The organism is Enterobacter sp. 148H3 (genome assembly GCF_034107425.1).
Lineage (GTDB): Bacteria > Pseudomonadota > Gammaproteobacteria > Enterobacterales > Enterobacteriaceae > Enterobacter > Enterobacter vonholyi.
This window is the reverse complement of the sequence record NZ_JAWNEI010000003.1, coordinates 1-57671: the sequence shown is the minus strand read 5'-3', so window position 1 is coordinate 57671 and position 57671 is coordinate 1. Positions and strand designations below refer to the sequence as shown.

General features: G+C 55.4%; 52 protein-coding genes and 1 pseudogene (1 of these 53 running past the window's edge). 18 read left to right on the top strand and 35 right to left on the bottom strand.

Annotated features, from left to right (window positions below):
* Positions 1–1040, top strand: the 3' portion of a protein-coding gene (locus USH94_RS04785) for a PLP-dependent aminotransferase family protein (protein ID WP_111963646.1). It extends 439 nt beyond the left edge of the window; the window shows 1040 of its 1479 coding nt (coding positions 440–1479); its start codon lies beyond the left edge, outside the window; it ends in the stop codon at positions 1038–1040.
* A gap of 27 nt (positions 1041–1067) precedes the next feature.
* Here USH94_RS04785 and USH94_RS04780 read toward each other — a convergent pair whose 3' ends face one another.
* Both USH94_RS04780 and USH94_RS04775 read right to left on the bottom strand, forming a co-directional pair.
* Positions 1068–1703, bottom strand: a complete 636-nt coding sequence (locus tag USH94_RS04780; protein WP_111963647.1) for a helix-turn-helix domain-containing protein — start codon at positions 1701–1703, stop codon at positions 1068–1070.
* A gap of 121 nt (positions 1704–1824) precedes the next feature.
* A complete protein-coding gene (locus USH94_RS04775) occupies positions 1825–3156 on the bottom strand; it encodes a 2-hydroxycarboxylate transporter family protein (protein ID WP_111963648.1) in 1332 nt (443 codons plus the stop codon).
* Between the two features lie 405 nt (positions 3157–3561).
* Here USH94_RS04775 and USH94_RS04770 point away from each other — a divergent pair, with 405 nt between their 5' ends.
* Both USH94_RS04770 and USH94_RS04765 read left to right on the top strand, forming a co-directional pair.
* Complete coding sequence (locus USH94_RS04770; protein WP_111963649.1) at positions 3562–4509, top strand: AEC family transporter; 948 nt, start codon at positions 3562–3564, stop codon at positions 4507–4509.
* A 32-nt stretch (positions 4510–4541) separates the two neighbouring features.
* Positions 4542–6227 carry an NAD-dependent malic enzyme gene (locus tag USH94_RS04765; protein ID WP_111963650.1) on the top strand — a complete coding sequence of 562 codons (1686 nt, stop codon included), beginning with the start codon at positions 4542–4544 and terminating at the stop codon, positions 6225–6227.
* A 44-nt stretch (positions 6228–6271) separates the two neighbouring features.
* On the opposite strand, the gene USH94_RS04760 is transcribed toward USH94_RS04765, so the two are convergent.
* From USH94_RS04760 to USH94_RS04710, 11 genes and pseudogenes are all read right to left on the bottom strand, one after another.
* Positions 6272–7273 (bottom strand): Kdo(2)-lipid IV(A) acyltransferase, encoded by a 1002-nt coding sequence (locus USH94_RS04760; RefSeq protein ID WP_111963651.1) that lies wholly within the window; start codon positions 7271–7273, stop codon positions 6272–6274.
* A 191-nt stretch (positions 7274–7464) separates the two neighbouring features.
* Positions 7465–7695, bottom strand: coding sequence for a tautomerase PptA (pptA, locus tag USH94_RS04755; RefSeq protein ID WP_023311964.1), 231 nt, complete (start codon positions 7693–7695; stop codon positions 7465–7467).
* 37 nt (positions 7696–7732) lie between these two features.
* Positions 7733–8350: a glutathione S-transferase family protein gene (locus USH94_RS04750; protein ID WP_111963652.1), complete on the bottom strand. Its 618-nt coding sequence runs from the start codon at positions 8348–8350 to the stop codon at positions 7733–7735.
* A 41-nt stretch (positions 8351–8391) separates the two neighbouring features.
* Complete coding sequence (locus USH94_RS04745; RefSeq protein ID WP_111963653.1) at positions 8392–9279, bottom strand: transporter substrate-binding domain-containing protein; 888 nt, start codon at positions 9277–9279, stop codon at positions 8392–8394.
* Positions 9280–9288: 9 nt separating this feature from the next.
* Positions 9289–10062 (bottom strand): amino acid ABC transporter ATP-binding protein, encoded by a 774-nt coding sequence (locus tag USH94_RS04740; protein WP_023311967.1) that lies wholly within the window; start codon positions 10060–10062, stop codon positions 9289–9291.
* Positions 10046–10972, bottom strand: coding sequence for an amino acid ABC transporter permease (locus tag USH94_RS04735; RefSeq protein WP_111963654.1), 927 nt, complete (start codon positions 10970–10972; stop codon positions 10046–10048). Before USH94_RS04735 ends, USH94_RS04740 begins: the two co-directional genes overlap by 17 nt.
* Positions 10973–10981: 9 nt before the next feature.
* Positions 10982–11491 carry a GNAT family N-acetyltransferase gene (locus USH94_RS04730; RefSeq protein WP_111963655.1) on the bottom strand — a complete coding sequence of 170 codons (510 nt, stop codon included), beginning with the start codon at positions 11489–11491 and terminating at the stop codon, positions 10982–10984.
* A gap of 9 nt (positions 11492–11500) precedes the next feature.
* Positions 11501–13764, bottom strand: a pseudogene (locus USH94_RS04725) (NtaA/DmoA family FMN-dependent monooxygenase).
* A gap of 16 nt (positions 13765–13780) precedes the next feature.
* Positions 13781–14902 carry an amidohydrolase gene (locus tag USH94_RS04720; protein ID WP_111963658.1) on the bottom strand — a complete coding sequence of 374 codons (1122 nt, stop codon included), beginning with the start codon at positions 14900–14902 and terminating at the stop codon, positions 13781–13783.
* A complete protein-coding gene (locus USH94_RS04715) occupies positions 14899–15900 on the bottom strand; it encodes an LLM class flavin-dependent oxidoreductase (protein WP_111963659.1) in 1002 nt (333 codons plus the stop codon). The genes USH94_RS04720 and USH94_RS04715 overlap by 4 nt, the downstream gene beginning before the upstream one ends.
* A 110-nt stretch (positions 15901–16010) precedes the next feature.
* Positions 16011–16550: an AAA family ATPase gene (locus tag USH94_RS04710; RefSeq protein ID WP_111963660.1), complete on the bottom strand. Its 540-nt coding sequence runs from the start codon at positions 16548–16550 to the stop codon at positions 16011–16013.
* A gap of 344 nt (positions 16551–16894) precedes the next feature.
* On the opposite strand from USH94_RS04710, the gene USH94_RS04705 reads away from it, so the two are divergent.
* Positions 16895–18430, top strand: a complete 1536-nt coding sequence (locus tag USH94_RS04705) for a methyl-accepting chemotaxis protein (RefSeq protein WP_111963661.1) — start codon at positions 16895–16897, stop codon at positions 18428–18430.
* A 435-nt stretch (positions 18431–18865) separates the two neighbouring features.
* Positions 18866–20362, top strand: a complete 1497-nt coding sequence (gene ansP, locus USH94_RS04700) for an L-asparagine permease (RefSeq protein WP_111963662.1) — start codon at positions 18866–18868, stop codon at positions 20360–20362.
* 51 nt (positions 20363–20413) lie between these two features.
* On the opposite strand, the gene USH94_RS04695 is transcribed toward ansP, so the two are convergent.
* Positions 20414–21475, bottom strand: coding sequence for a YncE family protein (locus USH94_RS04695; RefSeq protein WP_111963663.1), 1062 nt, complete (start codon positions 21473–21475; stop codon positions 20414–20416).
* Positions 21476–21717: 242 nt separating this feature from the next.
* Between USH94_RS04695 and pqqU the strand changes: the two genes are divergently transcribed.
* The gene (gene pqqU / locus USH94_RS04690) at positions 21718–23832 is read left to right on the top strand and encodes a TonB-dependent receptor PqqU (RefSeq protein WP_111963664.1); all 2115 of its coding nucleotides are present in this window, start codon (positions 21718–21720) and stop codon (positions 23830–23832) included.
* 119 nt (positions 23833–23951) lie between these two features.
* On the opposite strand, the gene USH94_RS04685 is transcribed toward pqqU, so the two are convergent.
* The 3 genes from USH94_RS04685 to USH94_RS04675 form a co-directional block, all read right to left on the bottom strand.
* Positions 23952–24620 (bottom strand): GntR family transcriptional regulator, encoded by a 669-nt coding sequence (locus USH94_RS04685; RefSeq protein WP_111963665.1) that lies wholly within the window; start codon positions 24618–24620, stop codon positions 23952–23954.
* A 255-nt stretch (positions 24621–24875) separates the two neighbouring features.
* Positions 24876–25916, bottom strand: a complete 1041-nt coding sequence (locus tag USH94_RS04680; protein WP_111963666.1) for an NADP-dependent oxidoreductase — start codon at positions 25914–25916, stop codon at positions 24876–24878.
* A gap of 65 nt (positions 25917–25981) precedes the next feature.
* The gene (locus USH94_RS04675) at positions 25982–26557 is read right to left on the bottom strand and encodes a helix-turn-helix domain-containing protein (protein ID WP_008501301.1); all 576 of its coding nucleotides are present in this window, start codon (positions 26555–26557) and stop codon (positions 25982–25984) included.
* 148 nt (positions 26558–26705) lie between these two features.
* On the opposite strand from USH94_RS04675, the gene USH94_RS04670 reads away from it, so the two are divergent.
* Positions 26706–27224 (top strand): GNAT family N-acetyltransferase, encoded by a 519-nt coding sequence (locus tag USH94_RS04670; RefSeq protein ID WP_111963667.1) that lies wholly within the window; start codon positions 26706–26708, stop codon positions 27222–27224.
* Positions 27221–27670, top strand: coding sequence for a DMT family transporter (locus USH94_RS04665; RefSeq protein WP_032656841.1), 450 nt, complete (start codon positions 27221–27223; stop codon positions 27668–27670). Before USH94_RS04670 ends, USH94_RS04665 begins: the two co-directional genes overlap by 4 nt.
* A gap of 3 nt (positions 27671–27673) precedes the next feature.
* Here USH94_RS04665 and USH94_RS04660 read toward each other — a convergent pair whose 3' ends face one another.
* Entirely contained in the window at positions 27674–27907 is a 234-nt protein-coding gene (locus USH94_RS04660) for a YdcY family protein (protein ID WP_111963668.1), read from the bottom strand.
* 49 nt (positions 27908–27956) lie between these two features.
* Complete coding sequence (locus USH94_RS04655) at positions 27957–29555, bottom strand: ABC transporter substrate-binding protein (RefSeq protein WP_111963669.1); 1599 nt, start codon at positions 29553–29555, stop codon at positions 27957–27959.
* Between the two features lie 283 nt (positions 29556–29838).
* Here USH94_RS04655 and USH94_RS04650 point away from each other — a divergent pair, with 283 nt between their 5' ends.
* Genes USH94_RS04650 through USH94_RS04640 form a run of 3 tightly spaced genes read left to right on the top strand, consistent with a single transcriptional unit; the run spans position 29839 to position 36345 of the window.
* Positions 29839–31185 (top strand): SrfA family protein, encoded by a 1347-nt coding sequence (locus tag USH94_RS04650; protein ID WP_111963670.1) that lies wholly within the window; start codon positions 29839–29841, stop codon positions 31183–31185.
* Between the two features lie 4 nt (positions 31186–31189).
* Positions 31190–34171, top strand: coding sequence for a virulence factor SrfB (locus tag USH94_RS04645; protein WP_111963671.1), 2982 nt, complete (start codon positions 31190–31192; stop codon positions 34169–34171).
* Positions 34168–36345, top strand: coding sequence for a virulence factor SrfC family protein (locus USH94_RS04640; protein WP_111963672.1), 2178 nt, complete (start codon positions 34168–34170; stop codon positions 36343–36345). The genes USH94_RS04645 and USH94_RS04640 overlap by 4 nt, the downstream gene beginning before the upstream one ends.
* 120 nt (positions 36346–36465) lie before the next feature.
* On the opposite strand, the gene USH94_RS04635 is transcribed toward USH94_RS04640, so the two are convergent.
* The 9 genes from USH94_RS04635 to USH94_RS04595 all read right to left on the bottom strand — a co-directional run bounded on the left by USH94_RS04635 (position 36466) and on the right by USH94_RS04595 (position 44985).
* A complete protein-coding gene (locus USH94_RS04635; RefSeq protein ID WP_111963673.1) occupies positions 36466–37221 on the bottom strand; it encodes an alpha/beta fold hydrolase in 756 nt (251 codons plus the stop codon).
* An 87-nt stretch (positions 37222–37308) separates the two neighbouring features.
* Entirely contained in the window at positions 37309–37482 is a 174-nt protein-coding gene (locus USH94_RS04630) for a GhoT/OrtT family toxin (RefSeq protein ID WP_013096478.1), read from the bottom strand.
* Positions 37483–37665: 183 nt separating this feature from the next.
* Positions 37666–39090 carry an aminobutyraldehyde dehydrogenase gene (patD, locus tag USH94_RS04625; protein WP_111963674.1) on the bottom strand — a complete coding sequence of 475 codons (1425 nt, stop codon included), beginning with the start codon at positions 39088–39090 and terminating at the stop codon, positions 37666–37668.
* 24 nt (positions 39091–39114) lie between these two features.
* On the bottom strand, positions 39115–39921 hold the full coding sequence (locus USH94_RS04620) for an ABC transporter permease (protein WP_111963675.1): 807 nt from the start codon (positions 39919–39921) through the stop codon (positions 39115–39117).
* Positions 39911–40849: an ABC transporter permease gene (locus USH94_RS04615; RefSeq protein ID WP_376708929.1), complete on the bottom strand. Its 939-nt coding sequence runs from the start codon at positions 40847–40849 to the stop codon at positions 39911–39913. The genes USH94_RS04620 and USH94_RS04615 overlap by 11 nt, the downstream gene beginning before the upstream one ends.
* 7 nt (positions 40850–40856) lie before the next feature.
* Complete coding sequence (locus USH94_RS04610) at positions 40857–41870, bottom strand: ABC transporter ATP-binding protein (protein WP_111963677.1); 1014 nt, start codon at positions 41868–41870, stop codon at positions 40857–40859.
* Between the two features lie 17 nt (positions 41871–41887).
* On the bottom strand, positions 41888–43033 hold the full coding sequence (ydcS, locus tag USH94_RS04605) for a putative ABC transporter substrate-binding protein YdcS (protein WP_023344246.1): 1146 nt from the start codon (positions 43031–43033) through the stop codon (positions 41888–41890).
* A gap of 271 nt (positions 43034–43304) precedes the next feature.
* Positions 43305–44714, bottom strand: a complete 1410-nt coding sequence (locus USH94_RS04600; RefSeq protein ID WP_111963678.1) for a PLP-dependent aminotransferase family protein — start codon at positions 44712–44714, stop codon at positions 43305–43307.
* An 82-nt stretch (positions 44715–44796) separates the two neighbouring features.
* Positions 44797–44985 carry a hypothetical protein gene (locus USH94_RS04595; RefSeq protein ID WP_028013309.1) on the bottom strand — a complete coding sequence of 63 codons (189 nt, stop codon included), beginning with the start codon at positions 44983–44985 and terminating at the stop codon, positions 44797–44799.
* A 392-nt stretch (positions 44986–45377) separates the two neighbouring features.
* Here USH94_RS04595 and USH94_RS04590 point away from each other — a divergent pair, with 392 nt between their 5' ends.
* The 4 genes from USH94_RS04590 (at position 45378) to hslJ (ending at position 48478) form a co-directional block, all read left to right on the top strand.
* Complete coding sequence (locus USH94_RS04590) at positions 45378–46778, top strand: cytochrome ubiquinol oxidase subunit I (RefSeq protein WP_111963679.1); 1401 nt, start codon at positions 45378–45380, stop codon at positions 46776–46778.
* Positions 46778–47788: a cytochrome d ubiquinol oxidase subunit II gene (gene cydB / locus USH94_RS04585; protein WP_111963680.1), complete on the top strand. Its 1011-nt coding sequence runs from the start codon at positions 46778–46780 to the stop codon at positions 47786–47788. The genes USH94_RS04590 and cydB overlap by 1 nt, the downstream gene beginning before the upstream one ends.
* Complete coding sequence (locus USH94_RS04580; protein WP_008501283.1) at positions 47788–47916, top strand: DUF2474 domain-containing protein; 129 nt, start codon at positions 47788–47790, stop codon at positions 47914–47916. The genes cydB and USH94_RS04580 overlap by 1 nt, the downstream gene beginning before the upstream one ends.
* Positions 47917–48040: 124 nt before the next feature.
* Entirely contained in the window at positions 48041–48478 is a 438-nt protein-coding gene (hslJ, locus tag USH94_RS04575; protein WP_111963681.1) for a heat shock protein HslJ, read from the top strand.
* On the opposite strand, the gene USH94_RS04570 is transcribed toward hslJ, so the two are convergent.
* Entirely contained in the window at positions 48479–48745 is a 267-nt protein-coding gene (locus USH94_RS04570) for a DUF333 domain-containing protein (protein ID WP_032658293.1), read from the bottom strand.
* A gap of 271 nt (positions 48746–49016) precedes the next feature.
* Here USH94_RS04570 and nifJ point away from each other — a divergent pair, with 271 nt between their 5' ends.
* From nifJ to USH94_RS04555, 3 genes are all read left to right on the top strand, one after another.
* Positions 49017–52541 (top strand): pyruvate:ferredoxin (flavodoxin) oxidoreductase, encoded by a 3525-nt coding sequence (nifJ, locus tag USH94_RS04565; protein ID WP_111963682.1) that lies wholly within the window; start codon positions 49017–49019, stop codon positions 52539–52541.
* Between the two features lie 398 nt (positions 52542–52939).
* Positions 52940–54049 (top strand): porin OmpC, encoded by a 1110-nt coding sequence (ompC, locus tag USH94_RS04560; RefSeq protein WP_111963683.1) that lies wholly within the window; start codon positions 52940–52942, stop codon positions 54047–54049.
* Between the two features lie 147 nt (positions 54050–54196).
* Positions 54197–54322 carry a hypothetical protein gene (locus USH94_RS04555; RefSeq protein ID WP_258525023.1) on the top strand — a complete coding sequence of 42 codons (126 nt, stop codon included), beginning with the start codon at positions 54197–54199 and terminating at the stop codon, positions 54320–54322.
* 62 nt (positions 54323–54384) lie between these two features.
* Here USH94_RS04555 and USH94_RS04550 read toward each other — a convergent pair whose 3' ends face one another.
* From USH94_RS04550 to USH94_RS04525, 6 genes are all read right to left on the bottom strand, one after another.
* The gene (locus USH94_RS04550; RefSeq protein WP_223239581.1) at positions 54385–54462 is read right to left on the bottom strand and encodes a hypothetical protein; all 78 of its coding nucleotides are present in this window, start codon (positions 54460–54462) and stop codon (positions 54385–54387) included.
* Positions 54463–54530: 68 nt separating this feature from the next.
* Positions 54531–54953 (bottom strand): GFA family protein, encoded by a 423-nt coding sequence (locus USH94_RS04545; protein ID WP_111963684.1) that lies wholly within the window; start codon positions 54951–54953, stop codon positions 54531–54533.
* 3 nt (positions 54954–54956) lie between these two features.
* A complete protein-coding gene (locus USH94_RS04540) occupies positions 54957–55154 on the bottom strand; it encodes a hypothetical protein (RefSeq protein ID WP_023312007.1) in 198 nt (65 codons plus the stop codon).
* A 90-nt stretch (positions 55155–55244) separates the two neighbouring features.
* A complete protein-coding gene (locus USH94_RS04535; RefSeq protein WP_111963685.1) occupies positions 55245–56276 on the bottom strand; it encodes a methyltransferase in 1032 nt (343 codons plus the stop codon).
* A 259-nt stretch (positions 56277–56535) separates the two neighbouring features.
* On the bottom strand, positions 56536–56985 hold the full coding sequence (locus USH94_RS04530) for a hypothetical protein (RefSeq protein WP_111963686.1): 450 nt from the start codon (positions 56983–56985) through the stop codon (positions 56536–56538).
* Positions 56986–57085: 100 nt separating this feature from the next.
* The gene (locus USH94_RS04525) at positions 57086–57433 is read right to left on the bottom strand and encodes a DUF1294 domain-containing protein (RefSeq protein WP_111963687.1); all 348 of its coding nucleotides are present in this window, start codon (positions 57431–57433) and stop codon (positions 57086–57088) included.
* Between the last annotated feature and the right edge of the window lie 238 nt (positions 57434–57671).

Sequence of the window (57671 nt, the reverse complement as noted above, 5' to 3'; positions counted from 1 at the left end):
CAACCTGGGAGCGACTTCAGCGACAGGTACTGAAGGAATTTCAACACCAGGCGCTAGAGCAAAGTCCCCCCCAGGGTATAGAGCGCTTGCGGCGGGCAATTGCGGAATATGTCAACCTTGAACGCGGGACGCGTGCGAGGGCAGAACAGGTCATCGTTCTGACAAGTTCTCAACAGGCGCTTGCGCTTTGTTCCCACGTGCTGATGGACGCCGGGGATGGCATTGTCATTGAAGATCCCTGCTATCAAGGGGCACAGAAAGCGTTCAACGCTGCAGGACTGCACTGTATTCCGGTTCCTCTTGATGAAAAAGGCATCTCGGTTGACGCCCTGAATGCTCTGACCGAGCCTGTCAGGGCTATCTCCCTTACGCCTTCTCATCAATATCCTACCGGGGTGACGCTCTCTCTTGACCGACGACTGGCCGTCATTGACTGGGCAAATCGTCACTCGGCCTGGATCGTTGAGGATGACTATGACAGCGAGTTTCACTACGAAGGTAAGCCTATGGCCAGTCTTCAGGGGCTTGATAGTTACAACCGGACAATTTATATCGGCACGTTCACCAAATCTCTGTTCCCCGGGCTGCGTATTGCCTACATGATCGTCCCCGCAGAATTGACACAGCCCTTCACCATGGCGAGGACATTAATGGATGGCCACACCGCCTCAATAACCCAACTGACGCTGGCTAAATTTCTGGAGGGGGGTCATTTTGGGGCCTATGTTCGCAAGATGCGGAGTATTTACGTTGCTCGTCGAGACGCGCTGGCAAGCATGATGGACGCCTATCTTTCCGGGTATGTTACCTATGAAACGCCAGCGGGGGGAATGCAAATGCCTTGTCACCTGAAGCATGGAATATCCGAGAAAGAGATGGCCTCCGCCGCCAGACGCGCGGGTGTTGATATACTTGGGCTTACGGATTTGTATGCAGGCCCCCCCGCTTCGACCGGTTTTTTGATGGGATTTGCTGCATACACGGAAAGTGAAATAGAAGACGCTGTAAAAAAACTGGCCGCCATTTTTCGTCATGTTTGATGCTGTCGACTGGTCAGAGACTGAAACTCATTCCGGGCGATCAAGACTATAAGCCGGGATTCGCCGGCTGGTCTTCGTAAGCGTATCAAAGACCTCAGTCTCCGAAGTCACAATTCTCACGCCCATTTTCCTTAACCTCTGCACATCGGCCGCGATGCGCTGAATGCCAAACCAGAAAAGTCCATCGAGCGCGGTTACAGACAGCCCGTTTTCCAGCGCCAGCTTGAGGCGTTCCTTTGGGGCTTTAACCTGCTGGGCAATTTGCCGGTAAGGCAGTTCGTTACATCCTGTTTCGTCACTGCGATGGATACGCGTTTTCAGCTGATAGGTAAACTCGTCAGGTATGCCGTCCAGATCCCTTTTAAGGCTATAGACGCAGCCAAAGCGCTTGCCGTTAAACAGAACATTTTTCTGACTGAGCTGAAGCTCTTTTCTGACAGCGTCAATCAGCTGGGGCGCGCGGGTGAGGAGCAGCCTGAACGGCAGCTCGAAGCTGGTGACATAATCCACATTAAGCAGCGCGAGACGCAGACGATCCTCTGCACCGGACTGTTGCTCACGACACTCCTCCAGCACCTCCGCCCACTGGCGCGTCAGGCGCTCCGGTTCGGCGGCTTCGGTAAGGAGGTATTTTTCAATCTGATAATCAACTCTTCCGGTCATGGTGTGATATCCCGTCGCTGTGGATGCGGTAATTCTATACAGCGCAGGGATATTTATAAAGGACTGAACCGCAGCGACATCCTGAAAATGTCGTTGCGATTCAGTATCCTGAGCTTTCTGATCAGTGCGCCATAATCCAGCCCATCAGAAGCGTGGCGAAAATCACCGTCGACGCGCCGCCGATGCGGGTGGCGATCTGCGCGAACGGCATGAGCGACATCCGGTTAGACGCGGACAAAATGGCCACGTCCCCCGTTCCGCCCAGCCCGCTGTGGCAGCAGGTCACAATGGCCGCTTCCACAGGATACATATTCAGACGCGACGCAATAACGTAGCCGCTCAGCGCCATCGCAATCACAACCGAACCGCATACCACAACGTATCCCACCGAGAAGACCGACACCACGCTCTCAAGCGGCACGTATAACATCCCGAGGCCGATCATCAGCGGCCAGACCAGCGCAGCCGAGACGAATTTATAGCAGCTATGCGCGCCCTGCTCCATTGAGGCCGGGATCACCCTGAAGTATTTACACAGAACGGCGATCAGGATCATCAGCACCGGGCCGGGAATGTGCACCAGTTTTTCAAACAGTCCGCCGACGATGAAAAACGCGCACACCATCAGTAACCCGCCCCCCATCAGATGAAAATCCGTCTGCTGCGTGCTTTGCGCCCCGGCAAACAGGCTGGCGTCGTCTTTACTCCGCGTGAGCATGCCATTTCCCGAGAGCGCAGGACGTTTAGCGCCGAGTCGCGCCAGCGAGCCCGCACAAATAATGGCGAAGATATTCCCAACGACCGCAGCGGGTGCCAGCTGCGCAACGTAGACGTCCGGCGTCTGCCCCAGTATTGCCGAATAGGCCAGGGACAGCGGCAAAATCCCCTCGCCGATCCCGCCGCCAATGATGGGCACAATGATGAAGAAGAAGGTGTGGTAAGGCGTATAACCAAACATTGAGCCCACAATGAGGCCGCTCAGCACGGCCATGCATGTTCCCGCCACCAGCGGAACAAACATGCGCATCATCCCCTGGATCAGCAGCACCCGATTCATCCCCAGAATGCTGCCGACTACCAGGCAGGCGATGACGAAATAGAGCAGATTCGCCTCTTTCATCAGCAGATGCACGGTATCAAGGGTATGTTTCCCGAATACGCCAAAATAGACCAGCACGGAGGGGACCATCAGGCACAGGATCGCCGGGCCGCCGATATCTTTCAGTACCGGGATTTGACGCCCCACTTTGGCAAACGCGAAACCGAGGGTCATGATGACCGCGAGGCCACCGATCATATTTTTCGGCAGCAGCCCTGCCCAGGCGGACGTCGCCACAATGGCGGCAATCCCGACGAACAGCATCAACGGGACCGTGCCCACCTCGGTATTGTTGAGCCCAAAGGCAAAACGCGAGGTAGACAGCTCAGAAGTCGGTACAGGATTATCTTTCATATAATCACCTGAAAATTGTGTTCGGATATACAGAGAAAGGAATAAACTGGAGCTATTCCTGATACGAATAAATGTTCTTAAATATAAATAAAGACTTAGATGGCCTTTTCTTAAACCAGGCTCAATATGAAATTATCACGAGCCTGCCAGGAGAAATGTGAACAATACGGCCCTTTGACTTTAAATAACTTAATTCATTATTAAGTAACTAAAGTTATTTATGGTGACCAGCATCGCTTATTGCGCCTTATCAATTTTTAACGAAAGTATTACTTACTCAACTAATACAACCTTTTTGAAATTAATAAAACCAGAAAGAGTGTGACCCATGTCACTCCTGTGCTGCTATCTAAGCGATAGATTAGCGCTGCAATAAAACACATAAAATACCCTACAGGAAATACTATGCCTTCATTACTATTACAGTCACTGTTTCCACTCGTCTTTATTATGTTACTTGGATGGCTAAGTGGAAAGTTGGGATATTCCCGGCGTGAAGATGCAAACGTCATGGCAACCGTGGTGATTCGTTTCGCCCTTCCTTTTCATCTTTTTATTGGTGCATTGCATACCGATCCCAATAAAATTAAGAACCTGACCTTTATGGCCGTTTTGGTGGTCGGTTTAATGGGGTCGTATTTGCTGACCTTATTTATTTCGCGCTACGTTTTTCGCCACGATATCAAAACCAGCGCCATTCAGTCCCTGGTTTGCGCCTTTCCTGATATGGCCTACTTTGGCGCACCGGTTCTGGCGGTATTGATTGGGCCGGAAGGATTTATCGGCGTGCTGATCGGCAATATTATTACCAGCGTTATCATGATCCCCTTGACTATCGTCCTGATTCGTATGGGTGATAAAAGCGGTCATGCTGGCCTGGAGGCACTGCATCCGGGCGCGATGATTGTGCAAAACCTCATCAAAGCGGCACGCAACCCTATCGTCTGGATCCCGGTTTCCGGCGTATTGCTCAGCCTGGCCGGCGTACAAATCCCTGCCATTCTCAGCATGCCTATTGAGATGGTTGGTAAGGTTTCAGGCGGACTGTCCCTGTTTGCCCTCGGCCTGCTGTTTTACGGTGAACGTCCAAAACTGAACGTGCAGACATTTACCAATATCAGTATTAAAAACTTAATTCAGCCAGCAATGATGGCCGCCGCCGGGCTCGCCTTTGGCCTGAGCCATACCTTACTACAGCAGGTAGTAATTATTGGCGCAACACCTTCCGCGATTGCGGCGGGGATGTTTGCGTTGCGCAGCGATACCTATATTGATACCGCATCCTCTTCCATATTAATTGGCACTGCCATCGGGGTCGTGACCGAAGGCATCATGATTTATTTAATCTCTTAATCTGTTTTATTAAAAAAATTCAGGAGTTAACCATGTCCCGGAAAGAAGTTCTGTACACCCCCTATAACGGTGCCGTATTGCTGGAAAACCCGCTACTAAATAAAGGGCTCGCATTTATTAAAGAAGAGCGTGATAATTTTAATCTGCATGGGTTATTGCCGCATAACGTTGAAACCATTGAAGAGCAAACCGAGCGCGCCTGGGTGCAGTTCTGCCATTTTAAAAGCGATATTTCGCGTCATGTTTACCTGCGAAATATTCAGGACACCAATGAAACTCTCTTTTATAACCTCTTGCGTTCGCATCTGAAAGAGACGTTACCGATTATCTATACCCCGACGGTCGGTGAAGCCTGCGAGCATTTCTCCACGATTTATCGACGCGCGCGCGGCCTGTTTATTTCATGGCCTAACCGCCATCGTATTGATGAGATGCTGCAAAGCTTTTCGCGCAACGACGTTCGCGTGATTGTGGTGACGGACGGGGAACGTATTTTAGGGCTTGGCGATCAGGGTATCGGCGGGATGGGCATTCCAATTGGCAAGCTGTCGCTTTATACCGCCTGCGGAGGGATCCACCCGGCCTCCACCCTCCCGATTATGCTGGATGTCGGCACCAATAATCAGCAACACCTCGACGACCCGATGTACATGGGCTGGCGCCACCCGCGCATCAGCGACGACCAGTACGCTGAGTTTATGGATATGTTTGTCAGCACCGTTAAAGCGCGCTGGCCCAACGTTCTCCTGCAGTTTGAAGACTTTGCGCAGAAAAACGCCACGCGACTTCTCCAGCGCTACCGCGACCAGCTGTGCTGTTTCAATGATGACATCCAGGGCACGGCAGCCGTCACCGCCGGTACGCTGATGGCTGCGGCCCATGCCGCGGGTACGCGCATTCGCGATCAGCGCGTGGTCTTTTTGGGCAGCGGCTCTGCCGGGTGCGGGATCGCTGAAAAAATTGTGGCGCTGATGGTGGACGACGGCCTGACCGAGTCCGAAGCCCGCAGCCGGATCTTTATGGTCGATCGCTTCGGCCTGCTGACCGACGACATGACAAACCTGCTCGATTTCCAGAAAAACCTGCTTACCGCGCGCGATGCCGTTTGCAGCTGGCAGGTGGACGCGAAGAATATTTCCCTTCTGGACGTGGTGAAGAACGCGCATCCCACGGTGATGATCGGCGTTTCAGGCCAGCCTGGGCTGTTCAGCGAAGAGATCGTCAAAGAGATGCATCGCCATTGTCCGCGCCCCATCATCATGCCGCTCTCGAACCCGACCTCGCGGGCGGAAGCCCAGCCGCAGGATCTTATCGCCTGGACACAGGGTGCCGCGCTGGTGGCCACCGGCAGCCCGTTCGCTCCGGTGTTCTGGGAGAATGCGCACTACGAGATCGCCCAGTGTAACAACGCCTATATTTTCCCTGGTCTGGGGCTTGGCGTGCTGGCCTGCAACGCGCGCCGGGTGACGGAAGAGATGCTGATGGCAGCAAGCCGCAGCCTGGCCGCACAGTCTCCACTGGTGACCACGGAAAGAGGCGGACTGCTGCCGCCGGTAGATCAGATTGAAACGGTTTCACGCCAGATTGCCGTCGCCGTCGCCCGGGCCGCCATTGAACAAGGCGTGGCGCCGTCTTTAGATGATGAAACCCTGATGGCGCGCATTGAGAAGACCTGGTGGCAGGCAGACTATGCGCCGTACCGCCGTTCTGCGCTGTAGCGCTGGTCATGCCCTCACCGCAGGGTGAGGGCATTGCTGAGGGTTTAGTGCTGTACGCCTGAGCGGTCAGAAAATTCGCTGGCGGAGAGAATATCACCCCGTGTTGCCGCCTGTTTCTGGCGAGCATAACGGTCAGGTACCCCTTCAGGTCGCGTTTTGAAGCGACGGTGCAGCCACATATATTGTTCAGGCGCCATGCGTACGGCCTGCTCAATTGCCTTGTTCATCTGCGTCGCCACGACTTCTTTATCGCCGCCCTGCAACGCCTCACTGATATCTTCCAGGATGATCAGCTCGTAACCGGTGCCGTCCGCCCTGCGCCGCGGCACAAAGGGTATGACGGCAGGGTTAGCGCTTTTGACCAGCATATAGCTGCCCGCCGTCGTCGCGGCATCCGGCACCGCGAAGAACGGCACAAACACGCTGTTGGTTTTGCCATAGTCGTGGTCCGGGGCGTACCACAAAATGTCATTCTGCTTCAGCGAACGGATCATTCCCTTTAAATCATGGCGATCGAGCATGGTTTTGTTGGAGCGCAGGCGCCCGCGCGTCTGAAGCCAGTCCAGCAGGGCATTATTATTAGGACGATAAACCCCGATACCGGGGTTAAGCATGCCGAATATCCGCGCGCCCAGCTCAAGCGTCAGAAAATGCATTCCCACCAGCACCACGCCCTTTCCTTGCGCTCTGGCTTTCTCCATGTGCTCATAACCCGTCACGGTAAAGCATTTCCGCACTCGCCATGCAGGCCAGAACCACGCCATCCCGGTTTCGATTACCCCCATTCCTACCGATTCAAAATTACGCTGCAGCAATGACTCTCTCTCCGCCTTTTTCATCTCCGGGAAACAGAGCTCCAGGTTGCGGCGTGCAATCTCGACGCGGCGCGGAAGCAGGCGCATCGCCAGTCTACCCAGGCCATTACCGATTCTGAACAGAAGCGGATAAGGGAGCAGCATGATGAGCCACAGTGCCGCAATGCCGGCCCAGCTTAGCCAGTAACGGGGATGAAGAAAGGCGAGTGAAAAACGGGGTAATTTTGTCATCAGAAAATTATCCTTTAACGTGTCTGTCCTTAATTGATTCTGTTGGAGATCTTTCCTAAGGATGTATGAAATGTCAGCCAGAAACGTAAAGTGTAACGGATAAGACAAAACGCATTTTTATCGATTTTTGCGAAAAAGCGGGAAGATGAGACGGGAAAAACCGGGGAGAGAGTTCCCCCCGGCAATTGCGCTTACATTGAATAGCCTGGCTTTTTGATTAGTTCGTCCAGCTTCGGTCCTATTTCGGTATCCCAGACCTGCGCCTTCCAGTCCTCCTGGTTCACCTGATTCAACGCAACGGACACGGAACTGTCTTTGCTGTTGAAATGGCGAATAATGACCTCAGCAATATCCTCGGCCAGGGCAGCTTTTTGTTCGTCGTTCAAATCACGGGGAAAACATTTGATATCTACGTGTGGCATGTGCAGGCTTCCGGTTGTGAATGTGGGTTCCACGTTATCAGATAATATTATTTGCCTTTAACACCTTGTGCAGTTCCGGCAGCTGACATACGGTGTCCGCAATCGCCGTGAATTTAGGGGTGTTCTCGGCAAACCAGGCGTGACGAGGCCCCCAGGTGCGCGCCACCGCAATATAAACATCCAGCAGCGTCAGCCTTTCCCCCAGCGCGAACGGGGCAGCCTTGAGCTGGCTTTCGAACCACAAATAGAGGGACTTCCGGTATTCGATGCAGTTTTTCTGCAGCTGTTCGGGCGCATCCGGCACCCAGCGTTCGGGATAGTCCGCATACGTAAACGTGGGGTAGACGTTGGCCACAAACCAGATGAGCAAACGCTGAAACTGCTGGCGTTCGGCCTGCCCCACGGGCGGCGCGAGATCGGGACATCTGTCGAGCACCATCAGGGCAATCGCCGCCGTTTCGGTCATGATGGCGCCATTTTCCAGCTCCAGCGTAGGTACCTGACACAGCGGGTTGAGCTTTTGCAGTAATTCACGCTGCGGACCGGGCTGGTCAAACCCGTCAACGTTGATAAATTGATAAGGGATATCAGCCAGGGTCAGCATCACTTCACCGATCGCCGAGCCCCAGCCGGGTACGCCATAGAGTTTAATCATGTTGCCCCCTCGGGAATGAAAACCCTAAGTGTAGAGTACCCTTAGTAGGTTATCCCAGGCGGGTTGACCTCCGATTGCGCCACCGCTTCGCCCTGCTCGCCCCAGCGCGCCAGCACCTTCTGGTACTCTCCGCGCTTAATCGCGCCGTCCAGCGCGGCCTGCAGCGCGTAAACCAGCTCATTGCCCTTTTTAGTGGTCGTGGCAACAAACGCCTTCTTCGGCCCTAACCCCACGACGCGGGTTTTGCCGGTGAGCGCGGCTTTCCAGGATGAAACCGACTGAGGGCCAAAGAACACATCTGCCCTGCCGGACTGGATATAGAGATTGCCCGAGGCATCGTCGTGGAGATAGACCGGCAGCGCGGGCGCCCGCCCCGCCTTTTTGTTCTCTTCGTTCCAGCCCAGCAGGATGCGCTCCTGATTGGTGCCAGAGCCAACAATCACCCTTTTCCCGGCCAGATCTGCCGCGCTTTTGATTGACTGAATATCGCTGGTGGATTTCACTGAAAACGCCAGCGAATCGACGCGATAGGTCGCAAAATCAAACTTCTCTTTACGCTGTTCGGTCACCGCAATGTTCACCAGCGCCACGTCGTAGCGCCCGGAAGCGATCCCCAGCGGCCAGTCTTCCCACGCCGTCGGCACCAGCTTTAGCTTCAGCCCCAGGCTGCCCGCCAGCAGGCGGGCGATATCCGGGTCGCTGCCAATCCGCGTGCGGTTATCGCTGGCCAGCAGCGCCAGCGGCGGGGAGTTCAGCATCGAGACGGCGACCGTCAGCGTACCCGGCTCAACGAATTTATAACCGGCGGGGATCTTCGCCACGGCCTGCCGATCCACCGTCACCGGCAGCGGCTGCTCGTTGGCTTTCAGATCGATGCTGGCGTGGCTCGCCGTCGTAAAAAGTAGCCCCGCCAGAAGTCCGTATTTCATCTGCGCTCCTTACAGCACTTTTGACAAGAACTGGCGCGTTCGCGCGTGTGACGGACGGTTTAACACCTCGTCACTGCTGCCCTGCTCGACAATTTTTCCGTCGACCATAAACACCACCTGATCCGCCACTTCCCGGGCAAAGCCGATCTCGTGAGTGACCACCACCAGCGTAGTGCCGGAGCGGGCCAGTTTTTTGATCACGTCCAGCACTTCCCCCACCAGCTCCGGATCCAGCGCCGAGGTGGGTTCATCAAACAGCATCACGCGTGGACGTAACGCCAGCGCGCGGGCAATGGCAATACGCTGCTGTTGCCCGCCGGAAAGATGCCGGGACCAGGCATCGGCTTTATCCCGCAGTCCGACCACATCCAGCAGGCTGTACGCTCTTTCCACCGCCTCTTTTTTGCTGAGCTTTTTATGCGCGATGGGCGCCTCAATCAGGTTTTCCAGCACCGTGAGGTGCGGAAAGAGGTTGAAGTTCTGAAAAACGTAGCCCACGTTGACGCGCTGTTTGAGGATCTCTTTCTCCTTCAGCTCGTAGAGCTTGTCGCCCTGACGACGGTAGCCAATGTAGTCCCCGTCAATCTGAATAAAGCCTTCGTCGACGCGCTCCAGATGGTTAATGGTGCGCAGCAGCGTCGATTTGCCCGACCCGGACGGCCCGAGAATAACCGTCACGGAACCGGGCGGGATCTCAAGCGAAACGTTGTCGAGCGCTTTATGGCGTCCAAAATACTTGCTGACGCCGGTAATCGAGATATGTCCTTCAGGAGAGGCTTGCATGGATAGGCTCCTGTGCTGTCGTGGTGGTGACGGAACGGGTACGACGAGCGGCACGATTCTGATTAACCGCAGAGCGGCGTTCGCTGCGGGCAAGTGCGCGTTCAACACCGTACTGGATAGCGGACAGGACGGTGGTGATCGCCAGGTACCACGCGGCACCGACCATCAGCAGCGGGATCACCTCCTGCGTGCGGTTGTAGATCATCTGGATGGTATAGAACAGTTCCGGCATCGCCAGGACGTACACCATCGCCGTGCCCTTGGCGAGGCTGATGATTTCATTGAAGCCCGACGGCAGAATAGTGCGCAGCGCCTGAGGCAAAATGATGCGGACCGTGCGGCGCCAGGCCGGCAGGCCGAGCGCGGCGGCGGCCTCATACTGCCCGTGATCGACCCCGAGGAATCCGCCGCGAATGATCTCGGCGGTATAGGCGCTCTGCACCAGGGTTAACCCCACCACTGCGGTAGAGAACTGCCCCAGCACGTTGATGGTTTCAAAGCTGCCCCAGGTGATGCCGGTGAACGGCACGCCGAGCGAGAGCGTGTCGTAGAGATAGGAAAAGTTGTACAGGATAATCAGCACGACGATCAGCGGCAGCGAGCGAAACAGCCAGATGTAGGCCCACGCCAGGCTGCTCAGCAGCCAGGAAGAAGAGAGTCTCGCCAGGGCCAGCATGCCGCCAAACACCACGCTCAGCGCGGTACCGATCAGCGTCAGCAACAGGGTCTGCCCGACGCCTTCGAGGATCACCGGGTCGAAGAACCAGCGGGCGAACACCGCCCACTCCCAGCGCGGGTTAAAGGCGACTGACTGAATCACGACCGCCAGGACAAACAGCGCCACCGCGGCGCCGACGGCCCGCAGCGGATAACGCGCCGGGACCACCTTAATGGTTTCAACGTTGCTCATCGTCGTTCCTCATGCGGTTTTACTGAACGCTTCGCGTACCAGCGTTTTCGTGAATCGCAGCCGACCGTCAAACGGCGGCTGGCTGTACTCTTCCGGATCGCGGTTCAGATCGAACTGCGCCTGATAGCCCTGGCTGAGATAGAGCCTGACCGCTTCCGGCTGGCGAAAGCCGGTTGTCAGGTAGATCTGACTGTACCCTGCCAGCACCGCCCTGCGCTCAAGCTCCTGCACCACGCGCCCGGCAAGCCCCTGCTGACGCAGGGTTTTGTCCGTCCAGATGCGTTTGATTTCTGCGGTGCGTTCGTCGAACGGTTTGTACGCGCCGGTGGCAATAATCTTCCCGTCGCGCTCCAGCACGATAAACAGCCCCTGCGGCGCTAAATACCACTCGGTGAGCTCAATTTCCGCATCTTTGGAGAAGTAGTCCCCGTATCGGGCCGCATATTCCCCGAACAGCCCCTCGATAATGGGCTGAAGCTCGGCATCTTCCGGTGAAACATCACGAAATCGTTCGCTCATCACGCCTCCTTAATCACCCAGGCCTGCCGGGTTCACTTCTGACTGAGGAATGCGCTCAACCCCTTCACCCCAGCGGTTCAGCACTTTGTCGTAATCGCCGTTTTTGATGACGCCATTCAGCGCGGTTTGCACCGGCTCAACCAGCCCGCTGCCTTTCTTCAGCGTCACCGCGATGTGCGCCGCCTTCGGCCAGCCGCCGTCGACGCTACCCACCAGTTTGGTTTTCCCGTTCAGCGCCGCTTTCCATGCGCCAATCACGTTCGGACCAAAGTAGGCATCCGCGCGCCCGGACTGCAGCGCCAGGGTTTGGGCGGCATCGTCTTTGGTATAGATCGGGGTAAAGGGCTTCAGTCCTTTCTTCAGATTTTCAGCATTCCATGCCAGCAGGATGGCCTCCTGATTGGTGCCGGAGCCGACGATAATCCGCAGCCCGGCAATGTCTTCCGCCTTCTGCAGCGACGTAATCGGGCTGGTGGATTTCACATAAAAGCCGAGGGAGTCCTTCCGGTAGGTGGCGAAATCAAACTTCTCTTTACGCTCTTTGGTAACGGTGATGTTGCTGATGGCCGCATCGTATTTCCCGGACGCCACGCCCAGGGGCCAGTCTTCCCAGGAGGTTGGCACCACGTTCAGCTCCAGCCCCAGGCTGTCGGCGACCAGACGGGCGACGTCAACCTCGCTTCCCAGCAGCGTTTTGTTGTCGTCGGAGAAAACCGTCAGCGGCGGTTGATTGAGGCCCGCCACCGCCACGGTAAATTTCCCCGGCACGGCAAAGCGATAGTCTTTCGGCAGCTGTGCCACCGCATCATTGTTTTTGGCGGTATTAATCGGCGTTTTATTGGCCTCAATGCTCACGCCGGTGCCGTTAATATTGACGTTCTCTGCCCAGACGGCAGGGGTAAAGGCCAGCGCGAGCGCCAGAACAAGCGATGATTTCTGCATAGCGGGGTTCTCTTTTATTGTTGTGTGTACTGGTTTTTCGGTTGGTCTAAGCCAAGGCTTTCGCGCAGCGTGGTGCCCGGGTAGTCGGTACGGAACAGGCCGCGGGCCTGCAGAACAGGTACCACCTGGTCAACAAAGCGCGGGAAGGTGTCCGGCGTGCCGCCCTGAATGATGAAGCCGTCTGCGGCATAGCCTTCGAACCAGGCCTGCAGACCATCGGCTACCTCTTCCGGCGTACCGGAAAAGCGTGGACGAGGCGAAGCGGCTTCAAGGGCCACCTGACGCAGGGTTAAGTTGCGCTCTCGGGCATTACGCTTAATTTCATCGGTGGTGCTGCGGAAGCTGTTTTTGCCTAAGTCGCCGATATCCGGGAACGGCTCGTCGAGCGGATACTGGCTGAAATCGTGATGTTCAAAATAGCGTCCGAGGTAATTGAGGGCGTCGTTAATCGACACCAGCGCCGCCGTGGTCTGGTACTGATTTTCCACGTCATCGGCGTCTTTACCCACAATCACGCTGACGCCCTGGAAAATATGGAGATCCGAGGCGCGGCGGCCGTTTGTTTCCAGCTGCTGTTTTACGTCCTGATAAAAGGCTTTTGCCTCGTCGAAGGTCTCGTGGTGGGTGAAAATGGCGTCGGCATGTTTCGCCGCCAGTTTTTTCCCATCGTCCGACGCCCCGGCCTGAAAGACAATCGGGCGACCCTGCGGCGTGCGGCCAATATTCAGCGGACCGGCGACCTGGAAGAAGTCACCGTGGTGATCGAGCGTATGCAGTTTGGCCGGGTCAAAAAATTGACCGCTCTCTTTGTTGCGGATAAACGCGTCGCCTTCCCAGGAATCCCACAGCCCTTTCACCACGTCAAGATACTCATCGGCAATGCGATAGCGCAGCGCGTGTTCGGGGTGTTTTTCGCGGGAAAAGTTCTTCGCCGACCCTTCCAGCGGCGAGGTCACCACGTTCCAGCCCGCGCGGCCGTTGCTGAGGTGATCGAGGCTGGCAAACTGGCGCGCCGTGGTAAAGGGCTCGCTGTAGGAGGTGGATAAGGTTCCCACCAGTCCCAGGCGCGAGGTGATGCTGGCCAGTGCGGAAAGCACGGTTAACGGTTCAAAACGATTCAGAAAATGAGGGATCGATTTCTCGTTAATATAGAGACCATCGGCCACAAAGAGAAAATCGAGCTTACCTTCCTCGGCCTTTAACGCCGTCGCTTTCACGAAGTCGAAATTAATACTGGCGTCGGCGATCGCCGCAGGATGGCGCCACGCGGACATATTTCCGGATGCACCATGCAGAATGGTGCCCAGCCGCAGTTGTCGGGTTGCAGACATATTTACCTCTCCTGAATTAAACGTGTTGCAGGGCTTTTTCCGCAAGCTGTGCAAAATAGCGGGCAGCGGGCTCAATCAGTGCTTCATCCGGGTTGAAGGCCGGATGATGTAAACCAAACGGGCTGTTGCTGCCAATGCTGACAAACGCGCCGGGAACTGACTGCAAATAGACCGCAAAATCTTCCCCGCCCATATGCAGCTCGGCGTGCCGGGTTTCGTAGCCTGCTTCTCTGGCGACCGAGGTGGCGAAATCGGCCCAGCGCTCGTCGTTCACCAGCGCGGTGGGCCCGGCATACCAGGTGATATCAATCTGCGCGCTGAAGGCGCTGGCAAACCCGGCGGCGATTTCACCCACGCGGGCTTTCACATTCTGCTGCACTTCCGTGCGATGGGTGCGCAGCGTGCCTTCCAGCTCGACGCTTTCCGGCAGCACGTTCCAGGTGTTACCGCCCGCGATGCGGGTCACGCTCAGCACCACCGAATCCAGCGTGTTGACGTTGCGGCTGGCGACGCTTTGCAGCGCCGTCACCAGCTGGCTTGCCAGCACAATGGCGTCGTTGCCTTCGTGAGGACGCGCGGCGTGCGCGCCTTTACCGGTAATGCGGATCACAAAGCGGTCGACGTTGGCATAGAACGGCCCGCCGCGGGTGGCGAACTCACCGACCGGCAGGCCGGGCTCGTTGTGCATGCCGAAAATCGCGCTGACGTCACGCAGGGCACCGGCGCGCACCATGCTCTTCGCACCGCCAAAGTTCTCTTCGGCAGGCTGAAACAGGATCCGCACCCGGCCGTTTAGCGAAGCTTCCCGCTCTTTCAGCTTTAACGCGGCACCGAGGATAACGCTGGTGTGAATATCGTGTCCGCAGGCGTGCATCACCCCTGCACGCTGCGAGCTGAACGGCACGCCGCTGCGCTCTTCTATCGGCAGGGCATCGATATCTGCCCGCAGCGCAACCAGCCTGCTGCCCGTCCCGATTTCCGCCACCAGCCCGGTCGACAGGTCGTAAGGCTGCGGGGCGATCCCGGCATTCGTCAGCCACTGGCGCAGGCGCGCGGTGGTTTCGACCTCCTGGCCGGACAGCTCCGGGTTCTGGTGCAGTTCGCGACGCCAGGCAATCAGCTGTTCGCCAAAGCTCATACGGTGACCTCCTTGTTAAGATGCGCCTCGGCAAGCAGGCGCAGCGACGCGACGCGCGTTGCTCCCTCCGCTACAGGCGTGTCGATGATAAATTCGTCAATGCCCCACTGCTGATGCAGCGCGTTGAGCTGTTCCAGAACCGAATCAGCGGTGCCCGCCAGCAGCGACTGCGCGCGCCGTGCAATGCGCACCGGCTCGCTGCCCGCCTGGCGCGCAAACGCGTAGGCCTGCTCTTCGCTGGCCACGGTGACACGCTGTCCGTTTGCCAGCTCAACGCCCCACACTTCGACCTTCTGCGCCAGCGCGTCTGCTTCGGCCTGCGTCGGCGCGACGATCGCCTGTACCGCCACTATCACGTCCCGCGCGCTGTTCTTACGCCAGGTCGATACCACCTCGCGCAGCAGGTCCGGATCGCCGTTCAGGTGCGCGGCAAACACAAAGTTCCAGTCGAGCCCGGCGGCCAGCAGCGCGCTATCGATACTCGCGCCCAGCAGGAAACCCTCAGCAGGCGACGGCGGCAGCGGCGTGGCGCGGACGGCCTCTTCATTAGACTGATGCTCAGGACGGATCCAGCGATCGAGCTGAGCCAGCTGTTCTGCAAAGCTGCCCTTTTCCTGTTGATTCAGGCCCTGCTGCAGCGCGCGGGTTGAGAGCGGTAATCCGCCGGGGGCTTTCCCGACGCCGAGATCGACGCGGCCAGGCGCCAGCGCGGCCAGCACGTTGAAATTCTCGGCGACTTTATAAGGGCTGTAGTGCTGTAGCATCACGCCGCCAGAGCCAACGCGAATGCGCGTGGTCTGTCCGAGGATCCAGGCAATCAGCAGCTCCGGCGCAGGGCTGGCAAGCTGTGGGGTGTTGTGGTGTTCGGCAATCCAGAAGCGGTGATAGCCCAGATTTTCTGCCTGCTGCGCCAGCGCCAGGGTACGCGCCAGCGCATCGGCAGCCGTTTCGTTTTCAGCGATGGGGCTTTTATCCAGAATGCTGATTCGCCATGACATGTTGCGTTCTCGTTTGACTTAACATGTCGACATTATTAAAGGCGCATTTCACCACTGAGAAACAATTAATTTACATTTAGTTTGCCGGAAATCAGATATATAAAACCATGCTAAGAATAAGACTTTAAGGAGGCGATCAGCGTTTCCACCTGCTGCCGACGGGTAATGCGGACGAAGCGAATATGGCTGTATTGCGGGTTTTGCAGATCGGCTTCATAGCGCGTGCGGTTATTACGCCAGGTTTTGATCGTCCAGATGATAATGGATTCTCTGCTGAAGAACGCGCGCCGGAAACTCTCTTTATTTCCCGTTCCGGGCCAAAGCTCGTGTTTATGCCAGGCCCGTTTTATTGCTCGGGTGACCGCCTGCCTGAGGGTGCGGGCAAACCCATAATCCACCCACACCACCACATCTACATTGCGCCATTTCACCGGTCGCGTACGGTTGTAGTTTCCGTCGAGCACCCAGTCTGGCGAAGCCTGTAGCGCCTGCTCCAGCTTTTCTTGAAACTCATCGTCCGGCGTGCCCTGCCAGTCAGCCTGCCAGTAGAGTCTGTCCATCTCGATACAGGGAATAGACAGCGCGGTCGCAATCTGCTTCGCCAGCGTGCTTTTTCCGCTCCCGCTGGTTCCGATGACGTTAATTTTCACCTCAGCCTCACTGTGTTAACGAAAACTGACCAAATGATAGCGTTTTCATCCTGTTAACGAAACGCTATTTCAGCATGACAATTTTTCCACAGTGACGATCTCCCTCTTGCAGTTTGGGTTATGTCATTTATTTGCATCGCCATCCCAAAATGCCCCTGAAAATATTTTCATTTTTATTACATCCGACAAAATTAACAGATTAAAAATAATGAACAGTGGGTATTTCAGGCAGTCAAAATTTCAGAGAGAATAAGCAGAAGACAGTTATAAAAAATAATCACACTCATCTTGCCGGAGCGTTTTCCGGATGTTTTTTATTCTTGCACATCATCATGGAGTTACTCATGAGGCGTAACACTCCCGTTACACAAAACGAGTATTTACTTAACGATGGTTCGACGTTAATGTCGACCACCGATACAAAAAGTCATATTACCTACGCTAATTCCGCTTTTATTGAAGCCAGCGGATATAAAGAAGAGCATCTTTTGGGCGAGCCGCATAACCTCATCCGCCATCCCGACATGCCTGCCGAAGCGTTTGGCGACATGTGGTTTACCCTGCAGCAAGGTGAGACCTGGACCGGGCTGGTGAAGAATCGTCGTAATAATGGCGATCACTACTGGGTGCGAGCAAACGTGACGCCGGTCTGGCAGGGCGGATCCCTGACGGGCTATATTTCCGTGCGAAATAAACCCACACGCGAGGAGATTGCGACCAGTGAAAAACTCTATACAAAAGTGCGTAATAACGAATTAAAACATTACCGTTTTTATAAAGGATTGCTGGTTCGACGCGGTTTATTTTCATTTATCTCGCTCTTTAAATGTCTCAGCACCCGTAAACGAATCCATCTTGGTATTGCGACGACGGCGTTACTCTCCTGTCTGGCCGTGTATTTATTTCCTGATAAATTTGTGCAATCGGCAAGTCTGGTGCTGCTGTTTACTTCCCTGGGTTATTATCTTCATGCGCAGATCGCCAGTCCGTTAAAATCCATTGTGCAACAGATGCAGCGCGTGGTTTCAGGACGTAAAACGGACTATTACCATTTTGACAGGATCGATGACATCGGGCTGATGATGCGCCTGGTGAATCAATCAGGTTTGAACCTGAATTCGCTGGTTGACGATGTCGGGGCGCAAATCAGCGGAATTAGCACCATCAGCCAGCAGGTTGCCAAAGAAGGTGCGGCGCTACAGACGCGCTCTGAAGAAACAGCAGACTTTCTGCAGCAAACCGCGTCGGCAGTAGAAGAGATTGCCAGCGCGGTGAAGCAGACGGCCGAAACCGCGAACGAGGCGATCCAGATGGCCGATCGCACCAGCGACAGCGCACACCGCGGTGAAGCGATGATGAAAGAGACCATCGGTATGATGCAGTCCGTGTCGCAGGATAACAGCCAGATCGTTGATATTATCAGCGTTATCGATCGCATTGCCTTCCAGACTAACATTCTTGCGCTGAACGCTGCCGTTGAAGCGGCGCGTGCGGGTGAAGCCGGGCGCGGTTTTGCCGTGGTGGCGGCTGAAGTGCGTAATCTTGCGCAGCACTCCGCGACGGCGGCAAAAGAGATCAAAGCGCTGATCGAGAAAAACGTCGCCAGCGTCAACGCTGGCGTGGAGAAAGTGGAACAGACCGAAACGCAGCTGACGGTTATGATCGACAACGTGCTGCGTGTCTCCTCCCTGATTAAGGAGATCGGCCACGCCACGCAGGAGCAAACCCAGGCGCTGACGCTCATCAACGCATCCATCTCCCGTATCGGTGCAATGACCCACAACAATACGGGGATGGTGGATAACGTCACTCACGCCGCGAATCACCTGACGGAGCGCACGACGCGCCTTAAGCAGGCGATTGCCGTTTTTGGCGGTTAGCCGTTCGGGGTCTGTGAAGCCTGAGATTATTTTTGTGCGTTATCGAAGATCCGTCACCCGCCTGTTACCGTTTCATGTTAACGGCGGGTGCTCTGAGGTAACCCCAATTTATACCATCTGGTAATAATTAAGATATTCTGATGATTAAATAATCAACCTCGCGATTGTTTTGACTAAAAGCTCATCACGATTCAGCGTGTTGTGATCCCCGTCTGCTCTGACCACACGATTTCCTTCGACGTGCATCACTTTCGGCACGGTTATATTTTGCGTCGCTTATGAATTGCAGGTAGGATGCCTCGCCATGTTTCGCCTTATCCATACGCAGAATGACTGGGAAGGCGACATGTGTTTGCGCAGAAGCAATCGTTTGTATTGCGCTCTGCCAGGCAGGACTATCACGATAATGGTTCAGACAGGCAAACAGGTAACTCAATGAAAACAAGCAATAAAAGCGCAGCCGATCATCACGCTGCTAAACGTCGCTGGTTGAACTCCCACGAAGAGGGCTACCACAAAGCGATGGGCAACCGTCAGGTTCAAATGATCGCCATCGGCGGCGCTATCGGAACGGGTCTGTTTTTAGGTGCTGGTGCACGCCTGCAGATGGCTGGCCCGGCTCTCGCCCTGGTCTATCTGGTGTGCGGGATCTTCTCTTTCTTCATTCTACGCGCGCTGGGCGAGCTGGTACTGCATCGCCCTTCCAGCGGCAGCTTCGTCTCTTATGCCCGTGAATTCCTCGGTGAAAAAGCCGCTTACGTTGCGGGCTGGATGTACTTCGTCAACTGGGCAATGACCGGTATCGTCGATATCACCGCCGTAGCGCTGTATATGCACTACTGGGGCGCGTTTGGCGATGTGCCACAGTGGGTCTTTGCGCTTGGCGCGCTGGCGATTGTCGGCACCATGAACATGATCGGCGTGAAGTGGTTCGCGGAGATGGAGTTCTGGTTTGCGCTGGTAAAAGTACTGGCCATAGTGGTGTTCCTGGTCGTGGGTACCGTCTTCCTCGGCAGCGGTAAGCCGCTGGACGGCAATGCCACCGGCTTCCACCTGATAACCGATAACGGTGGATTCTTCCCGCACGGTCTGCTGCCTGCGCTGGTGCTGGTTCAGGGCGTCGTGTTCGCCTTCGCCTCTATCGAACTGGTGGGTACCGCAGCTGGGGAATGTAAAGACCCGCAGACCATGGTGCCAAAAGCCATTAATAGCGTGATCTGGCGTATCGGTCTGTTCTACGTCGGTTCAGTGGTGCTGCTGGTTCTGCTGCTCCCGTGGACTGCCTATCAGGCGGGTCAGAGTCCGTTCGTGACCTTCTTCTCTAAGCTGGGCGTGCCTTACGTTGGCAGCATCATGAACATCGTGGTCCTGACCGCGGCGCTCTCCAGCCTGAACTCCGGCCTTTACTCTACCGGTCGTATCCTGCGCTCCATGTCGATGGGCGGTTCTGCGCCGAAATTCATGTCGAAGATGAGCAAGCAGCACGTGCCGTACGCCGGTATTCTGGCGACGCTGGTAGTGTACGTATTCGGCGTATTCCTGAACTATCTGGTACCGTCTCAGGTATTCGAAATCGTTCTGAACGTGGCGGCACTCGGGATTATCGCGTCCTGGGGCTTTATCGTGGTCTGCCAGATGCGTCTGCGCAAAGCGATTAAAGAAGGCAAAGCCGCTGACGTCAGCTTTAAGCTGCCTGGCGCGCCGGTGACCTCCTGGCTCACCCTGCTCTTCCTGTTCAGCGTGCTGGTGCTGATGGCGTTCGACTACCCGAACGGCACCTACACCATCGCGACCATTCCGCTGCTGGCCGTGCTGCTTATTGCGGGCTGGTTCGGCGTGCGTAAACGCGTTCATGAAATTCACAGCACCGCGCCGGTTCATCCTGATGATGAAAAACACGACGCGCCGCTGGTGGAAGAAACCTCGCGTTAAGCATCCGGTAAGCATTAAAAAGGGAAGGCAAATGCCTTCCCTTTTTTTATCTTACAGCGCGATACGAATGACATCGTCAGGCTGGGTAGCTTCCTGCTGGCGAGTCGATTTTTGCTTCACCGTCACGTACAGGGTTTTGCCATCCGCAGAGAGCGCCAGGCTGTTCGGGTAGACCGGCGTGTCGAACGTTTTAGTCACCTTATACGTTTTCGCATCTATCACGCTCACCTTGCCGGCTTCACGGTGCGTCACATAGGCTTCATTGCGGGCTGGGTTAAACAGGACCGCCAGTGACTCAGGCGCGGATATTTTCTCGATCACGCTACCGTCTTTCAGGCTCACCACCAGCACTTCCGGCTGCTTTGAATCGGTCAGGAACGCGCGCTGCCCGGCAGTGTCGAGGCTCAGGTTCAGGTAGAAGTGCTCTTTCCCGTCATCCTGCACTTTTTTACGGCTCAGGATTTTGTTCGTGGCCGTATCAATGGTTAACAACTCGCCGTCCGCATTCGTGGTGTACAGACGTTTCGCCTGCCCATCCAGCGCCAGGCCGGTGCTGTAAGTACCGGTATTGGCAATGGTCTCTTTTAGCTTCAGCGTGGCGCCATCCACCACCCAAATCACGCTCTCTTTACCGACACCGGTGATGTAAATCGTGTTGCTCGCGTCGTCCGCCACCAGCTGGCGCGGCTGCAGCGGTTTGACGGTTTCGCTGCGCTGACGCCCGTCCAGCACCAGCCGCCCTTTTACGTCACCCGTTTTAGCATCAATCGCGGTTACCGCGCCGTTGATCGTATTGCCGAACCACAGCGTTTGGGTTGCATTGTCAATTGTGGCACCAAAGGGCTTGAGATCGCTATGGATCGCCTGCGTCACGTCCAGCGTGACCGGATCAAGACGGTAGACCACTCCGCCCTTATCGGTTTTACGGCTTTGCGAGGTCGCCACCCACAGCGCATTCTCCTGCTGGCTGACCGCCATTTCATACGCCCCTTTGCCCACCGCTTTACGCAGCACCTCTTCGGCGGCATGCACCTGGAACGTCCCGGCAAGCAGTAAAGTGGCAGACAGCAGTGACAGGCTCAGACGCGGTGAGCACAGATGACGTAAAGACATAACAATTCCTTTTCTGAAAAGTGGGGTTTGGGCTGACATCACTTCCGGCAGACAACGTCATGGCATTGCCTTTTGATAATGAGAATAGTAATCATTAATCAGTTGAATGTGGAGTTTTTCTTTCCCGCTTCGCCTTCCATTAACGCAATGTGCGGTTATAGTTTTCAAAACTTTTACAAAACCTTTAACATATATGGACATGTTCCATTTGGTTCGTTTACATACCACAACCGGTTTTATTCATGAAAATCATTTCTGCCCGTAAGGCTTCTCTCCCGCTGCTGCTGGTTCCTGTTATTTTTGCGCCGCTCACCGCAATGAGCGCGGAAGAACAAACCATGATCGTCAGCGCCACGCCGCAAACCGTATCGGAACTCGATACACCGGCAGCGGTCAGCGTCGTTAATGGCGACGACATGCGCCAGGCCGCGCCGCGCATCAACCTGTCTGAATCCCTTGGCAGCGTCCCGGGACTGCAAATCCAGAACCGTCAGAACTATGCCCAGGATCTCCAGCTTTCGATGCGCGGATTTGGCGCTCGCTCAACCTTCGGGGTGCGCGGTATCCGTATGTACGTCGACGGTATCCCTGCCACCATGCCGGACGGACAGGGCCAGACCTCCAACATCGATCTTTCCAGCGTGGAGAGCGTTGAAGTGCTGCGCGGCCCCTTCTCTGCCCTGTACGGCAACGCCTCCGGCGGCCTGATTAACATCAACACCCAAACCGGTCAGCAGCCGCCGACCATTGAAGCCAGCAGCTATTACGGCAGCTACGGTACCTGGCGCTACGGCATGAAAGCCACCGGCGCGATGGGTGATGGCACCCACGCGGGCGATGTGGATTACACCGTTTCCACCACCCGTTTCACCACCAAAGGCTACCGCGACCACAGCGGCGCACGGAAAAACCTCGCTAACGCCAAACTGGGCGTGCGCATTGACGACGTCAGCAAGCTGACGCTGATTTTCAACAGCGTGGACATGAAGGCCAACGATCCGGGCGGGCTGAGCTATCAGGAGTGGCAGAACAATCCGCGTCAGTCTCCGCGCGGCGACCAGTACAACACCCGCAAGACCATCAAGCAGACCCAGGCCGGTCTGCGCTACGATCGCCAGTTCAGCACCCAGGACGACCTGAGCGTGATGATGTACGCCGGTGAGCGTGAAATGACGCAGTACCAGTCGATTCCGTATCAGCCGCAGCTAAAAGCCTCCCATTCTGGCGGCGTGATTGATATGCAGCGCCACTATCAGGGCGTGGATACCCGCTGGACGCACCGCGGCGAGCTGCTGGTACCGGTGACTTTTACCACCGGTCTGAACTATGAAAACCTGAGTGAAGATCGTCGCGGTTACGAGAACTTCGTGATGAGCAATGGCGTGCCGGACTATGGCGTGAAGGGTGATAAGCGTCGAAACGAACGTAACCTGATGTGGAACGTTGACCCTTACCTGCAAACGAGCTGGCAGCTGACGCAGAAACTCTCTGTTGATGCGGGGGTGCGCTACAGTTCGGTCTGGTTTGATTCCAACGACCATTACGTTACGCCGGGCAACGGTGATGACAGCGGTGACGCGAGCTATCATAAATGGCTTCCGGCCGGTTCCGTGAAGTATGCGGTGACGGACGCATGGAACCTCTACGCTGCCGCAGGGCGTGGGTTCGAAACGCCAACCATCAACGAGCTCTCCTATCGCGCCGATAACCAGGGAGGCCTCAACATTGGGCTGCAGCCGTCCACCAACAATACGTATGAAGTGGGCAGCAAAACCCGAATCGGCAACGGCCTGCTGACGGCGGCGCTGTTCCGCACCGATACGGATGACGAGATCGTGGTGGACTCCAGTTCAGGCGGCCGCACAACCTATAAAAATGCCGGGAAAACCCGTCGTCAGGGTGTGGAAGTTTCCCTCGATCAGCAGTTTGCTGAGAACTGGAAGCTGAAGATGGCGTGGACGTACCTGGATGCCACCTACAGGACTAACGTCTGCAGCGACGCAGACTGTAACGGTAACCGGATGCCGGGTATTGCCCGCAATATGGGTTTCGCCTCGTTTGGCTGGCAGCCGGAGGAAGGCTGGTACGCGGGCACGGACGTGCGTTACATGAGCGATATCATGGCCGACGACGAGAATACGGCGAAAGCGCCGTCGTATACGGTGGTCGGGCTGAACACAGGGTACAAATTCAACTACGGCAGCTGGGGCATGGACGTCTTTGGCCGCGTCGATAACCTGTTCGATAAAGAGTACGCGGGCTCGGTTATTGTCAACGAGTCTAACGGTCGTTATTACGAGCCTGCACCTGGCCGTAACTACGGGGTCGGGCTGTCGGTCTCTTATCGCTTCGAGTAAGCTAAAAGAAAAGTTTATTTGATTAATGAAATAACGCTCCTGATGGCAATAAACCATCAGGAGTTATTCACCGGATAAATAATTAGGTGCGAAATATAGTCGCCCTGCTAAATAATCTCTTAGTTAAAATATTGTCGCTGTAAAAGCAAATTCGCTTCATCAATCACCTTATCAATCGCCTTCTGGCAGGCAACAACATCTCTTCTCTCAAGGGCGGAAAGGAGTTCGTCATAGTGATATGTCGAGGCTTTGATATCGTTAAGCTCCTGATGCAGATAGTTCATACAGGGCCCGATGCGCACCCAGAGCTGCTCAATTAATGCATTAAGCGTAGGCATTTCCGCATACTGATACAGCGTAAACCGGAAGACGCGATTCGCATGCAACGCCTGCTGGACGTTCCCGTTGCGCATGGCCTCATGGAAGGCCTCCGACAATTTGCGCAACGCCTCCAGTTTGCTATCAGACATATTCCGACAGGCTGCGGCAACCGCCATTGGCTCAAGCTGTTTTCTTATGGCGTTAATCTCGTTATAGCGCTCCAGCGTAACCTCCGGAACCAGAAATGCCTGCGCGGGCGTAGCGTGTAATGCCCCTGATGACACCAGGCGCAAAAGCGCCTCGCGAACAGGGGTAATACTGGTTCCTAATTTATCGGCAATTTCTTTCGTAATCAGTCGTGCCCCAGGTTTGAGTGAGCCTGTAATTAACGCTCCTTTCAAACTGAGTTCGACTTGCATAGTAAGACTGACCCTTTGGGCTTTTTCTAAGTGATCCAAATCAAGCATGTGGAATTCCTGTAGCTAAAACTTAATGCTATTTTTAAACGCCAGTTTTAATAAAACGGCGCTGGTCCGATATATCCTGTATCGTCATGCCTGGTGGTGGGAAGTACGTAAAAACAGCAAAAAAAGCAAATTTTGTTTTTTTATCGTTTTCGGGCTCATCCGGGATGATGGCGCGAAAAGCTATGTCCAGTAATTAAAGACAATATATCGTATCTTCACAAATAAATATGGCGGGAAACCCCGCCATATTGCTGTTTATTTATTGTCACTCGCGACGCGAATCACGACTTTGCCGAAGTTTCGTCCTTCCAGCAGGCCAATCAGCGCCTCGGGGGCGTTCTCCAGCCCGTCCGTTACCTGTTCGCGATAGTGGATTTTCCCCTCCTGCACCCAGCGCCCCATCTCTTCCTGGAACTCCTTAATGCGGTGCCCGTAATCCTGTCCGATGATAAAGCCCTGCATACGAATGCGTTTCTTCAGGATGGTCGCCATCAGAAGCGGCAGGCGATCCGGCCCCTCGGGCAAGCCCGTCGTATTGTAGCCGCTTACCAGACCGCATACCGGCACGCGCGCGGAGGTATTGAGTAACGGCAGCACGGCGTCAAATACTTTTCCGCCAACGTTTTCATAATAGACATCAATTCCTTTCGGGCAGGCGTGCTTCAGCTGGTCGGCAAAATCGGCCGCGTGATGATCCAGACACAGGTCAAACCCGAGAACCTCAACGGCATGGCGGCATTTCTCTGCGCCACCGGCCACACCAACCACCCGACAACCCTTGATTTTGCCGATCTGCCCGACGGTCGCGCCAACCGGACCGGTTGCCGCAGCCACCACCAGCGTTTCACCGGCTTTCGGTTGCCCGATATCCAGCAGCCCCATATAGGCGGTAAAGCCCGGCATACCCAGTACGCCCAGCGACCAGGAAGGATGAGACGGATTTTCGCCCAGCTTCACCAGGCCGCTGCCGTCCGAGAGTTCATACTCCTGCCAGCCGCTGTAGCCCAGCACCCATTCACCCGGTTTGAAATCGGGATGATTTGACTGCTCAACCCGGCTGACCGTTCCCCCCACCATCACCGCACCCAGCTCAACCGGCGGTGAATAGGATGGCGCATCGCTCATGCGCCCCCGCATGTACGGGTCCAGCGACAGCCAGACGGTACGAAGCAAAAGCTGCCCCTCAACAGGGGCTGGAACAGGCTGCGTTTCCAGACGAAAATTTTCCGCCACCGGCGCGCCCTGAGGACGAGAGGCCAGCACCCAGCGGCGATTTTGCGAAACAGGTTGATTCATCAGGATCTCCTTCTGGTACAAATGTTATTACAGCCTGGCTCACGATCGGCGTTATCGCATTAGCATTACGAGCCGGACTGGTTAAGCCGTACAACCAGATAGATGCAGGTTTCATTCGTTTCGTTGATGAACCGGCAGTCATTTGGCGGCCCCAGCTCGAGACAATCTCCGGCGTGCATTTCATGGCGAGTGTCGCCCTCCTGAAACACCAGCTCACCGGACTGGAGCCAGATAAGCTGACGCGCCAGCGCGTAAGAAGAGGCAGGCATCGGAACATCGCTGCCCGCAGGCAGTTCAACCTGAACAAGGTCGATGGGCAGATCGGTGCGGGGAGAAACATGGCGGCGCAGGTAGTGCGTCTGCGGATCGCGCCAGACGGGCTGGTTTGCAAGGCGCAGCAGCTTGCCTTCCTGCATCTCGGCCCGGGCAATCAGCGTGGACATGCTGATGCCAAACGCGCCCGACAGGCGGGCAAGCAAGGTGGCCGTCGGGCTACTGTCCCCGCGCTCGATTTTATGGATCATGGCGCGGGAGACGCCTGCCCGGTCGGCCAGCTCGCTCAGGGACCACCCGCGAGACTCACGCTCCAGGCGAATTCTTGCGCTAATCCGTTGATTCATCGTGTCTGTTATGGTGTTCATGACGTCATACTATAGTGAATGAAGAGCATTTCAATGGGCTTTTGATAACAAAAAAATATGGCTTATGCCGTAGCGTTCGAGCTATACGGTTGTGTAATATCGTAGCCACAACGTAACACTATAGTGAACAACACACAGAGGTTTAATCATGATCGTTCGTCATGCCTGCAAAGAAGACTGCGCTGCGATAGGAGAGATTTACAACCACGCGGTGCTGCATACTGCCGCGATCTGGAACGATAAAACCGTCGATACCGATAACCGAATCGCCTGGTTTGAGGCACGCACTCTCGCGGGTTACCCGGTTCTGGTAAGCGAAGAGGACGGCGTGATTACCGGCTACGCCTCTTTCGGCGACTGGCGCGCCTTCGACGGTTTTCGTCATACGGTTGAGCACTCGGTCTACATCCACCCGGAACATCAGGGAAAAGGCATTGGCCGCACGCTGATGATCGCGCTGATAAACGAGGCCCGTGCCATCGGTAAACACGTGATGGTGGCCGGGATTGAAGCGCAAAACCATGCCTCGATTCACCTCCACGAGACGCTCGGCTTTGTCACCACGGGGCAGATGCCGCAGGTGGGAACCAAGTTTGGCCGCTGGCTGGACTTAACCTTTATGCAGCTGCAGCTGGACGAGCGCAGCGAACCGGACGCAATCCCATGAATCAGTCGCTGACGCTGGCGTTTCTGGTGGCGGCGGGAATTGGTCTGGTGGTGCAAAACACCTTGATGGTGCGTATCACCCAGTCCTCCTCCACCATTCTCATCGCGATGCTGCTGAACTCCCTGGTCGGCATTGTGCTGTTTGTCAGCATTCTGCTGCTGAAACAGGGCGTCGCCGGATTCAGCGAGCTGGCCGCAACGGTTCGCTGGTGGACGCTTATCCCGGGGCTGCTGGGGTCGTTTTTCGTGTTTGCCAGCATCAGCGGATATCAGAACGTTGGCGCGGCGACGACCATCGCCGTGCTGGTAGCAAGCCAGCTGATTGGCGGGCTGGTGATGGACGTGCTGAGGAGCAATGGCATTCCGCTGCGCGCCCTGATTGGCCCGGTGTGCGGCGCGGTGATGCTGGTGGTCGGGGCATGGCTGGTGGCGCGACGCCAGTTTTGATCGCTAAAGTATGGTGCCGCCTTTCGTCAGCTGTTCCTCACGCGCTTCCATCTCCTCTTTATGCTGCTTACCGTGGTGCGAAATCGCGGTGCGCAGACGCTGCTGCTGGGTATAGCGATCTTCACGACTGAGTTCAGCATCATCGCTTAATTCGATCAGCAGTTCATTCATGTGGGTAATCACGCTCTCTTCGATGGCGGCATCGACGCGGGCGATAATTTCATTTAAATGTGACATTGTCACTCCTTGTTATGTGCCCGGTGGCGCAGCGCCACCGGGCAAACGATCAGTTCAGCTTCGCCTTAGAGAAATCGCTGCCCATCAGGCTCACGCTGTATCCGGTCACGTTGCTGCGGGTCGCGTAGAACGTTTTCCCGTTGGCCAGCGCGATCCACGGCGCCTGCTGGTAGAAAATCTCCTGCGCCTGGCCGTAAAGTTTCGCGCGCTCGGCCGGGTTACTGGTCAGCTTCGCTTTTTGCACCAGGGCATCATACCCCTTATCGCACCAGCGCGCGGCGTTTGAGCCGGTTTTAATGCTGTTGCAGCCGAGCAACACATCGGCGAAGTTGTCCGGGTCGCCGTTATCGGACATCCAGCCAAACAGCGCGGAGTCATGTTCGCCTTTACGCATTCCGGAGAGATATTCACCCCACTCGTAAGAGACAATTTTGGCTTTAACGCCGACTTTAGCCCAGTCGCTCTGGATCATCTCTGCGATACGACGCGAGTTCGGATTATAAGGACGCTGAACCGGCATTGACCACAGCGTGACTTCCGCGCCCTTCTCAAGACCCGCCTGCTTCAGCAGGGCTTTCGCTTTTTCAGGATCGTAGCTGTAGTCCTTCAGGTCTTTATTGAAGCCCAGCATATTTGGCGGGATCGGCGATTTTGCCACCGTGCCCGATCCCATAAAGACCGCATTAACGATGGCCTTCTTGTCGGTCGCGTAGTTAAGCGCCTGACGCACCAGCACGTTATCGAACGGTTTTTTCTCTGTGTTGAACGCCAGATAACCGACGTTCAGCGCATCGACCGAGTGCAGCGTCAGGTCTTTGTTGTTCTTAATGGCATCAAACTGAACCGGGGATGGCGCAGGAATAATCTGGCACTCGTTGGTCTGCAGCTTCGCCAGGCGGGTTTCTACATTTGGCGTGATGGAGAAGATGAGATGCTTCGTCGGCACTTCGCCTTCCCAGTAGTTCGGGTTCGCGACGTAGCGGATCAGCGAATCTACATTATACTGCTGCAGGACGTACGGCCCGGTACCAATCGGCCAGGTGTCTACGTTTTCAGGCGTGCCTTTTTTCAGCATCGCGTCGGCGTATTCGGCGGAGAGAATGGAGGCGAAATCCATCCCCCAGTCGGCCAGAAACGCGGCGTTGGGTTCGCTGAGGGTGAACTGAACGTGATAATCGTCGACCTTTTTAACGTCCTGGATCAGCTTATCGAGACCCACATCGTTAAAGTATTCGTAGTTGCCCTGCGACACGTTGTGATACGGGTGTTTAGGGTCTTTCTGACGCATGACCGAGAAAATAACGTCATCGGCGTTAAAGTCGCGCGTCGGTTTGAAATATTTATTGCTGTTGAACTTCACCCCTTTGCGCAAGGCAAAGGTATAAGTCTTGCCGTCCGGCGAGATTGTCCAGGACTCTGCCAGCGACGGCACCGGGGTGTTTTTCACCGGGTCGAAATTGATCAGGCGGTTGTACAGTACCTGAGAACTGGCCACAAAAGACGGGCCAGAGCTGGCGATTTGCGGGTTGAAGGACTCGGGGGACGCTTCAGAACAGTAAATAAGGGTGTCGTTGTTTGCCGCCCATGCGGCACCGGCTGGTAACAGCGCGCTCAGCGCAAGAGCGAGCAGTGTTTTCCCTGTAGACATGGTTATAACCCTGACAGTTTTATTATATAGGACAGTAATAACAGCACAGGCGTTTTGACCTGGCAAATAACGAAACACTATCAGGTTATTCTAAAGCCGCGTTTTTTGCTGTTTTAACCGCCAGCGCCCAAAAAGATGATTTGCCTTAAGTGCCATTATTCGTCAAGCACAACCGTCACTTTCTATGCCGCAAGAAATCGGCCCTTTTAGCGTCTCTTCCCCCGTTTGGTTGCTTCCTCGTTTCGTTAAAGTAACGGTGTGAAGAAGTATATGGGATCAAATCGTGGCAAAAACTCTTTTACGCAGCGGTAACCTGGATGACTTTCAGGCCGTTGGCGGCGGCGGACAAGCCGTTTTTGAATCAGCGTTACAAATCCGGGAAGCGCTCCGGTTGCGCAAACAACAGGCCATCGTCGACTGTCTGGCGATTCCTCAGGTCAACGACAGCGGTGACCGCGTGGACTGGTATTCCCCCGTTGAAGGGAGCGTAACCAGCTGGAAAGCGGCAGATGAAGATGACCGCTATCGCGCCTTGCGCTATCTGGAAAACACGCTCGCCAGCGTTGAGTCGTTAAGCAAGAAATGCCTCCAGTCCCCCAAAACCGCGCAGCAGCTTTTTGGCTCTCTGCTGTCAAAGGCGTTTCAGTTCCCGGGTGAAAACTTCCTCTTCCTGGTGGACGGAAAGCCTGTCATCAGCTTCTGGGGCTTTGTAAACCTGAACGAAAATGCGCGCGACGATGTTCTCGACTGCCTGCGAGAATCGCTGGTCCCTGAGCCTGCCCCCGTTGTGATTGAAGATCCTGAGCCCGAGCCTGAGCCAGAACCGGTTGTAGCCTTTGAACAAGCCGACGAGCCGCTGATCGCCCCTTCCACGGTGGTGCGCATCACGCCGGAAGAGCTGTATGAGCCAAAGCCAGCCCCGGCGGTTGCGCAACCCGCTCAGGAACCTGCTCTGCCGATCGTCGCGAAAAAACGTCGTGTTCCCCTGTGGACGCTGCCGGTTGCCGTCGCGATCGTTGCCGCCATTGCCGCACCGCTGCTGTGGCCAAAACAGTCGCCTTCCGCTGAGCCCACACCGGCGCCCGCACCAGAACCCGTCGAGATTGCGCCAAAGCCGATCAAAGCGGTTGAGCCGCTGGGGATGAAACTGCCGCTGCATCAGGCAGAGGTCCTGGCAAACAAAGAAAAAGAGCCTGCTCCGGCGCCTGCGCCACAGCCTGCCCCGGTGGTGATTGTCGCCATCCCGAAAGATGCCATGGTGATGGAAGCGAATCAGGTGAAAGCGGGATCGACGCGTTTCCTGAACGGTACCTGGCGTGCGGTTCTCGACGTGAAAGATCCGGTCACCGGCAAGCCGCCGTCAATGCGCTATCAGATCCAGAACAATAAGGGCTTCGCCCGGGTTGTCCATGGCGACAACGTTGTCTGCCGTGCGGAAGTGTTCTCCGGCCTGCACAGCAACGGCGAGCTGATGATTAAAAGTCGCGGTACTGCCCGCTGCACCGACGGTTCCCGCTACCCGATGCCGGAAGTTGCCTGTAAAGCAGGCGCCAGCGATATCGCTGAATGTCGCGCCCGTTATGATGCCAATACCATCGTTCCACTGACGTTCAAGAAAGCAGGTGCCTGATCCTATGCTGGTAAATCTTTGCGACTATAAACAAAGCGTCACGCTTATTGCCAACAGCGGCGTGCAGTTCCTTGATTTCGGTCTGACGCCGCAGGACACCGCCAGCAACGGGCGCTTCGTACGTAAAACCGCGAACGGCCCGCTTTTGCGACTCGATTTCGACCTGGTTAACGGGCGCTATACCCTGCCGGGAACGAACGGCGGGCAGCCTGAAGTGGTTAAGCCGGAAACCACCATCCCGCTGCATCAGTCCCTGGCGGTGCTGGACGGCGTCTGGCTTCCAGTTCCGTTCCTGCGCTTCAACCCGCCGCGAACCTTTGTTGAGGGGCCGGATAACTGGGCCCGCGTTCAGGTGCGCAGGCTGGATACACCCGACACGGCGGGCAATACGCACCGCGTCACGCTCGCCCTTGACAGCCAGATTGCTGAACACGCCACGTCCGCCCAGTCCCCGGTAGAAAACGACATTCTGAACGGGACCCGTTTCGCGCTGGCCTGGCGAGACAATGAGGTTGAAAGCTTCCTCGACCAGACGTGGATTGACGGCTGGCTGCGCGAGGCATTTACCCAGTATGCCGACGGTGTCGAAAACCGCTCAGAACGAGATCTCCAGCAGGCGATGCGCGGTTTTGAATATCAGGCCCACTGGCTCAACCTGATGACCATGCTCGGTGAACAGCTCACCGTGCCGGAAGTAAAATTTGTAACCCATACGCTCAGCACGCCTGCCATTCCGGTCGATCTGATCCTCGACGTGGGCAATACCCACACCTGCGGCGTTATTATAGAAGACCACGGCGATGCCAACGATGGCCTGCGCCAGACCGCCGAGCTGCAAGTTCGATCGCTAAGCGAGCCGCAGTTCCTCAATGCGCCGCTGTTCACCAGCCGTCTCGAGTTTTCGGAAGCGCGTTTTGGCAAGCAGCACTTCTCGGTCGAAAGCGGTCGCGAAGATGCGTTTGTCTGGCCGTCCATTGTTCGCGTGGGTGATGAAGCCCGCAAGCTGGCGATGCAGCGTCTGGGGACTGAAGGCAACAGCGGCATCTCGAGCCCGCGTCGCTACCTGTGGGATGAAACGCCGGTCGTGCAGGACTGGCGCTTTAGCCAGATGAACAGCAAAACCCAGCGTGAGCCGCTTGCCACCGCGTTTCCGCTGATGAACCTGATGAACGATGACGGCGAGCCGCTCTTCACGCTGCCGCAGGACGAGCGGCTGCCAGTCTTTTCTCCGCAGTACAGCCGCAGCACCCTGATGACCCACATGCTGTGCGAGCTGCTGGCGCAGGCGCTGGGGCAGATCAACAGCGTCGCCACGCGCTTACGTCTGGGATTCCCGGCGTCGCCGCGCCAGCTGCGCACGCTGATCCTGACGCTGCCCTCCGCCATGCCAAAGCAGGAGCGCGAGATTTTCCGTCGCCGCATGTTTGAAGCCATCGCCATCGTCTGGAAAGCGATGGGCTGGCACCCGCAGGATGAGGATTTTGTCACCCGCAAACAGCAGGAAAAAAGCGTGGTGCCGGTACCTGAAATCCAGATGGAGTGGGATGAAGCGAGCTGCGGTCAGCTGGTCTGGCTGTATAACGAAGCCATCTCCCGCTTTGGCGGCCAGACCGAAGCCTTCTTCGCCTCTCTGGCCCGTCCGGACCGCAAGCCTGAGCCGGGTAGCCAGCCGGGCCGCGCGCTGCGCGTCGCGTCCATCGACATCGGCGGTGGCACAACGGATATGGCGATCACCCATTATCAGCTGGACGACGGTTCCGGCAATAACGTCAAAATCACCCCTCAGCTGCTGTTCCGTGAAGGATTTAAGGTCGCGGGCGACGATACGCTTCTGGACGTGATTCAGCGCTACGTGTTGCCCGCGCTGCAAACGCAGCTGCAGAAATCCGGTATTGCTGATGCCTCGCTGCTGATGGCCTCGCTGTTCGGCGACTCCGGGCGTATTGATACCCAGGCCGTACTCCGCCAGCAGACGGCGCTGCAGCTCTTTATGCCGATTGGCCATGCCATTCTTGCCGCGTGGGAATCGAGCGACGTTGACGATCCGCTGGCCGGTCTGCATGCCACCTTTGGCGATCTCCTGCCGCAGAAGCCGACGCGCAACGTGATGAACTACCTGCAGCAGGCGATCGATCATGCCCTGCCTGCGGGCTCTGACGCTTTCGACCTGTTCGCCGTGCCGCTGCACGTCAGCTTCCGCGAAATGCAGGATGCGATGCTGGCCGGGCAGTTTACGCTGGCCTCCCCGCTGCACGCGGTGTGTGAGGCGATTTCACATTACAGCTGCGATATTCTGCTGATCACCGGACGCCCCGGCTGCCTGCCCGGCGTGCAGGCGCTCATTCGACATCTGCAGCCGGTGCCGGTCAACCGCATCGTCTGGCTGGATAAATACCAGGTGCACGAGTGGTATCCGTTCAGCCAGCAGGGGCGCATTGGCAATCCGAAATCGACAGCTGCCGTCGGGGCCATGCTCTGCAGCCTGGCGCTTGACCTGCGCCTGCCGCGCTTCAACTTTAAAGCTGCGGACATTGGCGCGTATTCCACCGTGCGCTATCTGGGCGTGCTGGATAACACCGTCAATACCCTGCGCGAGGAAAACGTCTGGTACCAGGATATCGACCTGGACAAACCCGGCGCGAAGCTTGACGCGCGTCTGCACTTCCCGCTGCGCGGTAACGTGACTCTCGGCTTCCGCCAGTTGGCGAACGCGCGCTGGCCTGCCACGCCGCTCTACACGCTCAGCATCAACTCGGCTGAACTGGCGAAAGCCATTGCCGGTGACGGCGTGCTGAACGTGCGGCTCAGGCTCTGCGGCGGCAGCAAGCAGGAGGGGCCGGAGGCCTTCGAGCTGAGCGATGCCTGGCTGCAGGACGGCACGCCTGTTGCGCCTGACGCATTAACCTTCAAACTGAACACTTTGGCCGATCGCCGACACAGCGGTAGCCACTACTGGATCGACAGCGGGAGCGTATACCTGAAATGACAGCGACGACGACCACCACTCAGGCCTTAATTGGGTGGATTAATGAGACGCGCCTGAACGCCCCTGTGCTGGATAACGATGCCGACGCCCTGCTTGCCCGCATCAACGCGGCGCAGGCGCGGGAGCAGGCCATTGAACGCGCCATGACCCGCCAGAGCAGCGTTGGGCTTTACGGCCATTCGCAGAGCGCGAAAGCGCACCTGCTGTTGTCTCTTTGCGGCAGCGGTAATGGACGCCTGAACGTGACGCCGGGCCAGCGCACCTTTGACTATTTTTCGCATATCAATCCGGGACATGCCCTGACCAACATGGCCGTCCGCTTTACCCGTGAAAACACGGAGGTGGCGGATGAGGCGTTCCCGCTGCGTCTGAGTCTTGTCACCGAGGCCGAACTGGTACAGCTGTTTATTGCCCGTACGACCCTCCATCCACAGATGCGCGCGGTGGATAAAGCGGTCATTGAGACACGTCTGGAGAAGTGGCGTGGGCTGCGCCAGCCGCAGAGCGTGCCCGGCATCACGGCTCAGGAAGTGGGGACGATTGCCCGCTTCTGGCAAAGCACGGTTCCCGCCGCTAAGCAGCAAATTGATGATGCCCTGTGGCATGAGTTTGCCCAACTGGTACCTTCTCTCGATCTCAGCACGCGAGCCAGCGTCTGGTCGCTGCTCTGGGGCGAGCAGCAGGAGTTGACCCAGCAGTGGTTAAAACTGGCCCATGTGCTGCACCAGACCAGCCATGCCGGCGATCTTGCTGCCCCGCTTAGCCTGCTGGTGGACAGCTTTGGGCTGCCGGGTGAAGGATTCCTGACGCACGACGGCGCGTTAGACCTTCAGGACGCGCAGGAGACGCTGCTTCATCCGCTGAATAGCGGTGAAATACTTAACGCCATCAGCATCCCGGTCGACGTGCTGGCATTCCTGACCCGCGAGCTGGTGCTGCCGGTTGAGAACGGGGCTCTGGATAACGTCGATATTATTGATATTCCGGTTTTTGAAGATAACCGTGCCGATCCGCTACGCCAGGCAAAATCCCAGTGGCTTCTTGAACATTACCGTCAACAGCTTCAGCCGGATGTGCTGGTGATTTGCAACACGACGGCACAGCACGAACAGACGGCCAAAAAAGCAAAAGTGTTAATGAACTGGGTGAAGGAGACGCAGCCTGCTGAAGAATCTGCCCTGCCGGGGCTGGTGTGGGCGATCACCCCGCATGACGCCCGCTTTACTACCCGGCAGAATCTCGATGAAGCCGTACAGCATCTGCTCGGAAAGCCGGGTTTACGCTGGGGCACGCTGCAGGCGCTGGACAGCCACAGCATGCAGCGCGTCATCGAATGGCTGTCTCAGGCCACGTTACCCGCGCAGCGACAGAAACGTCTCGGCACGCTGAAAAACGCGCTGCGTCAGGAGCTGTCGGCCCTGATGCAAAGCTATCTGGCACCGCTGGTTGAAGAACCGGGGACAAGACGCGCTCAGGCGGAAAACATGGTGCGCATGCTGCAAAGCAGCGCCGCCCGCCACGGCGAACTGCTTGAAGGCCTGCTGCCGCCTCTGAAAGCCTTTGAAACGCTGCTCGCCGTTCAGCAGCCTCGCGAGGAGCAGGTGAACGGGCTGTTTACGGACACTATTGATCTGTTTGCCGAGAACGCGCAGGAAAGCACTGGCCTGTTCCAGACAAAAGACAAAGCGCGTCTCGCGCACCGAGTCTGGATAAATCATCTGCGCCAGTGGAGCCGCAACGAGGCGACCGCCGCCCGTCTTGGGCTGGATCCTGAGGTGTTACAGCAAATCGCGGATGTGCTGGTCGTCACCAGCTACCGGCTGAATTTGCCTCAACAGCTTCAGCGCATTGTCGAGGCGGATAAAAGTAGCGCGGCACAGCTGCATGCCGTGATGGGCAATTTCGTTGGCTGGCTGGGTTACGACCAAACGCCCGTGGCAACACGTCCGGCAAGCCGCATCCGCAAGGGCCAGGCCATCTTCGTCACGCCGGTGGTCAGCAGCGCCGAGCCTCGTTTGACGCGCCTGGGAGAACAGCCTGTACATGCGGCCACCGCGTACGTGTACGACTGGCTGGTCGCACTCTATAGCCGCGCGATAGAGAACATTGATTACCAGCACCCGCATGATGTTCAGCCGGGTGCGCGTCAGGCTTTGCAGGCGTTATTACGCTGAAGGCTGATTAACAATGTAGCCGCCTCTCTTGCCGGGCGGCGCTGCGCTTACCCGGCCTACATTCTTCATCGTTGTAGACCCGTGCAAGCGTAGCGCCGCTGGGCGAAGTTTTTGCGCTCATCACTCCGTCATACATCCGGCTAAGGCCTGCGCCAGCGCAGACGGATTTTCCCACGACATCGAGTGCCCCGCCGCTGGGATAATTTTCACCTCAACGCCCTTTTGCTTCAGATTATCCACATCGTCATCCGGCAGAGACAGCTCGCCGAAAATCAACGTTACCGGGCAAGGGAGTGACAGGAACTGCGCTTCCCACTCGGGCTCAACGCCCGCCACCAGGCTCGATGCCCCCCGCCAGACCGCATACGGCGCATTATTCTGCAGGCACCCGGCCCACGCTGTTTTTTCTACGCTGAGCATGGCGTCATAACCCTGCTCCAGAAACTGTTGCTCGGTTTGCGCTGCAATAGTCCGGCTGAACATGCCCCCACCCGCGTGGAAATTGGGCTCTGACACCATCAGTCTCTTCACGCGCGACCCCAGCAGCCCCGCCGTTTCGATAGCGATACTGCCGCCCATGCTGTGGCCGTATAACCAGAAGGAATCCAGCTCAAGATGGTCAATCAGTTCCGCGACAACGTGGGCCTGGTCAGTGGTTTTATAGCTGTAGTGCAGAGGCTTATCGCTATAGCCGCTGCCGGGCAAGTCGATGAGAATCGCTCTGCGCGCGCCAAACAGCGGGTCACGAACGACGCGGGGATATTCGTAGGAAGAGGCGCAGCCCAGCCCGTGAATAAACACCACGGGAGCGCCGGTGCCGGGCAGGTCATGCCAGCGCACGGTACAACCGGCCTGCTGCGAGTAAAAACTGTTCATAAGCACTCCTTTTTATGATGCACTGTGTATTTATACAGTCACCTCATCAGGAATGCTATGTTCATCTTTTAAAACTGGAAGCGTGCTTCAGAAAAGCGAGACCAGCAGCGCAACGGGAAAGCTCATTGGCCAGGTTGACCCCACAAGGAAAGCGCTCAGCAGGCGGATACGTTTGCGATCTTTAGAAAGGAACCAGGTGATTAATGCGCAGATGGAAGCCATGATTGCGTAAAAAACCAACATCTTTTGATACAACGTCATTCTGTACACCAGAGCCGAAAAAATAACCGCACGCAATATGCGTCATATGTTGACACAGATCAAGTTTTTTTCGTTACAGAATAACCACTTAAAGATTATGGCTAATAACAATTGAGTATCTTTGGTAACACGTGTGGCGGGCAAGGAGAACGCCTGGCCGCGCATGCGGCCAGGCTGGGAGGATTAGTGTTTGATCATGACATGCCGCACGACCGTATAATCCTCAAGCCCGTAGACCGACATATCCTTCCCGTAGCCCGATAGTTTCATGCCGCCGTGCGGCATTTCGCTCACCAGCATAAAATGGGTATTCACCCAAGTGCAGCCATATTGCAGGAGCGCGCTCAGGCGATGGGCGCGGCCGACGTCTTTGGTCCAGACCGAAGACGCCAGGCCATATTGCGAATCGTTCGCCCAGGCCAACACCTGCGCCTCATCATCAAATTCGGTGACGCTCACCACCGGGCCAAACACCTCACGCTGCACAATGGCATCTTCCTGTTTGGCCCCCGCCAGCAGGGTTGGCTGGAAGTAGTAGCCCGCCCCCTCTTTTTTGCTGCCCCCGGTCACAACGCTGACGTGGCTCAGGGCTTTGGCCTCATCCACCGCTTTGCACACGCGGGATAAATGTGCCGCCGAACTCAGCGGCCCCAGCTCGGTTGATTCGTCCTCGGGTGCGCCCATTTTCAGGCTCGCAACCGCGGCACCCAGTTTTTCCACCAGCGCGGCGTAAATGCCCTTTTGCGCGTAGATACGACAGGCGGCGGTACAGTCCTGCCCGGCGTTGTAGAAGCCAAACGTCCTCACCCCTTCGACGACCGCATCCAGGTCGGCATCATCAAACACGATCACCGGCGCTTTACCGCCCAGCTCCATGTGGGTGCGTTTAATGGAGGACGCCGTATGGCCGATGATATGTTCCCCGGTAGCAATTGAACCGGTCAGCGAGACCATACGGACTTTTTCATGTCCGGTAAGCGGATCGCCGACCGTTTTGCCCCGACCAAACAGCACGTTAAGAACGCCCGCCGGGAAGATATCTTTTGCCAGCTCTCCCAGCTTAAGCGCGGTCAGGGGCGTAATCTCAGAGGGCTTAATCACCACGCAGTTCCCTGCCGCCAGCGCGGGTGCCAGTTTCCAGGCTGCCATCATCAGCGGGTAGTTCCATGGTGCAATAGAGGCAACCACGCCCACCGGGTCGCGGCGGATCATCGACGTATGGCCGTCAAGGTACTCTCCGGCGGCCAGCCCATTAAGGCAGCGGGCGGCCCCGGCAAAGAAACGGAAAACGTCAACCACCGCCGGAATTTCATCACCCAGAGCGCAGTGCAGCGGCTTGCCGCAGTTGAGGGATTCGAGCCGGGCAAACTCCTCGCCGTGGGCTTCAATCGCATCCGCCAGCTTCAGCAGGCTCTCGGCGCGGGTTTTCGGCGTCGTTTGTCCCCACGCCACAAAAGCACGGTCGGCCGCCTGAACCGCCGCGTCGACCTGGGCCGCTGACGCCTCAGCAATCTCCAGCAGCACCTCTCCGGTGGCCGGGTTATAAACCGGCTGTTTCTCACCCTCTCCGGCAACCAGTTCACCGTTTATCAGCAGATGTTTTTGCATAGCATTTTCCTGTTGAATTCACTGTTATTTCCCGCTGCCGGCAATGTTTTCGCCGTCGCGGGTTAGCCACCAGGCTCCCAGAATGGGGATAGTTGTCACCAGCATCACCAGCAGAGCCACGACGTTGGTGACCGGCACGTCGCGCGGACGCCCGAGCTGGTTGAGCAACCACAGCGGTAACGTGCGCTCGTGTCCCGCCGTAAATGTTGTGACGATTATCTCGTCAAACGACAGGGCAAACGCCAGCATACCCCCGGCCAGCAGCGCTGAACCCAGATTGGGCAGCACCACATAGCGGAAGGTTTGCCATCCGTCGGCCCCGAGATCCATCGACGCTTCGACCAGACTCCAGGAGGTGCGCCTGAACCGGGCAATTACGTTGTTAAACACCACCACCACGCAAAAGGTGGCGTGTCCCACCACGATGGTGAAAAAGCCCGGCTCAAGGTCGATCGTTTTGAAGGCCGTCAGCAGCGCCAGGCCGGTGATGATCCCCGGTAACGCAATCGGTAACAGCAGCAGCAGAGAGATCGCATTCTTGCCAAAAAACTCGCTTCGCCACAGCGCCGCTGCAGCAAGCGTGCCAAGCACAAGGGCAATGACGGTGGAAAGCGCGGCAATTTGAAGTGACAACGTCACGGATTCGATAATATCGCCGCGCCCCGCCGCCACGCTAAACCACTTCAGCGTAAGCCCCTGAGGCGGAAAGCTGAAGGCAGCGTCTTCGGTGTTGAAGGCGTAGGTCGCGATAATCAGCAGCGGGAAGTGCAGGAAGATGACGCCTCCCCACGCTGCCACTTTGAGGAACAGCGGTGCGCGTTCAGAGTGCATCGAATGCTCCCAGACGTTTCACGAACGCCAGATAAAGAGAAATCAGCACGATGGGAACCAGCGTGAACGCGGCAGCCATCGGCATATTGCCAATTGCGCCCTGCTGGGAGTAGACCATGTTACCGATGAAGTAGCCCGGCGGCCCCACCAGCTGCGGAACGATAAAATCCCCCAGCGTCAGGGAGAACGTGAAAATTGATCCCGCCGCAATGCCCGGAATGGCCAGCGGCAGAACGACGTAGCGAAAGGTCTGGCGCGGGCGGGCGCCGAGGTCGGCCGAGGCCTGCAGCAGCGAGGCCGGCAGGCGTTCCAGCGCTGCCTGGACGGGCAGGATCATAAACGGCAGCCAGATGTAAACGAAGACCAAAAACCGTCCCAGCCCCGAGGTGGACAAGGTGTTGCCGCCAATCGCCGGGAGCGTCAGGAGTGAGGTCAGAATCGGCTCCAGCCCGAGATGGTTGAGAAACCATTGCGCCACGCCGTCCTTCGCCAGCAGCAGCGTCCAGGCGTAGGCTTTGACGATGTAGCTCGCCCACATCGGCAGCATGACAGCGATATAGAAAAACGCTTTCCACTTGCCGCGGGTGTATCGCGCCATGTACCAGGCCATCGGGAATGCGAGGATGGCGCTGGCAATAGTCACCGCAATCGCCATCGTTAAGGTTCGCAGGATGATGTCATAGTTTGCCGGGTTGAAGAGCGCCTGAATGTTCGCCAGGGTCAGGTCCGGCGTGACCGCCATGGTGAAATCGTCAAAGGTGTAGAAACCTTGCCACAGCAGGGTCAGAAGCGATCCTAAATAGACGATGCCAAACCACATGAGCGGCGCGAGCAGAAGCAGGAACAGGCCGAGCGACGGTTTCCGCCAGAACAGCGCCGTCATTCGGCTGAAGCGGCCGTGCGAGGCGGGAGGATGCGCGACACTCATAGACATTTCACCTCTCCTCATGCAGGCGAATCATCGCCTCGCGTGACCACGACGCCATCACCGCCTGCCCCGGCGCAATGCCGCTCAGCGGCGAGGTTTCACTGAGATTGGCCTGGCTCACCAGCAGTTTGGCGCCATCGGCAAGCTTCAGCTCCAGCCGCGTGGCCGCCCCCTGGTACTGAACGGCCTGCACGATGCCCTGAACCTGAACGTCTCCGCCCTCGTTAAGACGGATATGTTCCGGACGCAGGGAATAGCTGCCTTCCATGCCGCAAATTTTGTGCGCTAGTCCTGCATCAAAGACGTTGGAAGTGCCCACAAAACTCGCGACAAACGGCGTGCGCGGACGCATGTAGAGATCGCGCGGGGTATCCACCTGCTCGATCCGCCCGTTATTAAACACCGCCACCCGGTCTGACATTGAAAGGGCTTCACCCTGATCGTGGGTGACAAAAATGAAGGTAATACCGAGTTCCTGCTGAAGTTTCTTCAGCTCGAACTGCATCTGTTCACGCAGTTTGAGATCGAGCGCACCTAAGGGCTCGTCCAGCAGCAGGACGCGCGGCTCATTGACCAGCGCGCGGGCGATGGCGACACGCTGCCGCTGGCCGCCGGAAAGTTGCGAAGGTTTGCGGGCAACGGCAAAACTCAGGCCCACTTTTTCCAGGGCATCACGGGCCTGCGCATGGCGTTTTTTCTTGTCGATGCCTTTGACCATCAGCCCGTAGGCGACATTGTCGAGGATCGACATATGCGGGAACAGCGCATAATCCTGAAACACGGTGTTCACGTCCCGCTCCCAGGGGGGCAGTTCGCTCGCTTCTTTACCGAAGATAGAAATCGTCCCGCCTGACAGCTGTTCAAAACCCGCTACCAGACGCAGGCAGGTGGTTTTGCCGGAGCCCGAAGGCCCCAGCATGGAGAAAAACTCTCCGTCGCGGATCGCAATGGTGACTCCATCCACCGCCCGGACGTCGCCGTACAGACGGGAAACATTGTTAAACTCGACTGCGTACGTCATGTTCTGCTCCCGGGCAATTAACGACCGCCCATGATGGCGATGTAATCCTGCGTCCAGCGGCTGTAAGGGACAAACTTGCCGCCTTCTGCGATGGGGGTTTTCCAGAACATGATTTTGTCGAACTCGTTATATCCGTTTGTTTCACAGCCTTTATCGCCCAGCAGCGTGCTGGCTTTACACCCTTCCGGTACCACGGGCAGGGAGCCAAACCATGCTGCCAGATCGCCCTGAACTTTCGGCGTCAGCGACCAGTTCATCCACTTGTAGGCGCACATCGGGTGTTTTGCCTGAGCGTGCAGCATGGTGGTATCCGCCCAGCCGGTCACCCCCTCTTTCGGAAAGACGGTTGCAATAGGCTGGTTCTCGGCCTTCAGGGCATTCGCCTGATACGGCCAGGCGCTGGAGGCCACGACGCCTTCGTTTTTGAAGTCGCTCATCTGGACGGTGGTGTCGTGCCAGTAGCGGTGAATCAGAGCATGCTGGTCGCGAAGCACCTTAAGCACGGCGGCATACTGTGCTTCGGTGAGCTGGTACGGGTCTTTAATACCCAGCTGCGGCTGCGTGGCCTTGACGAACAGCGCGGCATCCGCGATGTAAATCGGGCCGTCATACGCCTGCACGCGTCCCTGATTGGTTTTCCCGTCCGGCAGATCCTGTTTGGTAAAGACCACGCTCCAGCTGTCCGGCGGCGTCGGGAAGGTTTTGGTGTTGTACATCAGCAGGTTTGGCCCCCACTGGTACGGCGTGCCGTAGACTTTACCCCCGACGTTAAACCATTCCCCTTTCACAATCCGTTCGTCGAGGGTTTTCCAGTTGGGGATAAGATCGGGGTTAATCGGCTGGACGCGTTTGCCCATGATCAGGCGCAGGGAAGCGTCACCTGAGGCGGTGACCAGGTCATATCCCCCTTTCGCCATCAGGCTAACCATTTCATCCGACGTGGCCGCCGTTTTGACGTTGACCGCACACCCGGTCTCTTTTTCAAACTGGGTGACCCAGTCGTAGTTTTTATCCGTCTGTCCGCGTTCGATGTATCCCGGCCAGGCGATAATATCCAGTCGACCTTCCCCGTCGCCGATGGCCTTTGGTGGTTCTGCGGCTTGCGCTGTCATGATAGTCATGCCGAGCGCGCACAGGCTGCTGCGGGCAAATTTTTTGCTCATAAGGGTTACTCCTGTCGCAATGAAATTTAGCGGCAGCCGTGCCGTAAAAATATCTCCCTTATTAAACGTAGACCGCGCGAATGCGCCGCACCGTTCGGCTTAAGGAAATTTCATCAAGGTGTGACCGAGGGCGCATTCCCCGTTAACTGGATTATAGACAAGGAGTTAGCCGCGAGAGACGGTATGCAGATTTCCTATGACAGGGCACCGCGAAATATTCACAGTGCCGTCATCAGGATAAGAAATGAATATTTAAAAAACGAAAAAAGGATTATTCCAGCATCGTGCTAATTAATTTGCCTAACTGAATGACCGCCTGCTCTTCTCGCTCTCCCCAGGCCCACGACGTATTAAAACGGAAGAACGGCGTCCATGCGTCAGAAGTGGAAAACATCTTTCCGGGGGCAATGCTGATGTGATGCTTTAGGGCTTTTTCGCTCAGCAGCCCCGCGTCCAGATGCGCCGGAAGCTCCAGCCATAAAAAGTAACCGCTGTCGTTATGATGGATTTTGACGCCGGCAGGCATATGGCGCAAAAGGGACTGCCAGGCCTGCTGCTTTCGCTCGGCGAGCGTACGCCGCAGGCGGCGCAGATGGGCGTCGTAGCGTTTCGTCGCCAGGTAATCAACCAGCGCCAGCTGCACGGGTGAGCTTGTGGAGAGCGTGCTCATCAGCTGCAGCTGCTGAATACGTCGCGCGTGTTTTCCTGCCGCAACCCAGCCGATGCGAAAACCGGCCACCAGACATTTTGAAAAGGACGAGCAGTGCAGCGTCATATCCTGACGATCCCATGCTTTCGCCGGAAGCGGTTTTTCGCGCCCAAAATAGAGCTCGCTGTAGACGTCGTCTTCAATCAGAGGAACGTTGTGCTGCGTTAACAGGGCGACAAGCTGCGCTTTTTTCTCCGCGCTCAGCGTGAAGCCAAGCGGGTTCTGACTGTTGGTCATTATCCAGCAGGCTTTAACCGGATACTCCTTCAGCGCCTGTTCAAGGGCATTCAGGTCAATCCCTTCGCGGACGTCCGTCGCAATCGACAAAGCTTTAAGCTTCAGGCGTTCCAGGGCCTGCAGCGCGCCGTAAAAACAGGGATTTTCGACTATCACCCAGTCGCCCGGCTCGGTCACCGCCTGCAGGCTGAGATTGAGCGCTTCAAGGGCGCCTGCGGTGATCACGATCTCTTCCGGGGAGATGTTCATCCCCTGCTGCGCGTAGCGGCGGGCAATGGCGTGGCGGAGATCGACGTTACCCGGCGGCAGGTTCTCAATCACGCTCATCGCCGTCGCGGTTTTGCTGACGTTCGCCAGCGATCGGTTGAGCTGCTGCAGCGGGAAAAGCCGTGGGTCGGGAAAAGCGGAGGCAAAAGGGACAACGGACGGGTCGCGGCTAGCCTGTAAGACGTCGAAGATGTAGGTGTTAATATCCACTACTTCGTCACGCATCACCTGGGCAGGCGGAGCAGGCTGATGTGCGGTCGGGCGCGAGGCAACGTAATAGCCCGACTGCGGTCTGGCGACAATGCGCCCCTGACTTTCCAGCATCTGATACGCGTGGCCAACGGTCATAAAACTCATGCCGCTGCTCGCCACCTGCTCTCGCAAAGAAGGCAGCTTATCGCCCGGCAGCCATACGCCAAGCTCTATCTGCGAGATAATTTGTTGCGCCAGACGCTGGTATTTTTTCATCAGATTCTCCTTGTGACTAACAGTGTATATCAGCAGGAGAAAAAGAGAAGATTTAGCTAACTGTTATAGTTCGGGAAATGAATTACTTACGGTACTCGGTAACGTGGCTTTGCGCCTGACGCGCAGCGGCCAGGTGATCGAGCGTTATCATCGACGATTTGCAAAAGATGCATTTCGCGCCGAGTGGGTTTTTCTCAGACACATCAAAGACTGAGGTACGGTACTGCGAGCCATGACAGCATGGGCAGCGGAAATGGATATAAGAAGTCATAGGATTCTCCTGTAAACGTAAAAACGTAAATTACTAATGGGCCGATTGGGCATAATGGTTTTAAACAAAACGAATCGGAATGTAGATAAAGACCCAAGAGAGGCTGCGGAGAGGCACAACGTGATGAGAACTGCTTTATAAAACTACGTCAGATATTTATTTGGACTCAAAACCAGAAGACCATTAACGCACGGCGCTGACGACAAAGCAAGCAGTTTTATGCGTAAAATTCATAAAAACAGTGTTTTTATTCCTCATTCGAGAAGTATATCAGATGGCTAAAGCATGAGTATTATGCCAACTGTTATGGTTAAAAATCACTTTTCTGAGTCTGATAGTCAGATCTTCGCCCCTATACCATAACAGCACACCGTTTGACATTGAGGCTGTGCATGTTTGGTTTAGATGCGTTTCACCTTGCACGGATACAGTTTGCCTTTACCGTATCCTTTCACATTATTTTCCCGGCCATTACCATCGGTCTTGCAAGCTATCTTGCCGTGCTCGAAGGGCTGTGGCTGAAAACAAAAAATCCGGTCTGGCGCTCGCTGTACCATTTCTGGTCGAAGATTTTTGCCGTCAACTTTGGCATGGGCGTGGTGTCCGGGCTGGTGATGGCCTACCAGTTTGGCACCAACTGGAGCGGCTTTTCGCAATTTGCGGGCAGTATTACCGGCCCGCTTCTGACCTATGAAGTGCTTACCGCCTTCTTCCTCGAAGCCGGGTTCCTCGGCGTAATGCTGTTCGGCTGGAACAAGGTCGGACCGGGTTTGCACTTTTTCTCCACCTGCATGGTGGCGCTGGGGACCATTATCTCTACCTTCTGGATCCTCTCTTCAAACAGCTGGATGCAGACCCCGCAGGGCTATGAGATCGTCAACGGTCAGGTGGTGCCGGTGGACTGGTTCGCGGTGGTGTTTAATCCCTCCTTCCCTTACCGCCTGCTGCATATGTCGATAGCCGCGTTCCTGAGCAGCGCCCTGTTTGTGGGCGCATCCGCGGCATGGCATCTGCTGCGCGGGAATAATACCCCCGCCATCCGGGCGATGTTTTCGATGGCGCTGTGGATGACGCTGATCGTCGCCCCCATCCAGGCCATGGTTGGCGATATGCACGGGTTGAACACCTTAAAGCACCAGCCCGCCAAGATTGCCGCGATTGAAGGACACTGGGAAAATCCGCCGGGTGAGCCTACCCCGCTGCTGCTGTTTGGCTGGCCGGATATGGAGCAGGAGCGCACCCGCTTTGGGCTGGAGATCCCGGCGCTGGGGAGTCTCATCCTGACGCACAGTCTGGATAAACAGGTTCCGGCGCTGAAAGAGTTTCCAAAGGAAGAACGCCCGAATTCCACCATCGTCTTCTGGTCGTTCCGCATTATGGCGGGTCTGGGCATGCTGATGCTGCTTCTCGGGGTAACGGCACTCTGGCTTCGCTATAAAAATCGCGTTTATTCGTCGCGCCCCTTCCTGTGGTTTGCGCTGTTGATGGGGCCATCGGGGCTGATTGCCATTCTGGCCGGATGGATCACCACCGAAGTGGGCCGCCAGCCGTGGGTGGTCTATGGGCTCCAGCGAACGAAGGATGCGGTTTCTGCCCACGGAGACCTGCACATGAGCGTAAGCCTGCTGGCCTTCTTCGTCGTCTATACCTCGGTATTCGGCGTGGGTTACAGCTATATGGTGCGCCTCATCCGAAAAGGCCCGCAGCCGCATGAATCTTTCGCCACCGAGTCCGACGGACGTCCGGCGCGCCCGCTTTCTGCCGTCACAACTGAACATAAGGAGCAGCCATAATGGGTATTGATCTTTCCATTATCTGGTTTGTGATCATCGTTTTCGCCACGCTGATGTATATCGTCATGGACGGTTTTGATCTGGGAATTGGCATTCTGTTCCCGGCCACGCAGAACGCCGACGATCGCGACGTAATGGTCAACAGCGTCGCGCCGGTCTGGGACGGAAATGAAACCTGGCTGGTGCTTGGCGGCGCTGCGCTGTTCGGCGCATTCCCGCTTGCCTACGCGGTGATCGTGGATGCCCTCACCATTCCGCTGACATTAATGCTGATCGGACTTATTTTCCGCGGGGTGGCATTTGAATTTCGTTTTAAGGCCACCCCGGCGCACCGTCCTTTCTGGGATAAGGCGTTCATAGGTGGTTCAATTCTGGCGACGTTTACCCAGGGCGTGACGGTAGGCGCCGTCATTAACGGCTTTACCGTCACCGACCGGGCCTATACCGGCGGCCCCTTTGACTGGTTTACCGCGTTTAACCTGTTTTGTGGCGCCGGGCTGGTGGTGGCCTATGCGCTGTTAGGCTCGACCTGGCTGGTGATGAAAAGCGAAAATGCGCTGCAGCAGCGGATGCGCGAGGTATCTAAAACGCTGTTAATCGTGCTGCTGGCGTTTATTGCCGCCATTAGCCTCTGGACGCCGCTGGCGCAACCGGCCATCGCCGCGCGCTGGTTTACGCTGCCGAATCTGTTTTATCTGCTGCCGGTTCCTGCTCTGGTGGTGATTTTTAGCCTGTACCAGTGGCGCTGCCTGAATAATCCCGCCAGCCATAGCCGTCCGTTTATTCTGACATTGGGGCTGGTATTCCTCGGCTTTAGCGGGCTTGGGATCAGCATCTGGCCGCATATTATTCCACCGTCGATCACCCTGTGGCAGGCCGCCGCACCGGCGCAAAGCCAGGGCTTTATGCTGGTCGGCGCGCTGTTGATCATTCCCGTTATTCTGGTCTACACCTTCTGGAGTTATTACGTATTTCGCGGCAAAGTTCAGCATGGGGAGGGTTATCACTGATGCAACAACCGGTCTGGAAAAGATTACTGTGGCTGGCCATTATCTGGGGCGGCAGCGTACTGGCGTTGGCTGCTGTCAGCATGCTCTTCCGTATGCTGATGACGGCTGCAGGGTTTAAATCGCATTAACATCATTCCGGGCAACCGCTGCGTTGCCCTGTTCCCCCGCACTTTCAGATAAACCCCATTAACGCGCGACAGCGTATCGTTACACTGGAAAAAGAATCACAGTGTTTATAGTTTGAGAAGAAAAATGAAAAAGCTCATCGCGTTAAGTGTTATCAGTCTTGTTCTTACCGGCTGCGTTAACCCGGGTAAAGCCTCCGTTCAGCCGGAGCAACTTCAGAATCACCGCTTCGTGCTGGAAAACGTGAACGGTAAGGCCGTGAAGACCTCGACAACGCAACCTGAGCTCAGTTTTAGTGCGCTGCCAGACATCAGCCTGGTGAATAACATCAGCGTTTCCGGCCAGATGTGTAACCGCTTCAACGGACAGGGGAAATTGTCCGAAGGCGAGCTTAAGGTTAAAACGCTGGCGATGACGCGCAAGCTCTGTACTGAACAGCAGCTGAATGAGCTGGATCAGGCCATCGGCGACATGCTGCGCAAAGGGGCGCAGGTCGACCTGACTGAAGACCAGTTAACGCTGGCGACAGCCGATAAAACGCTGATGTTTAAGCGTGTAGAATAATCAGTAGTTACCGCAGCTTCCAACGGCAAGCGACTGTTCGCTACAGCGTTTGCCGTTTGGCAAGGCGCACATCCCAATAGCAGAACCATCAAGCTGGCGAGCGACAGACAGCGAACCGCCAATCATTGCGCAGTTAGCCTGACCAGAGCTGGACATCGCCGCTTTCATTCCCGGCGCCACGTGGGCTGCCGTTGCCTGCTGAACGGGTTCACTGCTACATGCCGACAACAATAATGCGGCACACCCTACCAAAAACGCTGAGCGCATGCTTTCTCCCCCATAAATGATGCGAAACCTATGCATAATAGGCATCACAGCCCATGTCGTCGAGAGCGAAAGTGCGTATTTATGCGCTCCGGAAACAATTTCTCGCAATTTTTTCGCCAAAAGTTTGATCTACTCATTGATGGCGAGAATACCAAGGACACAAAAGCGAAAATCGTAAAATCCCCCGTTTGCTAGAATACACAGATAATATTCAGGGTTTGTTGCCGTAATACAGACCCCTATTTTTTGCGCAATGTAAGGGTGTTGTCCTATGCAAACTATTGACGGTAATGGTGCAGTTGCCTCAGTCGCGTTTCGCACCAGTGAAGTTATCGCCATCTACCCGATTACGCCAAGTTCTACCATGGCCGAGCAGGCGGACGCCTGGGCGGGTAACGGGTTAAAAAACGTCTGGGGCGATGTCCCGAGAGTGGTTGAAATGCAGTCAGAAGCCGGTGCGATTGCCACTGTGCACGGCGCGCTGCAAACCGGCGCGCTTTCCACGTCGTTTACCTCATCTCAGGGATTGCTGTTAATGATCCCTACTCTGTACAAACTCGCCGGTCAACTGACCCCCTTCGTTCTTCACGTTGCGGCGCGTACCGTTGCCACTCACGCGCTCTCTATCTTTGGCGATCACTCTGACGTGATGGCGGTACGCCAGACCGGCTGCGCGATGCTGTGCGCCAGCAGCGTTCAGGAAGCCCAGGACTTTGCCTTAATTTCACATATCGCCACGCTTAAAAGCCGCGTGCCGTTTATTCACTTCTTTGATGGTTTCCGAACCTCTCACGAAATTAACAAAATCGTCCCGCTGGCTGACGAGACAATCCTGAATCTGCTCCCGCAGGCGGACATTGACGCGCATCGTGCCCGGGCCCTTAATCCGGAACACCCGGTTATTCGCGGGACATCGGCAAACCCGGATACCTATTTCCAGTCCCGCGAGGCCACGAACCCGTGGTACAACGCGGTTTACGACCATGTTGAACAGGCTATGAATGACTTTGCCGCCGCGACCGGTCGGGAATATAAACCTTTTGAGTACTACGGCCATCCGCAGGCGGAACGGGTCATTGTGCTGATGGGGTCGGCCATTGGCACCTGCGAGGAAGTTGTTGATGAACTGCTGACGCGCGGCGAAAAAGTTGGCGTGCTTAAGGTGCGGCTCTATCGCCCGTTCTCGGCCAAACATCTGCTTTCGGCTCTGCCTGAAAGCGCGCGCGCTGTGGCGGTGCTCGACCGTACCAAGGAGCCGGGCGCGCAGGCAGAACCGCTGTATCTGGATGTGATGACGGCCCTGGCAGAAGCCTTTAATCAGGGCGAACGTGAAACGCTGCCGCGCGTGATCGGAGGTCGCTATGGGTTATCGTCCAAGGAATTTGGGCCGGACTGCGTGCTGGCGGTATTCAACGAACTCAGTGAAGCGAAACCCAAGCCGCGCTTTACCGTCGGTATTTATGATGATGTGACGAATCTGTCCCTGTCGTTGCCGGAAAATACCCTGCCCTCGACCGCCAAACTTGAGGCGCTGTTCTATGGTCTGGGCAGCGACGGCAGCGTCTCCGCGACAAAAAACAACATCAAAATCATCGGTAACTCCACGCCCTGGTATGCCCAGGGGTACTTCGTTTACGACTCCAAAAAGGCAGGCGGCCTGACCGTTTCCCACCTGCGGGTGAGCGAACAGCCCATCCGCTCTGCGTATCTTATTTCTCAGGCTGATTTTGTTGGCTGTCACCAGCTGCAGTTTATCGATAAATACCAGATGGCCGAGCGCCTGAAGCCTGGCGGTATTTTCCTCCTGAATACGCCGTACAGTGCGGATGAAGTCTGGTCTCGCCTGCCGCAGGAAGTACAGGCGGTGCTGAACCAGAAAAAAGCCCGTTTATTTGTGGTTAATGCGGCAAAAATTGCCCGCGAATGTGGCCTGGCCGCGCGCATCAATACCGTTATGCAGATGGCCTTCTTCCATCTGACCAATATTCTGCCGGGCGACAGCGCGCTGGCGGAACTGCAGGGCGCGATTGCCAAAAGCTACAGCAGCAAAGGACAGGAATTAGTCGAGCGTAACTGGCAGGCGCTGGCGCTGGCGCGCGAGTCGCTGTATGAGGTACCGCTGCAGCCGGTCAATGCCGAAAGCCCGAACCGCCCTCCGGTGGTGTCCGATGCGGCGCCTGATTTCGTTAAGACCGTGACGGCGGCGATGCTGGCCGGTCTGGGTGATGCCCTGCCCGTCTCTGCGCTGCCGCCGGATGGCACCTGGCCGATGGGCACCACGCGCTGGGAAAAACGTAACATCGCCGAAGCGATCCCTATCTGGAAAGAAGAACTGTGTACCCAGTGCAACCACTGCGTAGCGGCATGCCCGCACTCGGCCATTCGTGCCAAAGTGGTTTCACCGGAAGAAATGGAATCCGCCCCAGCCAGCCTGCATTCACTGGATGTGAAATCCCGCGATATGCGCGGTCAGAAATACGTTCTGCAGGTCGCGCCGGAAGATTGCACCGGCTGTAACCTTTGCGTCGAGGTCTGTCCGGCGAAAGACAGGCAGGATCCGGAGATCAAAGCCATCAATATGATGTCGCGTCTGGAGCACGTTGAAGAGGAGAAAATTAATTACGACTTCTTCCTGAATCTGCCGGAAATCGATCGCAGCAAACTGGAACGTATTGATATTCGCACTTCGCAGCTGATCACGCCGCTGTTTGAATACTCCGGCGCCTGTTCAGGCTGCGGTGAAACGCCGTATATCAAGCTGCTTACCCAGCTGTACGGTGACAGGATGCTGATTGCCAACGCAACCGGCTGTTCGTCTATTTATGGCGGTAACCTGCCCTCCACGCCCTACACCACCGATGCCAACGGTCGCGGTCCGGCATGGGCAAACTCGCTGTTCGAGGACAACGCCGAATTTGGTCTGGGCTTCCGCCTGACCGTTGATCAGCACCGCGCACGCGTGATGCGCCTGCTGGAGCAGTTTGCCGGGCAGCTTCCTGCCGGGCTCAATGACGCGCTTCATGCGGATGCAACGCCAGAAGAACGTCGTGAGCAAGTCGCCGAGCTGCGTCAGGCGCTTCAGGGCGTGGCGGGAGCTGAGCAGTTGCTGACCGACGCGGACGCGCTGGTCGAAAAATCGATCTGGCTGATTGGCGGTGACGGCTGGGCTTACGACATCGGCTTTGGCGGGCTGGATCACGTGCTGAGCCTGACCGAAAACGTCAATATCCTGGTTCTGGATACGCAGTGTTATTCCAACACCGGCGGTCAGGCATCGAAAGCTACGCCGTTAGGCGCTGTGACGAAATTCGGCGAACACGGCAAACGCAAGGCGCGCAAAGATCTCGGTGTAAGCATGATGATGTATGGTCACGTTTACGTCGCGCAAATCTCGCTGGGTGCCCAGCTTAACCAGACGGTAAAAGCGATTCAGGAAGCCGAAGCGTATCCTGGCCCATCGCTGATCATTGCATACAGCCCTTGCGAAGAGCATGGCTACGATCTGGCGCTCAGCCACGACCAGATGCGTCAGCTGACCGCGACGGGCTTCTGGCCGCTGTACCGGTTCGACCCGCGTCGTGCTGATGAGGGTAAATTACCGCTGGCGCTGGATTCGCGTCCGCCGTCAGATGCCCTGGCTGAGACCTTAATGCAGGAACAGCGCTTCCGTCGCCTTAACGCGCAGCAGCCGGAAGTGGCCGAACAGCTCTGGAAAGATGCCGCGGCCGATCTGCAAAAACGTTATGACTTCCTGGCGCAAATGGCGGGTAAAGCCGAAAAACCGACCAGCGACTAGTACCTCTGCCCGGCTTGTCCGGGCATATTTTTGCCATAAAAAAGCCCGGCGCATTCACACCGGGCGAATCCAGATAATCAATGGATATCTATTTTGTTTGCTTAATAGCATTCATGTTAATTATGATTCAATCATCTTAAAAGCATATAAATACGTATAACACCATCAAGAAAACAGTAATTAATGACCAATTAATAATTGCTATTTAATATACTCACTTTTAAATCATTCATCCGACCAATGATCATTTCCGCTGATTTATTCGGTTTAGATTTAACTTATTTCGTAACAATTATATTTTATTACTCTCCCACAGGGGTGATTTAGCATGAGACAACTTTCTCATTCTGAAAGTTCAAAAGGTAATTAAATAAAAACAACTGCAAAGGAATATCACAATGCAAAGAAAAGTACTGGCCCTGATGATTCCGGCTCTGTTAATGGCTGGCGCAACTCATGCAGCAGAGATTTATAATAAAGACGGTAACAAATTAGATCTGTATGGAAAAGTAGATGGTCTGCACTATTTCTCCGACGATAAAGGTGCTGACGGCGATCAAACCTACCTGCGTCTGGGCTTCAAGGGTGAAACGCAGATCAACGATATGATGACCGGCTACGCGCAGTGGGAATACAACATTCAGGCTAATAATACGGAAGGGTCTGATAATCAGTCCTGGACGCGTCTGGCCTTCGCTGGTGTAAAGGTGGGTGACTACGGCTCCTTCGATTACGGTCGTAACTACGGCGTGCTGTACGACGTGGAAGGCTGGACCGATATGCTGCCTGAGTTCGGCGGAGACTCCTACTCTAAAGCCGACAACTTTATGACCAGCCGCGCCAACGGTGTGGCAACCTACCGTAACACCGACTTCTACGGTCTGGTGCAGGGCCTGAACTTTGCGCTGCAGTATCAGGGCAAAAATGAAGATGCCAGCAACAACCAGGAAGGCACCAACAACGGCCGCGACACGCGTCACGAGAACGGCGACGGCTTCGGTATTTCTACCACCTATGACTTCGGCATGGGCATTACTGCAGGTGCGGCGTACACCTCTTCAGACCGCACCAACGAGCAGGTCATGAATACCACTGCGGGCGGTGACAAAGCGGATGCGTGGACTGCGGGTCTGAAATATGACGCCAATAACATCTATCTGGCAGCAATGTACTCTGAAACCCTTAATATGACACCGTATGGTGATAAAACCAATTCCGTAGCGAATAAAACCCAGAACTTTGAAGTGACCGCCCAGTACCAGTTCGACTTTGGCCTGCGTCCGTCCCTTTCCTACCTGCAGTCGAAAGGTAAGGACCTGGGCAACGGTCAGTGCGATCGGGATCTGGTTAAATACGCTGACGTAGGCGCGACCTACTACTTCAATAAAAACATGTCCACCTACGTTGATTACAAAATTAACCTGCTGGATGAAGATGACAGCTTCTACAAAAACAACGGCATCGGCACGGATGACGTCGTAGCGTTAGGTCTGTTTTACCAGTTCTGATTGTCAGAGCCCGCATCATGGTGCGGGCTCGCTTGTTTTTGAAGTAAGTCACAAGAGATAGTGTCAGAAAGGGATTGGTTGAGGGAAAGTTGAAAGAAAGCTGGTTAGACTACGGAGATAGCCCTTTTGTCATTAAGGATAACAGCGTTGTTTGGTCGTGTATCTCTTGCCGTCCTTACCCTTTTAGCATTGGTGTGGATGGCGTTAATTTTTGATTTTGGTGATATTGTCGGGCATCTCGGCGCGCTGTTAAACCATCTGGATGGCAGTTGACCGTTTACCAGGAAAGAAAAAGCCACCAGCAGTGCCGGTGGCGGATATACGCATAGGTCGCGTTATTTTTTCACAGGTTGAGGCTTTTTATCGCCTGATTCAGGGGCCTCACGCGGATCGTCTTTTTCAACACAAAGCATAGTTTCTCCTGTATCAGATAACCATTCTCCACTATAGCCAGGCTGATTAAAGAGTGGCCAGGCGGCAATCATGCCTGCTGTTCACCTTTCTCGCGAAAAGTGAGATAGCCAAATACGCCACTTTCTCCATCCATGGGATGATTAACCCCGTCCATCACCTTCACCTCTGGAAAATCAAATGGTGAAACGTTTTCAAAACAGGCGACATTCACGCCATATTCGTTTGGGTTAGAACGCCGCTGATGGAACGTGTAGATCCCGCACACCGAGCAGAAGAAATGCCGTGCCGTTCCCGTGTTAAAGCGGTACTCGGTGAGCTTATCCTCACCTTTGGTCACCGTAATCCCCGACAGCGGTGCAGAAACGACGACAGCGCCTCGCATTCGACAAAAGGAACAGCTGCAGCGCCGCGCGGTGTTGAGGCCATCAGTAAGTTCAACGGTGAATGCCACCGCGCCGCAGTGGCACTTCGCATTTCGTCTTTCAGCCATGGGCTATACCCCTTTTCTCACGAGCTCGGCCGCTTTAACGAAAACCTCGTCTTCTACACCATCGCCTTTTTGCCTGCCGAGTCTGACCAGTTCATCCACTATACTGTTGCGATGGATCGGTTTTTGCGCTGAAACCAGCCCAATAACGGCGGCCCCAATCGCCAGCCCCACTAATCCGGTTTGTTCATCTTTGTTTTTCATATTCATGCTCCTGGTACAACAAACAAGGGTAGCAGGAATATGGTAAAACGGAATGCCAGACACATGATCCGTGAATAATATTTAAACAGTTCAAACAGGTACGACTTCTAAAATCGACAGATACGAACGGGTGTCTATTATTTTGTTTAGCTTCAGACGAGTCTTTTCAAACAAGGTCTGATACTCAGACTCTGTTCTTGCCCGCCCTCCATCAAAGCTTGTTAACAAAAGAAGGTCAATTTCAAATCGGCCCTGTTCATTATTTTCTTTTTTAATAAGTGGTTCAAAAATTAATATCCTGGAGTTTTCTTTCATAGCATTTCTGCAGCATTGAAGTATCTGAATGGCCTTTTCATCAGGCCAGTCCATTAAAATGTATTTAAGTAGATAAATGTCTGCTACAGGACAGGCTTCAAAAAAACTGCCCTCAACGGTCTCCCATCGGCGATGATCATTCAACAGATAAAGTCGATTCCGCTCAAGCACGTCTGTTTGATCAAAAAGGATCCCCGTCAGGGTCGGGTTTCGACGTAAAACGGCCAGCAATAAATTACCCAGCCCTCCGGCGATATCGGCAACGACAGCATTTTGAGGGAATGAATAGCTATCTGAAATGATTTCATTCTCTACGGATGACATAGAGGCCATACCGGCATGAAAAATGTTGCTGTCAGCCCCACTATCGTCATGCTGCCAGTACTCGTAAAAAGGCTTGCCAAACAATTCATTAAAGACAGGTTTGCCTTGCAATATCTCATCCATTTTTGCCGCTGGCTGCCAGAATGTCTGGTCTGTCAGCATGAGCACTGCCGCACGCAAGGAAAATTCATGCTCAGAACAGAGGAATTGTGCTGATTGGCTAAGGCTGTATTCGGCGTCAGATAATTCGTTGAAAACCCCACGAGAGGACAATAAGCGCATGATTCGATGAAGATAGTCAACGTCGACATTCAACTCCTTCGCCAGTTGATTCACGGATTTTTTTCCATCAACCAGAAGATCTGCGACCCCTAATACCGCGACAGCCCGAAGTGCTGCCTGCCAGACAAAACCCATACTTTGCTCTAACAAACACATTCCTTCTTTACGGCTTAGTAAATCCAGACTATTACGTTTTGACATTTTCTGCTCCTTACCAATAAAGATGTGTTGAACAACTAAAAAGTTGCTAACAAGCCTAAGTCTGGCAGTGAGCTTTATCCATAATCTCAGCAAGGTTTAGTTATGCTGTTTCGTATTGGTTTGCATACAGTACATTTAAACACGTAAAAAAACAGGGCCACTTACTCTTCATTTTGATTAGTAATGCGTAGAAACTATTACTTTGTAAATGATTATCTTACACCCAAAAAAAGCCTGTAACAAAACAGGCATTCTCTATTTAGAATCTCGGCGTCAGCCCATACTTTGGCGTTTTGATATTTGCAGCCCAAACCTTGATATTGTTTTGCAACAGAATAGTGAAATCTGATTTTAAATGCGTCACCATACCATTGACGCTGTCCGCATCAACCACAGAAAAATGTTCAATTCTATTTTGCCCCACCTCAACACAATAATATTTTGCGGGCAGCTCCTTACCATTCACATTTAGCGGCTGGTTGTTTTCACCACAACGGCCTTCAGTAATAAATGACACCAGCAAGTTAGCGGATTTCTTCCCTGGCTGAGAAACACTCACCATGACCGGGAAACCTTCCGATGTCTGTGTCATATCATAAAGGACGGCATTTTTTATATACCAGGTATTATATTCCCGCTCCTGAAAAGCAGACCAGGAAGGCGCAGAAAAGACCACCAGCACAACCAGTATAAGAGATTCTATTTTCATGGGATGTTGTCGTCCGTGTTGTTGCACGTATTATTCAGATTGTGCAAAAAACAGCAACCCCTTAAGAAAAGCCCTACTACTATTGGCAGTAACGGAGGGATTAATACAAAGAAGAATAAGAAGATAAATGGTAAACCACCGCCATCATGGCGATGCTGACCACGACGCTGATGAAAAAGTACTTTTTGAAAGGCTGCTTTTGGGTTTTATGGCGAAAGAGCTGTTGCCCCACAATGGCACCAGGCCAGCCACCTGTTACGCCAAATACCAGCAAAGTAGCTTCCGGCACCCTGCGCATCCCCTCCCGCGCCGCCATTTTATCAGCGCCATACAGGACTATTGTCAGCAGATTGATCAGCAGAAACCACGTGACCAGCGGATTGGTAGTAAGCAGGCTGCCGATCGCAGCGGTCATCAGTAGTAAGTAACAAAAGCGATTAAGGGACATAGCACGAGCCACTGGGGATTTAGCGGTTTTGGATGACGCATTATACGCTAAATCACGGAAATCTCAGAGTGTGACGTTTATTCTAAAAACATACTGAGACTCTGGCCATTACTGGTTGATATTCATACTGCGGTAATACGTAAGTATTATTTCATTATGCTTTGGCCGCTAGCATTTTTTTCTTAAAAAATTAACCTGAAATGCCTTACTTCGAAAACACAGCGCCAGAGCATTATTT

Coding starts and splice junctions, on each gene's coding strand:
- USH94_RS04740 (WP_023311967.1), bottom strand. CDS start 10,062: ATGCAAGCCTCTCCTGAAGGACATATCTCGATTACCGGCGTCAGCAAG.
- ydcS (WP_023344246.1), bottom strand. CDS start 43,033: ATGAGCAAAAAATTTGCCCGCAGCAGCCTGTGCGCGCTCGGCATGACT.
- USH94_RS04670 (WP_111963667.1), top strand. CDS start 26,706: ATGATCGTTCGTCATGCCTGCAAAGAAGACTGCGCTGCGATAGGAGAG.
- ansP (WP_111963662.1), top strand. CDS start 18,866: ATGAAAACAAGCAATAAAAGCGCAGCCGATCATCACGCTGCTAAACGT.
- USH94_RS04770 (WP_111963649.1), top strand. CDS start 3,562: ATGCCTTCATTACTATTACAGTCACTGTTTCCACTCGTCTTTATTATG.
- USH94_RS04645 (WP_111963671.1), top strand. CDS start 31,190: ATGCTGGTAAATCTTTGCGACTATAAACAAAGCGTCACGCTTATTGCC.
- ompC (WP_111963683.1), top strand. CDS start 52,940: ATGCAAAGAAAAGTACTGGCCCTGATGATTCCGGCTCTGTTAATGGCT.
- USH94_RS04570 (WP_032658293.1), bottom strand. CDS start 48,745: ATGCGCTCAGCGTTTTTGGTAGGGTGTGCCGCATTATTGTTGTCGGCA.
- USH94_RS04550 (WP_223239581.1), bottom strand. CDS start 54,462: ATGCTTTGTGTTGAAAAAGACGATCCGCGTGAGGCCCCTGAATCAGGC.
- USH94_RS04780 (WP_111963647.1), bottom strand. CDS start 1,703: ATGACCGGAAGAGTTGATTATCAGATTGAAAAATACCTCCTTACCGAA.
- USH94_RS04775 (WP_111963648.1), bottom strand. CDS start 3,156: ATGAAAGATAATCCTGTACCGACTTCTGAGCTGTCTACCTCGCGTTTT.
- USH94_RS04705 (WP_111963661.1), top strand. CDS start 16,895: ATGAGGCGTAACACTCCCGTTACACAAAACGAGTATTTACTTAACGAT.
- USH94_RS04595 (WP_028013309.1), bottom strand. CDS start 44,985: ATGACTTCTTATATCCATTTCCGCTGCCCATGCTGTCATGGCTCGCAG.
- USH94_RS04720 (WP_111963658.1), bottom strand. CDS start 14,902: ATGAGCTTTGGCGAACAGCTGATTGCCTGGCGTCGCGAACTGCACCAG.
- USH94_RS04630 (WP_013096478.1), bottom strand. CDS start 37,482: ATGACGTTGTATCAAAAGATGTTGGTTTTTTACGCAATCATGGCTTCC.
- USH94_RS04680 (WP_111963666.1), bottom strand. CDS start 25,916: ATGAATCAACCTGTTTCGCAAAATCGCCGCTGGGTGCTGGCCTCTCGT.
- hslJ (WP_111963681.1), top strand. CDS start 48,041: ATGAAAAAGCTCATCGCGTTAAGTGTTATCAGTCTTGTTCTTACCGGC.
- USH94_RS04730 (WP_111963655.1), bottom strand. CDS start 11,491: ATGAGCGAACGATTTCGTGATGTTTCACCGGAAGATGCCGAGCTTCAG.
- cydB (WP_111963680.1), top strand. CDS start 46,778: ATGGGTATTGATCTTTCCATTATCTGGTTTGTGATCATCGTTTTCGCC.
- USH94_RS04660 (WP_111963668.1), bottom strand. CDS start 27,907: ATGTCACATTTAAATGAAATTATCGCCCGCGTCGATGCCGCCATCGAA.
- USH94_RS04525 (WP_111963687.1), bottom strand. CDS start 57,433: ATGTCCCTTAATCGCTTTTGTTACTTACTACTGATGACCGCTGCGATC.
- USH94_RS04685 (WP_111963665.1), bottom strand. CDS start 24,620: ATGCTTGATTTGGATCACTTAGAAAAAGCCCAAAGGGTCAGTCTTACT.
- USH94_RS04530 (WP_111963686.1), bottom strand. CDS start 56,985: ATGAAAATAGAATCTCTTATACTGGTTGTGCTGGTGGTCTTTTCTGCG.
- USH94_RS04765 (WP_111963650.1), top strand. CDS start 4,542: ATGTCCCGGAAAGAAGTTCTGTACACCCCCTATAACGGTGCCGTATTG.
- USH94_RS04735 (WP_111963654.1), bottom strand. CDS start 10,972: ATGAGCAACGTTGAAACCATTAAGGTGGTCCCGGCGCGTTATCCGCTG.
- nifJ (WP_111963682.1), top strand. CDS start 49,017: ATGCAAACTATTGACGGTAATGGTGCAGTTGCCTCAGTCGCGTTTCGC.
- pqqU (WP_111963664.1), top strand. CDS start 21,718: ATGAAAATCATTTCTGCCCGTAAGGCTTCTCTCCCGCTGCTGCTGGTT.
- USH94_RS04695 (WP_111963663.1), bottom strand. CDS start 21,475: ATGTCTTTACGTCATCTGTGCTCACCGCGTCTGAGCCTGTCACTGCTG.
- USH94_RS04640 (WP_111963672.1), top strand. CDS start 34,168: ATGACAGCGACGACGACCACCACTCAGGCCTTAATTGGGTGGATTAAT.
- USH94_RS04745 (WP_111963653.1), bottom strand. CDS start 9,279: ATGAAATACGGACTTCTGGCGGGGCTACTTTTTACGACGGCGAGCCAC.
- USH94_RS04655 (WP_111963669.1), bottom strand. CDS start 29,555: ATGTCTACAGGGAAAACACTGCTCGCTCTTGCGCTGAGCGCGCTGTTA.
- USH94_RS04610 (WP_111963677.1), bottom strand. CDS start 41,870: ATGACGTACGCAGTCGAGTTTAACAATGTTTCCCGTCTGTACGGCGAC.
- USH94_RS04600 (WP_111963678.1), bottom strand. CDS start 44,714: ATGAAAAAATACCAGCGTCTGGCGCAACAAATTATCTCGCAGATAGAG.
- USH94_RS04590 (WP_111963679.1), top strand. CDS start 45,378: ATGTTTGGTTTAGATGCGTTTCACCTTGCACGGATACAGTTTGCCTTT.
- USH94_RS04635 (WP_111963673.1), bottom strand. CDS start 37,221: ATGAACAGTTTTTACTCGCAGCAGGCCGGTTGTACCGTGCGCTGGCAT.
- USH94_RS04545 (WP_111963684.1), bottom strand. CDS start 54,953: ATGGCTGAAAGACGAAATGCGAAGTGCCACTGCGGCGCGGTGGCATTC.
- USH94_RS04615 (WP_376708929.1), bottom strand. CDS start 40,849: ATGAGTGTCGCGCATCCTCCCGCCTCGCACGGCCGCTTCAGCCGAATG.
- USH94_RS04760 (WP_111963651.1), bottom strand. CDS start 7,273: ATGACAAAATTACCCCGTTTTTCACTCGCCTTTCTTCATCCCCGTTAC.
- USH94_RS04675 (WP_008501301.1), bottom strand. CDS start 26,557: ATGAACACCATAACAGACACGATGAATCAACGGATTAGCGCAAGAATT.
- USH94_RS04750 (WP_111963652.1), bottom strand. CDS start 8,350: ATGATTAAACTCTATGGCGTACCCGGCTGGGGCTCGGCGATCGGTGAA.
- USH94_RS04535 (WP_111963685.1), bottom strand. CDS start 56,276: ATGTCAAAACGTAATAGTCTGGATTTACTAAGCCGTAAAGAAGGAATG.
- USH94_RS04580 (WP_008501283.1), top strand. CDS start 47,788: ATGCAACAACCGGTCTGGAAAAGATTACTGTGGCTGGCCATTATCTGG.
- USH94_RS04540 (WP_023312007.1), bottom strand. CDS start 55,154: ATGAAAAACAAAGATGAACAAACCGGATTAGTGGGGCTGGCGATTGGG.
- USH94_RS04665 (WP_032656841.1), top strand. CDS start 27,221: ATGAATCAGTCGCTGACGCTGGCGTTTCTGGTGGCGGCGGGAATTGGT.
- patD (WP_111963674.1), bottom strand. CDS start 39,090: ATGCAAAAACATCTGCTGATAAACGGTGAACTGGTTGCCGGAGAGGGT.
- USH94_RS04620 (WP_111963675.1), bottom strand. CDS start 39,921: ATGCACTCTGAACGCGCACCGCTGTTCCTCAAAGTGGCAGCGTGGGGA.
- USH94_RS04715 (WP_111963659.1), bottom strand. CDS start 15,900: ATGTCATGGCGAATCAGCATTCTGGATAAAAGCCCCATCGCTGAAAAC.
- pptA (WP_023311964.1), bottom strand. CDS start 7,695: ATGCCACACGTAGATATCAAATGTTTTCCCCGTGATTTGAACGACGAA.